A 57671-nucleotide genomic window follows, 5' to 3' on the forward strand; every position below is an offset into this window, starting at 1 on the left:
CGGACTGACCAGATATGGAAACGGCGCACCATGAGCCACTCTCATCACATTCGGTGATCTCGACACTTGTGCCGGCATCAAGTGTGCCCATGGATTGGAAGTTCGTTCCCGGCCCCTCTCGAAAATTCACCTTGGTGGTGATGGTGCCGGTGTAAGCTTGGGCCTGTGCCATTTCCAGGCTGAAGGCAAGGAGTGCGACGACAAGAAGTCTCATGAGGTAGCCTCATTCCGTTGCGGAAGGTGGGGCAGCCTACCAGAAATCTCGAAGAGCGGTGTGGGAAAGTTTACTAGTGTTAATCTAGCGGAAATGGAGCGGGTGAAGGGAATCGAACCCTCGTCGTTAGCTTGGGAAGCTACTGCTCTACCATTGAGCTACACCCGCGCGCTTGTTGCTCTTATCAGCAAGGAACCTGCAGGTGTCAAGGCGCTTGAAATAGGGAGAGGTTGATAACCAGTTGTCCTTGGCGCAGCTGGCAAGGCTTTTCGGCCCGTTTGCACGCGCTGATGGCAAGATGCACAAAATTACTCAGGGATTGCGAACAAACCGGTCGAAACAGGCCTTGATCTACTCGTAGTAATTCATAGGTTACCCTCAGTTTGAATCAAATCAGGTTGAACATGATGCGGGCGAGGCTTCGTGCTCTCATTGAGGGCAAACGCTGGGAATACACCATTGTCACGCTTATTCTGATCAATGCAGTCACATTGGGTCTGGAAACCAGTCAGACAGCGATGGACGCGTTTGGTCCCGTGCTGATCGCCATGGACAGGACCATCCTTGCCATTTTCGTGGTGGAACTGACCCTGCGCATATTCGCCTATGGGCCACGTTTCTTCACCGGCGCGTGGAACCTGTTTGATACCTTCATCATCGGCATTGCCTTGGTGCCAGCAACGGGTCCTGCAAGTGTGCTGCGTGCTCTGCGTATTTTGCGTGTGCTCCGCCTCATTTCGGTGGTGCCTTCGCTGCGCAAGGTAATTGGCGGCCTGATGGCCGCGCTTCCGGGCATGGGCTCTGTGGTCCTCCTGATGACGCTGGTGTTCTATGTGTTCTCAGTGATGGCCACCAAGCTTTACGGTGCCTCATTCCCGGACTGGTTTGGCTCGATCGCCGCCTCCGCCTATACGCTGTTTCAGGTGATGACGCTGGAAAGCTGGAGCATGGGCATTGTCCGTCCGGTTATGGAGGTTTACCCAAGCGCATGGCTCTTCTTCCTGCCGTTCATCCTGTGTACTGCGTTTACGGTGCTTAACCTGTTCATTGGTATCATGGTTTCGGCCATGCAGCAGGAGCACGACGCAAGCGCTGAAAAGGATCGTCAGCTGATCCATTCGGAAACAGAGCTGGTGCTTCAGGAAGTGCGGGCCTTGCGGCGCGAAGTGGCAGAGCTGAGAAACCAAAGCTCGGAAAAGACCTGAGCGGACGTCCTCAATCAGACTTGACTGGATAATGTGTCGGAGTGCTCTAGCCATTTGGCTTAAGGCCTACTATTCCCTGTAGTATATAAATACTCAGGGAGAGCCTGATGCTTGATGCCACTGCGCGCCGATACATTGACCCACCACTGAACCGCCTTGGCAAGATGATTGCCAATGCGGGCTTGAGTGCCAACACCGTTTCGGTCATCGGCCTGTTGTTCGCTGGCGTAGCGGCGCTCTGTATTGCTCTTGGACAGTTCGAGGCGGCGCTGGTTGCGATCATCATCAACCGATTGGCCGATGGCCTTGACGGAGCGGTGGCGCGCGCGACCGAAAAAACCGATCTTGGCGGCTTCCTCGATATCGTGTTCGACTTCATTTTCTATGGTGCCATTCCGTTTGCCTTCGTGGTTTATGATCCGGTGGGCAATGCTGTGGCCGGTGCCGTTCTGCTGCTGAGTTTCTATCTGAACGGCGCCACGTTCCTTGCCTTCGCGACACTGGCGGCAAAGCGCGGCATGAACACGCGGGCGCAAGGCATCAAGTCATTCTACTATCTGGGTGGCTTGGCCGAAGGGCTCGAAACCATTGCGGTCTTTATCGCATTTTGCCTTTTCCCGTCGTTGTTTGTTTACATCGCCTGGGGCTTTGCCTGCGTGTGCTTTATCTCAGCCATCGCACGCATTTTCCTGGTGAAGGCGCTGTTGGAGGGGTAGGGCACGGCACGGTGTCGTCGATCGCCGGACAAGGGCCGCTGCACGGCCAAATCCCAGAACTTTTAGGGGAGCTCTGGGTATTGTGTTGTGGCGAGAGGCTTTGAACGCCGAGGGCTTTGACCCATCTATGGAAACGAGGTGTCCACCATAGTTCAGTGAACATTTTCACTAGGCTAGCTTGGGCTTGTCCGCCACGCCGGTGCTGCATTAAAATGGAACAATAAAAGGCTACCTCTAGGCCGTATAACTAAAGGAAACTTGTGATGTATCGCTCCATCACCCGAGACATACAGGTTACTGTCGAGCCCTACTATCTTTCAGAGGAATCTCGACCGGAAGAAGATCAATATTTTTGGGCCTATAAGGTCGCAATAGAGAATTTCAGCGATCGCACCGTTTGCCTGCGTGCGCGCCATTGGAAAATCATCGACGAGACCGGCCACCTGCAAGAGGTGCGCGGCGCTGGTGTCGTTGGGGAAGAACCCGTTATAGAACCGGGTGGTAGCTTCCAGTACACCTCTGGTTGTCCGCTTGGGACACCCTCGGGCATCATGTCTGGGGATTACCAGATGGAAACGCTATCAGGTGAGCGGTTTGATGTTGAGATCCCCGCTTTCTCCTTGGATCTGCCTGATCAAGTGCGTACCCTGAATTAAGGGAGATGCTTGGCCTGCGGGTGGGTGCAGCGCCAGGTTCCACCAACAACAATTTAGCGTGCTGTGACTCGCCTCAAGGCGGGTCCCAAACGCCGGGGCATTCATGCGGGCAAGCAAAGCGGTTTACAACGCCGCCTACGAGCTGTTGCGGGACAAAACGTCCGTTCCAAGCTTCAAAGGGGCGATCAATCACATTTACAGGCTCGATCACTATGCGCGCAGCTACTGCATTCGCGTGCGTGCCAATGAGCAGCTGTTTGGTTACGAGACCGGGTTTCCAAAAGATCTACTGGTTGCAGCGCTCCTGACCTTGAGTGAAGAGCCAGAACATAACCTCGAAGAAGAGCTGGATCGGCATGTGGCACGGCTTTCTTCAATGCCCATCGGCATGGGGGAACGTCACCCCATCATGCCGGAGACCGTATTCTTCGACTTCGCCCGAACCATGGTACCGCATGCATTTGTTTTGCATGAATGGCTGAATGATCGGCGGGAGAGGGCTGACGACATTTACACCCGCGCGGGCAAGACGCTCGCCAGTATTCACCGGGTTGAGTTTTCCCGCTTCAAGCGGCGCTTGGACGAAGAATGGCGTGCCCCGGAAGACTGGGTGGGCGTGCAACTGGAGCAGCTGGAAAAGCTCACCGGTGTTGATCTGGAGGCCGCCCGAGTAAAGGATGCTGTTCTCCCGCTTCTCAAAACGCCTGAACGCTTTGTGCTCGCCCACAACGATTACCATCCCCTTAACTGGCTGGATACCGAAGAGGGCCTCAAGGTGATCGACTGGGACAATGCGATGATTGCCCCTCCCGAATTGGATCTGGTCAAGATGCGCCATTGGACCCGATTGAACGCGGAGGGCCATCTGGTGGCTGATACGAACGCCTACAATCAGTTCCTTGAAGGCTACAGTTCATCTGGTGGCCGGGTAAACGACGACATGCTGCATGTATGTGAGCTGTTGTGGCTGCCCAAGGTGCTCGCGTTTGAGCGCATGCGCGAACAGCAAGGCTTTGAAACCAAGCCTTTCCCAAGTTCAAACGCCGTCAGGAAAGCACTCATGCATTGCCTTGAGGTTCGGGAACCTGTGCCTTTTGATTCTATTGCCTGAGAAACAAACAAAAAAGGCGGCCCAAAGAGCCGCCTTACCATTCCAATAGCCCTATGAAACTTACTCGGTGCGGTAGCGCGCCTGTGCGCCGCGCTCGATGGCCGCAACCGTGAGCTTGTCCAGATTGAAGCGGTCACGGAACAGCTGCAGCATGCGTAGCTCTTCCTGCTGAAGGCGCAGGTCCGCTGCGGCAACTTCTACAGCAACCGCGTAGCCTGTGTCATAGAGCTTTGAGGGCAGGGACTGTGCGATCAGGTCCAGCGTGTCGCCCAGACCGTTTTCAGCGCTCATGCGCTCGCCACATTCACCACTGATGCGCACCAGCTCCGTCTCGTCGAACCCTCTGAAAACAGGCATGAATTGGACCACTTCACCAATCGTCCGCAGCTCGGAATCTGTCATGCTGCTATCAGCGGCGGCGGTCATGACCATAATATGGACCAGTGCTTCTTGAACACTCAGTAGCTTATTCATGTTTCTCTCGTCTCTAGAAAGGGTCGATGCTTAAACCCTAAGCATCATGCTCACTCATTCTGCAGGATTAGGGGTAAAACCACATAGATGCAAGGGAGCACTGCTATTGTCACCGAACGGTCATTGACGGAGCCCCTTGTTTTACTTAAGTTCCGGCAGCCTGTCGCAGTTAGTACTCGCGGACAGGCTTAGTTTTTTCCACTCAAGTATGAAAGTTAGATGGTTTAAAGCCATGACCAATCAACGTTTGCCGCAGCTCGACCTCAGTCCTGAATTTATCGAGGCCGCCAAGGTATCTAAAGCCTGGCCTTTCGAAGAAGCGCGCAAACTGGTCAAACGTCTCGAAAAAGAGGGCAAACCGAGGCCCGTCTTGTTTGAGACGGGCTATGGTCCTTCCGGTCTGCCGCACATGGGCACCTTCGGCGAAGTGGCGCGTACCTCCATGGTGCGTACCGCGTTCCGTTTGCTCACTGAAGACAAGATCGAGACCAAGCTCATCTGCTTCTCCGACGATATGGACGGTTTCCGCAAGGTGCCGACCAACGTTCCAAATCAGGAGCTGCTTGCCGAAAGCCTTGGCAAGCCGTTGACGCGGGTGCCAGATCCGTTTGGCGAGTATGAGGGCTTTGCCCAGTCCAACAACGCCAAACTGATGGCTTTCCTCGACTGTTTCGGCTTTGACTACGAGTTTGCCTCATCTACCGACTACTACACCTCGGGCAAGCTGGATGCGGCGCTGCTGCGCATGCTCGAAGTCTATGACGACGTGATGGCGATCATTCTGCCGACACTTGGTGAGGAGCGTCAGGCCACCTATTCTCCGTTCCTGCCGATTTGCCCGCGCACTGGTATTGTGCTGCAGGTGCCAATGGTCGACCGCAACGTGGAAAAGGGCACTGTTACCTACATTGACCCGGAGACCAGCGAACGCATTGAGGTGCCAGTCACAGGTGGTCACGTAAAGTGCCAGTGGAAGGCCGACTGGGCGCTGCGTTGGTACGCTCTCGGCGTGGACTACGAAATGGCAGGCAAGGACTTGATCGACAGTGTGAACTTGTCCTCCAAGATTTGTCGTGCGCTGGGCAAGCCCGCGCCGGAGGGCTTTAACTACGAGCTGTTCCTCGACGAAAAAGGCCAGAAGATCTCCAAGTCCAAGGGTAACGGCCTGACCATGGAAGAATGGCTGACATATGCGTCAAACGAGAGCCTGTCGCTGTTCAACTATCAAAAGCCAAAGACTGCCAAGAAGCTCTACTTCGACGTGATCCCAAAGGCGGTCGACGAGTACTGCACGTTCTTGAACAAATACCCCACCATGAAGCCTGAGCAAAAGCTCATGAACCCGGTCTGGTATGTTCACAACGGTCAGCCGCCACAAGAGGAAGTGCCGATTTCCTTCGCCATGCTGCTGAACTTGGTCTCAGCATCAAACGCGGAAAACTCGGATGTGTTGTGGGCGTTCATTTCTCGCTACGCACCGGGCACCAGTGCTGAAACCCACCCGATCCTCAATCAGCTGGTGGGTTATGCGATCCGCTACTACGACGACTTTGTAAAGCCGAACAAACAATTTAAGCCGGCTGATGAAGTTGAAACGGAAATGCTCCAGCAGCTGGACGCGGTTTTGGCCGGTCTGGACAAGGACACGGACGGCGCCGATATTCAGAATGCAATTTACGACATTGGTCGCAATATCGAGCGTTACCAGAACGTCGAAAAGCCAGGTCCAGATGGTCGCCCAGGGGTTGCACAGAACTTCTTTTCTGCGATTTATCAAGTACTTCTGGGGCAGGAGAAGGGGCCGCGTTTTGGGTCTTTTGTGGCCCTCTACGGCATTGATGAGACACGAGCTCTGATTGCAAAAGCACTTGCAGGAGAGCTCGGAGCGTGATGAATTGCCCCCTCTGACCAAGAGGGGGCTTTTTTATGAGTCTAAGTAGTTTGCTTTCATGGGCCTTGTTCCCGCTATACGCAGTTGAAGGCATCCGCACACGGCTAAAAACCCCGCGTCTGCGTCCTGGCACCGGTCCCTATGAAGGCCGTTTTGAGGGCGCAGGAGCACCACTACGCCTTCTGGTACTGGGGGATTCATCTGTTGCCGGTGTTGGCATTGGCACGCTTGAAAACGGTCTGTCCTATCAGCTTGCCCAGTCGCTGGCGCGTCAAACCGGGCGGGCCGTGGAATGGCGCGCGGCGGGTTTTAACAGCGCCACAGCCAATCAGCTCTGCGATGTGGTCGTGCCGCACCTTCCAGCCACCGATTACACCCACATCTATGTTAGCGTCGGCTTCAATGACCTGAAGAACTTCCACTCCGGCACCAAGTGGAAAAAAGGGTTTGGGGAGCTGATCTATGCGCTCAAAGCCAAGTACCCCGGCGCAAAGATCTTCTGGTCCTGCCTCATGTCTCCACACGGTGTTCCGGCGCTTACGCCCGGCCTTGCCTATGTGCTTGGCCTCAGACGTCCGATGATCAACAAGATCGGACGCACCCTCTGTGAAGAACGGGGTGGGCAGTGGGTCTCCAGTATGCCGGGCATTGGCCGGGTGCACTTTTGCGAGGATGGCGTTCATGCCTCTGAGCGGGGCAACAAGGACTGGGCTGACCACGTGGTGGAAGAAGCCTTGGCTCCATCCGTTTTAAGGCTGGAAGATCAGAACGAAGTACACCACGAACAGCACAAGATGAACCGCGCCCTGTAGCATGTTGGTGCGGGTGCCGCTGAAGGTGTTGAGGCTGAGCGCAAGCGTCAGGATCAACAGCACCATGTCGGTGGACTTGAGGCCAAGCACCACGTGGATGTCCAGGAAGCCAGCCACCAACAGCACCGCTGGCACGGTCAGGCCAATGGTTGCCAGTGCCGAGCCAAGGCAAATGTTGATGGAGCGCTGGACCTTGTTGTTCAGCGCCGCTTTGAAGCTGCTCAAGCCTTCAGGCGTCAGCACCAGAAGCGCGACCAGCACACCGCCCAAGGCGACAGGCAAGGCCATCTCGTCAATGCCGAAATCAACGAGGACGGCCAGCTTCTTGGAAAGCAGCACAATCGGAAGCATGGTCAGCAGCAACAAAGCCGCATGATAGGGAGTGGAATGGATCTCCAAGTTGCCATGCTCGTCGTCGTGATGATCGCTCATGGTATCCGGCTCAAGCCCTTCTTTTTTCCCTTCCAAAAGGAAGGAGAGCGCAATGCCGGGGTGTGAAGAGGGCTGCTGGAAGAACGACTTGTGTCGCTTGCTTTGAATGGCGAGAAACACGGCGTACAGCATGACAATAATCAGCGCGAAGGTGATCTGCTGCACCGGAGACAGCGAAGGGTCACTGGTCGAAGTGGTGTAGCGCGGCAGGATCATGGAAAACGTCGCAAGAGGAATGAGCACGGCAAGGTAACTGCGGGCCCCTTGTGTGTTGAAGGGTTGCTCTCCGTGGCGCAGCCCGCCGAGCAGCAGCGACAAGCCAACCATGCCATTCAGCACAATGTTGAGCACGGCCAGCATGGTGTCCCTTGCCAGTGTCGCATTGGCCGAGCCCGTGAGCATGATCGATATGATCAGCGAGACTTCGATGCCAATAACAGAGAGGGTCAGGATCAGCGTCCCATAGGGCTCGCCGAGCCGCACCGCCAGACAATCCGCATGGCGCACAACGCCGAACGCACCCCACAGCATGGCACCGAAAATCCAAAGAAAGCTCAGCGCCAACACTGGCACCGGGGCACCTGCGCCCAGCAGGGCCTCAGGGTAGGTGTAGAAGATGCCAGCGGTGAAGGCGCCAACCAGAAAACTCGTTTCCTTGGTCACAGCTCTCAATGGGGATGTACTCAAACGCTGTCCTATTCTGAAAGTGGCATATCGGCAGGCTCAGTCTCCGACGGGACCCACAAGATGGGCGGAGACGTTTCAATCAGGATGGTGCCCTCTCGTGGCGAATTGATGTCGTCGCCAAGCTCAGGTTGCAATTCTGCCTCAACCAGATCCAGCGTCTTGCGCTCCGTTTGCCATATGCCTTTTCGTTCTTGCTCTGCGGCTTTGGCTTTCATTTTCAGGTCCAGTGGCGCGTCGTCAGTAACATGCGCCCAACCGTTCTGAACGATCCAATGGGCCACATCGATTGGACCACGATTGCAGGTGGCCGCGATAGGCCCACTTTCAGCCTGTTCGAAGTCGCGGCACGTCATGGCCACCTGAAGCAGAAAAGCTCGTAAAGCGGTGCGGGCACGCATTCCGCAAGGCCAGGTGCCGCCGAGCCAGCTTTCGCAGGTCTCATCCACCGCCAATGGCTTCACGTAGCGCAGCCTGTACCGGTTGTTCTTGAAAAGAAACGTGGCCCCATCCTCGATCACGGGCCGAAAGATGGTCATCTCCTCGGGGATCTCCACTTCCTCTACCGGCTTCTCGGCTGCTGCAATGCGCTTCAGGGGCCCTGTAACCGGGGGAGGGGGCGTGATGCCGTTTCCGGTGATTGCGCGCAGGTTGTTGGGGTTTTGTACCGCCTGTGCTTGCGCCAGCTCTTCTGGCGTGGGGTCTGGCTCTGGAAGCGAAGAAGGCTTGTAGACGATGGCGGCCTGTTCCTTCGGTTCCTCCACTTCATCTACGGCGAGGAGGGCAATACAGGCGAGCAAGCCAATTCCAAACACACTCAATGCGAATGGAAAAGCGCCCTTCATCTCAACTTCCTCCGGTTACAGTCGCCATAAGGTTGTGGCTTCCGGGATGCTGCAGCTATTGGCTGACCCAGACAATGCGCAAAACCCAGTTCAGGTCGTCTTCCGGGACGATAAGCGGCCCATCGCCCGCCACAAGTCCCTGAAATTCATAGGAGGTGAGGGTTTTTCGCAGGAGACGCCGCGCGCCTATGAACCCGCTTTTTCGGGCAAACAGAACACGGTCTCCTCTGCGGAGCGGCGCATCTGGAGATACAACCAGCATCTCACCATCTTGGTAATATGGCTCAAGACTATTACCAGAAACTTCAAGCACAAAGACATTGTTTGCGTGAGGCACAGGAAAGGCGATGTATTCCCAATCTTCCGCAGTGTCAAAACTCTCCAGATTTTGGGGCATCTTCTCCCGCAGTGCTTGGAGTGTTGTGAAGCGGGCCGCTGTCACCGGTGAGGTTTTCGGGTTTCGCGAGCGCTTCCCTGTTGCGAGTCGGCAAAAATCTTCCAAGCCGGTGTTTGTGACCTCAAGAATTTTCGCAAGGGATTCTGTTGAGGGCCAGCGCAGACGGCCTTCAGCGGTAACGCGCTTTGACTTGTTGAGCGCCGTCGAGTCGAGCCCGGCAAGGCGCGCCAGCCCGGAAGGCGTCAGCCCATTGCGCGCTGCGATTTCATCCAGAGCGAACCAAAGGTCGCTGTGTGTGAACATGAGCTCGTCTCCCTGCCAAGAATTGCAATGGCTTTTGTTATCTTAGGTTGCATGCCGCAAGGCAAGGACGCACATTTTGCCACTCTGCCCCTTGCAATCCGGCAAAACCAGCCGTATGACACTGCTTTCAGTTGAGGTTGTCACTCCGCTGAAAAGGTAATCCCCTGAATGTCTCTGATTTACAAGATCGCTGAGAAGGATCTTTGGCACGCAGCCGAAGATGCCGGCGTGTTCGTTGGCGCGCCTATCGACCTGGAAGACGGGTTTATTCACTACTCGACCGCTGACACCGTTAAGGAAACGGCGGCGAAACACTTCAAAAACAAAGACGATCTTCTGCTTATCGCAATTGAGAGTGACAGGTTGCCTGAAGAACACCTGAAGTGGGAACCCTCACGAGGTGGCGCTTTGTTTCCCCACCTTTATGCCCCAATGCAAATGGATGCTGTGGTCTGGGTGAAGCCGCTGCCGCTTGTCGAAGGCACTCATCAGTTTCCGGAGGACGTGTAATGGGCTTTATCAGGATCGCCAACAAGATTGGCCTTAAATCGCTTCACATGTTGGAGCCAGAGGCTGCTCACGAGGCCACAATCCGGCTCTTGAAGACCGGGTTGTCGATGCCGTGTTCCCCTGTTTCTGATGGTCGCCTTTCTTTCCAGTTAGGCGACCTTTTTTTTGCCAATCCGCTGGGCATGGCCGCAGGTTTTGACAAGAACGGCGAGGTGCCGGATGCGCTCTTGAAAATGGGCTTTGGTTTTGCCGAGGCAGGAACGGTGACGCCCGTGCCGCAAGAGGGAAACCCGAAGCCGCGCAACTTCCGCCTGACCGCTGATGAGGCTGTGATCAATCGCTACGGCTTCAACAACGACGGCCATGAAGTGGTCTACAACCGCCTGAAGAGGCGTGCCCGCAACGGCGGTGTGGTCGGCATCAACATCGGTGCCAACAAAACCACCGAGGACAAGGCGGCAGACTATGCGGCGGGCGTCCACCGCTTCGCGGATATCGCGTCCTACTTTACCGTGAACATTTCTTCGCCCAACACACCGGGCCTGCGAGCCCTTCAAGAACGTGATGCTCTGTCCGACCTGTTGAAGCGATCGTTGACAGCACGCGATGAGGAGGCCGAAAAATTGGGCCGTCGGGTCCCTGTGTTCTTGAAGATCGCACCCGATATGGGGGACGCGCAACTCAAGGACATTGCGGAGGAGGTGCTGGCCCTGAAGATTGACGGGTTGATCGTGTCCAACACCACTGTTGATCGGCCGCGACTGAAAGACGCCAAGCAGGCGGGCGAAGCCGGCGGGCTGTCGGGCAAGCCGCTGTTCCGCAAGTCCACCATTGCGCTGGCCAAGATGCGCCGTCTTGTAGGGCCTGACCTGCCGATCATTGGTGTTGGTGGTATCGATGGCGGGCCGGCAGCGTGGACCAAGATCACCGCAGGGGCCAACCTTCTGCAGCTTTACACCTCAATGGTGTTTAAGGGACCAGACGTGATCAAGGACATCAACCGCTTCCTTCTGCAGCAGATCGAGAAGGAAGGGCTGACCAACCTTCAGCAAGCGGTAGGCTCAAACGTGGATGCCTGGGCCGATCTCAGCTTGAGTGAATAGTGCAAGCCGTTGGTGCCTGTTCTCAGGGGTGAGCAGGTACCACGGCAAACTGCTTTTCTTCACGGATACCGCACATGATCAGCAGACTGATGCCCCGTGCCCCGAGAAAGATCAGCATGGCAAGCCACAGCCCGTGGTTCCCCAGAACCGGGAACAGGGCGTAGTAGCTGGCAAGGAATACGGCGAGCGAAATCAGCATCATGTTCCGCATGTCCTTGGACCAGGTCGCACCAATGAAGATGCCATCCATCTGATAGGCAAGGGTGCCGACCAATGGGCCAAGGCAAGCCCAGAACAGGTAATCCCTTGAAACACTGCGCACGGCTTCGTTGACGGTCATGAAGTCTACGATGTACGGGCCGACGCCAAAGAAGATCAGCGTTGCGGCCCCGCCAAGACCGAAGCCCCACAGGAGAGAAAGCTTGACAGCGCGTTTGAAGGCGGGGCGATGGCGCGCGCCCACGGCCCGACCCGCGATCTGTTCTGCTGCGGTTGCATTGCCATCCAGAAAGTAGCCTGCAATGAGAAGGAACTTCTCCAGAACCGCGTTGGCCGCGAGAATGGTGTCGCCTTGATCTGCACTGCGAGCCATGAAGAAAGCAAAGGCGAACAAGAGCGTGAAGGAGCGGATCATGATGTCCCGGTTCAGCGCCATCATGGCAACCAGCTTGTGGCGCTCCAGCACGTCGCTCCAACTGGGCTGCCGCGTACCTTTCATGTTTGCATAGGCCAAGGCACCGCCGACGAAAAACGTGATGAGTTCACTGATCGCCGTGGCTGCCGCGACCCCGGTGATGCCCCAGTCCAGCCCGAGTACAAACCAAACGCTGAGAATGATGTTGAGGCCATTCAGTAGGGTTTGAATGAAGAGGCCAGTCTTTGCCTTGCCGAGGCCAAGGAACCAGCCCAGAACCGCGTAGTTGGCGAGGGTTAGCGGAGCGGCGAGGATGCGGATCGAGAAGTAAGCGCTTGCGGCTGCCTGCACCTCATCAGAACCGCCCATCAGGCTGAGGCCCACACTAACAATCGGGGGGTGAACGGCAAACAGGATGAGCCCGCAAGCAAGACCGAGCAGGACGGCCCGGAACAGAACAGCCTTGATCTCCAGCGCGTTGCCAGCACCCAACGCTTGTGCTGCAAGGCCAGTTGTGCCTGAGCGCAGGAAGTTGAAGGTCACGAACACGATGTCAAAGATCACCGACCCTACCGCGAGGCCGCCAAGCAGCGCCGCATCGTCGATTTGGCCAATCACCGCAGTATCCACCAAGCCCAGAAGCGGCGTTGAGATGTACGCCAGCGTCATGGGTATGGAAATGGACAGGAACAGGCGGTTGGTGACCGCAAAAGACTGTGACATGGAAAGCTCATCCTGAGGATGCGAAGAAACACCCGCAGGTCTTACTAGGCTATCCTGCCAAAGACAACAGATGCTTTCATGGGGTCGGTACTGGCAATCGCGGCAAAATACACTAGCTTTGGCCTATGAAGTTGCCTGTCGTTCATCATCCCGCCTTTACCGCCGATATTCCGAGCAACCATCGGTTTCCTATGCTCAAGTTCAAGGGCGTTGCCGATACGCTTCTGGCAGATGGCATTGTGCTGCCCGGCGGATTTGTCGAGCCTGCTCCTGCAACGCGAGAGCAGCTCATTAGGGCTCATGACGAGACCTATGTGGATCAAGTGCTTTCCGCCACCGTGCCGGACAAGGTTGCGCGGGAGATTGGCTTTCCCATGACCCATTCTGTGGGGTTTCGTGGTCAGTGCGCGACTGGCGGTTCCATCGAGACGGGACGGTTGGCCCTGCGGCACGGCATTGCATGCAACACGGCTGGCGGCTCCCACCACGCGCGGCGGCTGCATGGCGCAGGCTTTTGCGTTTTCAATGACGTGGCCGTTGCTGTGCGGGCGCTGCAAGCCGAAGGCCTGATCAGGCGGGCGCTTGTGGTCGATCTGGACGTTCATCAGGGCGACGGGACGGCGGAGATTTTCCGTGAGGACCCATCCGTTTTCACGTTTTCCATGCACAGCGAGAAGAACTATCCAGTTCGCAAGGTGCCCTCCGATCTGGATATTCCGCTGCCGGACAATATGGAAGACGGTCCCTATCTGGAAGCGCTGGATGAGGTGTTGGAGGCCATGCTGCGCTCTTTTGATCCAGACATCGTGTTCTACAACGCAGGCGTTGACCCGCACATGGATGACCGACTTGGACGCTTGGCGCTGACCGATGCAGGCCTTTATGAGAGAGATGCGCGGGTGATGGCTTCAGTGCGTGGTCGCGGGCTGCCACTCGCTTGCGTGCTGGGCGGCGGGTACTCCAAAGACATTCCTGTCCTTGCACGGCGCCACACCATCGTCCACCGCGTTGCTTCCGGATTTGCTTGAAAAAACCTAGCTCTTGCCGGATTGCAGCAGGCGGGAGATGAACCAGATCGGTATCACGACAACGGCACCAATGAGCAAGTACGAACCGAGCTGACCGAGCACATCAAAACCCATGTTCCAGATGCGCAGGAAGAAGTCCTGGATGCCGTAGTAAATATCCAGCGGAGATATGTTCAACGCGGACAGGACAATGCCAACCACGAAGGACAAAAACACAAGACGCAGCGCCACACGGCCCGGTGATCCACCAAGAAAACGTGTCAGCTTCTCATTCTGCATGCGTCACTCTCCAACTTAGGGGCGTTCCCAGTGATATAGGCAGTCCTAACGCAATTGCATCCATCACGGAACTGCAAAGTGAGTGTAGGCTCCAGATTGCACAAAGAAAAAGGGGCGGAAAACCGCCCCTCAAACTCATGTTTGCAATGGAAAGCCTTACTCTGCTGCTTCTGCAATCTGCTCAGCCTCTTGAGGCGCGAACTTCTCGTAAAACAGCTCATTTTCCTTGGCCATTTCACGCAGCAAGCGGTTTGGCTTGAAACGATCACCCCACTTGCGGGTGAACTTCTTGCAGACCTCAAGGAACTCAGCTGTACCCATGCCATCAACGTAGGACAGGGTGCCACCAGTGTAAGGGGCAAAGCCAAAGCCCAGAATGGAGCCCACATCGGCTTCACGCACGTCTGTAAGACACTTTTCTTCGAAAACACGAACGGTTTCCAAAGCCTGCATGGCCAGAAGGCGCTGCTTCAGTTCTTCAATGTCGAACTCTTCCGCTGGTTTGGATGGGCCTGTTACTTCCTCAATGCCCTTCCACAGCGACTTGTTGCGGCCATCGTAGTCATAGAAGCCCTTGGCGTTCTTGCGGCCAAAGCGCTCGCGCTTAACAACCATCTCTTCCAGGATGTCATCCAGCTTGGAGACAACGTACTTGTCGCCCATGTCCTTGCGGGTTGCGCTGGTGATGCGGTGGGCAAGGTCAAGCGCCACTTCATCGGCCAGAGCCAAAGGACCAACCGGCATACCGGCCATGCGGCCAGCGTTTTCAATCATCGCTGCTGGCACACCGTCGCCAAGCATCAGGATGCCTTCGCGGACGTAGGTCATCACAACACGGGAGGTGTAGAAGCCACGGCTATCGTTGACGACAATCGGGGTCTTCTTGATGGCGCGGATGTAATCCAGAGCCATGGCCAGTGCCTTGTCGCCGGTCTTCTTGCCCATGATCACTTCCACCAGCATCATCTTGTCCACTGGGGAGAAGAAGTGAATGCCGATGAAGTTCTTCGGACGAGAAGAAGCTTGAGCAAGGGACGTAATAGGCAGGGTGGAGGTGTTGGAGGCGTAGATCGCACGGGTCTTCATGACCGCTTCTGCTTTCTCGGTCACCTCGCGCTTGATCTCACGGTCCTCAAACACAGCCTCGATCACCAGATCACAGTCGGCCAGACCGTCATAGTCAGTGGTCGCCTCAATGAGGTCCAGAAGCTTTTCCTTGTCTGCATCCGTGGACTTGCCGCGCTTGATGGCTTTGTCCATCAGACCTTCAGAGTAGGCCTTGCCCTTGTCAGCCGCAGCCTGATCACGGTCGATCAGAACAACCTTGATGCCTGCCTTGGCAGTCACATAAGCGATACCAGCGCCCATGAAGCCCGCACCGAGAACACCGACCTTCTTGATCTTGTTCTCTTTCTGGTCAGCTGGACGGCGTGCACCCTTGTTCAGCTCCTGCATGGAGACAAACAGGGAGCGGATCATTGCACCAGCTTCCTTGGACTGAAGCACGTTCGCAAAGTAACGGCTCTCAATCTTCAGGCCCAGATCCATTGGCACCATGAGGCCCTCAACAACGGAGTGCATCAAGCCGCGTGGGCCTGGGTAGTTGTCGAAGGTTTCCTTGCGATAGATCGCGTTGGCTGCTGGCCAGAACTGCATGCCGCCTGGAGAGTAGATGCGGCCGCTTGGCAGCTTGAAGCCCTTCTTGTCCCATGGCTGAACCGGGTCTACGCCGTCAGCGAGGGCCTTTTTGGCAGCCTCAACCAGCTTCTTTGCAGGAGCAACTTCGTCGATGAGCTTCAGGCTCTTGGCCTTCTTTGCGTCGAGCGTTCGCCCCTGAAGCAGGAACTGCATGCCCCCCTGCAGGTCGGTAACCATGCGCATGACACGCTGGGTGCCACCTGCGCCCGGGAACAGGCCAACCTTTACTTCTGGCAGGGCCATCTTGAAGGCATCGGACTCTACTGCGATGCGCTTGTGACAGGCCAGCGCAAGTTCTGTGGCGCCGCCCATGCAAACGCCGTTGATCGCAGCAACCCAAGGCTTGCCGCAGGTCTCAAGCTTGCGGAACACCAAAGAAAGATGGCGGGACTTGTCAAAGAGCAGCTGAGCGGCCTTTTCTTCGTCCTCTTCCTTCAGCTTCTTGTACTCGCCCAGCATGCCTTCCAGCATGGTCAGGTCAGCACCGGCGGAGAAGCCAGCCTTGCCGGAGGTCACAACAACGCCCTTGATGGCGTCATCTGCTGCAACCGCATCAACGACCTTGTCCAACTCTTCGATCACGGATTGATCGAACACATTCATGGTCTTGCCGGGAGAGTCCCATGTCAGAAGGGCAAAACCGTTCTCGTCGGTCTCAAGGGTAAAGTTTTTGTAGGTCATCGGTTCCCCCCTTTAAACGCGTTCAATGATTGTTGCTGTGCCCATACCTGCGCCGATGCAAAGGGTGACCAGCGCGGTGTTCAGGTCGCGACGTTCCAACTCGTCCAGAACGGTGCCAAGGATCATTGCGCCGGTTGCGCCCAGTGGGTGACCCATGGCAATTGCGCCGCCGTTCACATTCACCGTTTCAGGATCCAGATCGAACGCCTGCATGTAGCGCAGAACAACGGAAGAGAACGCTTCGTTGATTTCGATGAGGTCAATGTCAGACCATTCCATCTTCGCATTCTTCAAAAGCTTGTTGGTCACATCCACTGGACCGGTCAGCATCAGAGCTGGCTCAGAACCGATGTTCGCAAACGCCTTGATGCGTGCGCGCGGGGTCATTCCAGCGGACCGGCCTGCGCGGCGTGACCCGATCAGAACAGCAGCTGCACCATCCACGATGCCGGAGGAGTTACCAGCGTGGTGGATATGAGTAACGTTTTCCAACTCCGGATGCGCCTGAATGCCAACTGCATCAAAGCCGCCCATGGTGCCCATCATTTCGAAGGATGGGTTCAGGCTTGCCAAAGACTGCATGTCGGTCTCTGGGCGCATGTGCTCATCACGTGCCAGAATGGTCAGGCCGTTGATGTCCTTCACAGGAATGACGGACTTTTCGAAGCGACCTTCATCCCAAGCGGTCTGAGCGCGCTTCTGGGACTGGATTGCATAAGCATCAGCATCGTCGCGTGTGAAGCCGTACTTCGTGGCGATCAGATCCGCTGATACACCCTGTGGCATGAAGTAGGAAGGAACCGCCACCTGCGGGTCTACTGGCCATGCGCCACCAGATGCACCAAGGCCAATGCGGCTCATGCTTTCAACGCCGCCTGCAATCACCATCTGGTGCTGACCAGACATGACCTGAGCAGATGCCATGTTGACCGCGTCCAGACCGGAAGCGCAGAAACGGTTGATCTGCATGCCTGGTACAGAGCGGTCGTAATCGGCAGTGAAAGTTGCTGCGCGGGCGATGTCGCCGCCAGCCTCACCAACTGGATCAACGCACCCCAGAACGACATCGTCCACCAGCTTGGTGTCGAGGCCATTGCGGTCGCGAATAGCTTCCAACGTGGAAGCTGCAAGGCGAACAGGCGCTACTTCATGCAGCGATCCATCCTTCTTGCCGCGCCCTCGTGGGGTTCTCACATGATCGTAAATAAAGGCGTCAGCCATGATCTCCTCCGCAGCTGAAAATTATAAGGCCATACCCGGCGAGCATTTCTCGTGCACCAGCGCACAGCGCGTGTGCCCTCCGTCCGAGCTTTGCAAGGTATGCGGCCAATGATTGATAGTGGGAAACAAATGGTTGAGGCGAGAGATGAACGACCACTCGCCGATGATGATTGAAGCTTGATCCACTGATCGGTGTCGCAAATGACCTGGAATGCCAAGTTTGCCGAGCTTCGCCAGTGCCTTGCACAACACAAAGGTTGCTCGGGCATAAAACCGGCGTACTACGGAACCTGCAGTCATTCACGGTCTCCAGTCAGGGCCTAGTTCGAACACCAAATAGGCGAGGGAGGGCAGCCCTCTCTCGCCGGTTCTTTAAATCACCCTTAGAATGCCTCTTCTGCCAGGCTCATCATGGTTGCCGCACCTGTGGAGAGGCGAGCAAGCTGTGCTCCTGTCTCAGGCATCAGGCGCTCCATGTAGAAGGTGCCAAGCGTCAGCTTGTTCTTCAGCATTTCTTCCTGATCGCCCGCGCCATCTGCCAGTTTTTGCTGTGCGACAACGGCGATCTTGCCCCACATGTAGCCCATGGCGACCAGACCGAACATGTGCATGTAGTCAGTGGAAGCCGCGCCCGCATTGTCAGGGTTTGCCATGCCATTCTGCATGAGCCACATGGTTGCGCCTTGCAGATCGTCCAGACCCTTCTTCAGCGGCTTGGTGAAGCCTTTCAGCTCCTCGTTGTCGCTGTTTTCCTTCAGGAAGCCACCAACTTCCTTGAAGAAGGCCTGAATTGCACGACCACCGTTCGCTGGCAGCTTGCGGCCTACAAGGTCAAGTGCCTGAATGCCGTTCGCACCCTCATAGATCATGGCGATACGTGCATCACGCACGAACTGTTCCATGCCCCATTCAGTGATGTAGCCGTGGCCACCGAACATCTGCTGCGCCATGACTGCGTAGTCAAAGCCCTTGTCAGTGAATACGCCCTTCAGGACCGGGGTCAGCAGACCCATGAAGTCATCAGCGGCCTGACGCTCAGCCTCGTCACTGGAGACGTGGGAAACATCGCCCTTGATCGCGGTGTAGATGTAAAGAGCACGCGCGGCCTCGTTGAAAGCGCGAATGGTCATCAATACGCGGCGGACGTCCGGGTGAACGATGATCGGGTCTGCGGCTTTGTCCGGAGCTTTAGGGCCTGTGAGGGAGCGGCCCTGGATGCGGTCCTTCGCATAGGCAACAGCGTTTTGATAGGCCACTTCAGACTGGGAGACGCCCTGAATGGCCACGCCGAGACGTGCTTCGTTCATCATGACGAACATCGCACGCAGACCCTTGTTCTCTTCACCAACGAGCCAGCCCGTGGCGTCATCATAGTTCATGACGCATGTGGCGTTGCCGTGAATGCCCATTTTTTCTTCAATGGAGCCGCAGCTTACGCCGTTGTCTTCGGCTGGATTGTCGTTTTCATCAAGGCGCTTCTTGGGAACGAGGAACAGGGAGATGCCCTTCGTTCCGGCAGGCGCGCCTTCAATGCGAGCGAGAACCAGGTGAATGATGTTTTCAGAAAGATCGTGCTCACCTGCAGAGATGAAGATCTTGGTTCCGGTGATCTTGTAGCTGCCGTCTGGCTGTGGCACTGCCTTGGTGCGCAGCATGCCAAGGTCCGTACCGCAATGCGGCTCGGTCAAGTTCATGGTGCCGCTCCACTCGCCGGTGGTCATCTTCGGCACGTAGCGGTCCTTCAGCTCATCGGAAGCGTGCTCCAACAGGGCAGCGATAGCACCCTGTGTCAAACCTGGATACATGGCGAACGCCATGTTGGAAGAGCACATGTATTCGTTCAGGATCACTGCAAGGCTGGCAGGAAGGTTCTGACCGCCGTACTGCTCTGGAATGGCAAGGGAACCCCAGCCTGCTTCTCCGAAAGCGTCATACAGTTCCTTGAAGCCTTTTGGCGTCGTCACGGTACCATCTTCGTGACGCGTACAGCCCTCATGGTCGCCTGACTGGTTCAGGGGCTGCATCCGTTCTTCGCAGAACTTGGCACCTTCCTTGAGGATTGCTTCGACAACATCTGGAGTAGCTTCTGAGAAGCGTGGAAGATGGCTGTAGTTCTGATAACCCAGCACATCATTCAACAAAAATAGGGTGTCTTCTACAGGAGCGCTATAGCTTGGCATACCTTGTTCCTTCCCACACAGACCCTTATGGTACTTAGTTGACGTTATCGTCAACGTGATCTGACAACAGATATACGTCTCAACCCTGTAAGCGACAACCCGAACTTCTGGCTCAGTTTTGGCGGAAACCCGCCGAAAATTTAAAAATGCGCCGAAAGTCTCAATTTGTATGGCAGCTGGGGAATGGCCCGTGGAGAGAAGGCTCGAACACCTTGAATGCGCACTCAAATATGTTGAGGCCACAGGTGTTTTGATGGCCCTTCAAGGTAAGGTGCTGAAATATATGAGAGAGTATGCGGAATGCATGTCGATGCCTCATGCTCAGCACTGAAACTGGCAGCTGCAGCCGATCGCAATTTTAGCAAAAAAGAGAAGAATTTGGTTTGGAAGGAAGGCTTCCATCTGAAGAAAGAGGCCTGTGTAAAATTTCAGTCGTTCAAACAAGCTGCCGGGCGAGCATCACCCCCATGATGCTCGCCCGGTGCTCGCAATCGCAATCCGCGTCACAGTGGCTCCCCCGCAGAAACCCCCGCGTATGACTTGGCGCTGCCCCGATTATTAGCGCCGGCGCGATCACATTTGCCCTAGGTGGTTAGGCTGGCTCTGCTTCCTTCTGCTTAAGCAGGCCAGACACGATGTCCACCGTCCTCTGCAGCTCATCCGTAGCTTGGTCGATGTTGCGTCGCTGTTCTTCAAGTACAGCGATTTGAGCGTTGAAACGCTCCAGTGCCACGCGCAACTGGGTCACTTGACCGTCGCGCAGGTCGTAGAGATCCAGAAGATCCCGGATTTCCGTCAGGGAGAAGCCAACGCGCTTGCCCATAAGCACCAGCTTCAGTCTTGCCCGATCCCGACGGTTGTAAATTCGGTTCATTCCCTCACGACGTGGGTTGATTAGACCCTTGTCCTCATAGAACCGTAGCGTCCGCAGCGTGATATCAAATTCCTTGGCGAGTTCGCCAATCGTAAACTGTGACTTGGTAAGGTCATCGGTGTCGCCAGTCACGGCCTGAACAAACGTATCGTTGATCTGTAGCGCTTCGCTCATTGCATTCACCCGTCCTTTAATCGCCGAGCCCTCTTAGACCCTGTTGCCATGACGCTTGGTCCGGACCCGGTAATGACAGCGCCTTTAAGAGCGCCTTCCGTGGTGACTGTGCGTCAACTGACTTCTGGGATAGTCTGTCCCTTACGTAATCTGCCAGTCTTTTTCGGTGTGGTAACCGTTAAGTCAGGGGTAAAAATGTACTGCACGGAACTTAGGGGCGCTGTAAAGGTGCAACCTATGCGTTATTAAAAAAAATTCAGTGAAAATGGCAGTATTATGGCCTTTATCCAGCCAGAACCGCATCTATTAACTGCCTATTTACCCTAACAAGTAAAAGTTTGGCTCAGAAGTCATGGAAGCCCGGTTTCATGAGAGTGCTGATTCGTGTGGTGTTTGCGATTTAGGGGAACCGCCGCGACGCTCTCGAGATTCTGGGGCGATTTACGAGGCAAGAGCGCATGTCCTGGAAGACGAGTGGACATTTCACTCCAGATTCGGAGATGGATACCGCTGGTACCCGCAATACGGGTATTTCGGCGCAGAAAATCTATGCCTCTTTGCTTGCCGAAAAAACGCAAAAAAATCGCAGCAAATTAGCTTCAAAATTGCACCCAGATAACCGTTATCTTGACAAAATTAACGCTGAAGCAAACGTTTTCGAAGCACCTGAAGACCATTTTGGCACAGGAGAAATTGATGCTCCTGACCCCTTGGAGCGGATCGAAGCGCAGATAGGCGATGTAGCCGATGCGCTCAATGAATTGCTGCCGGCAGGTTTTGAAAGTGCGGGCAGGGACCCCGTCGGTGCGGCTGCGCGCAAAGCACCTGCGCACCACCCAAAAGAATCCGCATCTACAGGCAGCGATGCTTCTCGTGCTAAGCGCGTTTCTTCCGTTTTGGACGCACTAGACCGTCTGGATGCGCGTTTGAACTCCCTTACAGGCGATGCGCAATCGGCTGCCAACCGGCCTGCGCAGGCCCGTCCAATGCATCAGACGCAATTCGAGCCTCGTTCTCAAGACTGGGATGTGGATCGTGGAGAAAAACGAAATGCTGAACGTCATTCAGCTTCTTTTCAAAATCCACGCCGCGATGATCTGCAAAACCTGATCAAAGGGCACTACGACCAACTGATGCGGCAGATTTCCGATTTGCCGCCGCCTGCCGATCCGAGGGTAGATGAGTTGCGCGCCCATGTGGGCCGCGAAATGAGCCAGTTGCGCGATGATGTCGCCATCCGTAGTGGCGCTCAACGTCAACAGCTCTCCGAAATTGTTGATCGCCTCCGCCATAATGAAGACCACGGCGAAATGCTGTCCGAGCTGCGCCGTGAGATTGCCTCCATGAAGGCGGCCCTGTCTCGCGGTGAGACGGAGGCCTCTCTGAAGGCGCTGGAAACAGGCTACAGGGAAACAGTCGAGCGGCTTGACGAGCTGTCACGGCAGAATGTGGACCCAACCATTCTGGACAGCCTTGTTGGCCGCCTGCATGATCTTGAGGGGTACTTGCAGCAACTGCCCCGCGTTGATCAACTCGAAGCGCTTGACGACCGTCTGACGGCGATGGGTGATCGTCTGGAATACGTACTGCGCCAGTCAGGAAGTGAAGGCGTAGACGCTTTAAGGGCCGATATTCGCAATTTGCGGGCCGTTGTCGACACGCTGGACTCTGGGCGTACCATCATGGAAGTGGATCAGCGCATCCGGTTCCTGATCGCGCGTATGGATGAGCTTGAGCATTTCAGCGAGATACAGCGGGACATACAAGCCCGCTTGACTCATGTTGAAACCCGTCTACCAGAGGCGGGGGCATATGATCAGCTTCAAACGCGTCTCGAAACCATTACATCGCTGCTCTCGGAAGACCAGCGCGGGCCAGATACGACTGCCCAGCTCGACCGCGTGGAGCAACGCCTGCAATCCATCACGGACAAGCTGGAAGGTATTGAAGCAGAGCAACGTGCGCCCAATGGATTTGAACAGGCCTTTGAGCGGATTGAAAGCCGTATCGATGACCTGGCGAGCCATGTGAACACGCTGGAAGATCGCGTGGCGAACCTTCCCGCGAATGAGGGAGCTTCGGATCTCGACAATGCCCTGTTGACCCGGCTTGAGCAGCAAGTCGTGGATTTGACGCGCTTGGTGGAAACGCGTTCAGCCAGCGGTGAAGCAGACCATTCTGTGTTTGAACTACGCGAAGAGGTGCACGCGCTTCGCCAGCAAATCGCAACCCTTGCCACGCCGGAAGATATTGAAGCGCAAGTTCAGGCACTGGCTGCAAGCATTTCTCAGCCGTCGGCCCTCATGGACGATGCGCAGCTCAGTCAGATCGAAGACCAGATTTCCGTTCTGGCGATGAAGCTGGATCAGACATCGGACCGCATGCTTGCGGCTGAAGACATTGAAAGCGCCATTGCCCGTATGGACGCTCAGATCTCTGGCAACAAGGAAGAGATGCTGCGCACCGTGCAAATGGCAGCGCATGAGGCAGTAGAGGCGGCGACCCGCAAAATGGGCGTTGGCCAAGCCCCTTCTACCAAGCCAATTGAAGATGCGATTTCCGAGCTTCGCAATGATTTGCAGAGCTTGCTCTCCCGTGGAGAGCGGGATGCAGATCATTCACTGGATGAAGTGAAGCACACGCTGTCTACCATTGCGGATCGCATTTCAGCGCTTGATGAAGCGCGCACGAAAGTGGGTGCGACACCAATCGGCAAGGAACATCAGAAGCTTGTCGGCGACAATCATGCACGCGGTGTGCTTTCCGCATTTACAAAGCGTCACCGTCACAGCAACGCAGAGCAACCCGAGCAGGGTGTCGAGCTAAGCCGAACTCGTGACAAGACAGCCGACTTTATTGCAGCAGCACGCCGTGCAGCGCAGGCGGCGGCGGATGAGGTGAGGGCTGAGGAAGCAGCAGGCGGTGTGCAGCCGAAGCGCAAGTCCGCAATGCCGGATCGCGCGCGTCGCCTCAGAGACTATCTGCAAAGCCACAACGAACAGCCAAGCGTTGAAGTGCCGGACCATCTGAAGTCCCAGAGCGCACACGCGCCGCATGCTTCAACCAATCCTGCCTCAGATGCGGCCTTTGATGAGGCGGTGGAACTGACAGAGGAACTGATTGTCGATCAGCCTCAGGCGGAAGAAGACAAGCGCAAAGGCTTGTTCAAGCTGTACAGTCGCAATCCAGATAAGAAGCCAGCTGCAGAACAGGACAACGAACAGGGCAACAACAGTCGCCGCCGCGCTGTTGTTTTGGCCGTTGCGGCTGTCGTGCTGACCCTTGGTGCTTTCCAGGTGTTCAACTCGGGCCTCTTGTCCGGCAGCGATGACGCTACACTCACAGCGCAGACTGAAAGAGTTCAGGAAGAAGTTGAAGCGCGCAACGAGTTTGCCGAGCCGACTTCAGAGCAGGGCGAAGTAGTGGTGGCGGAAGTGGAGAATCCGCCCTCGCAGCCGACGGAATTGCCCAAGGATGTGATCTTTGGAGATATGGGTGATGTGGGCACAATCACTGCACCCAAGCCAGATTCAAAGCAGTTGAACAATGAGCCGTTCGCTCAGCCAACTTCCGCAATGGCTGAGAAGTTGAGCGTTGACAATGCGCCGCGACCGCAGGTCTCCACGACCGCCCCAGGCGCTCAGGAAACAGCACCAAAGCAAGCAGAACCTGCAGGCGCCATGCCTCCGGAAGCGGTTGGCTCTTTGGCACTGCGCCAAGCTGCTGCCAATGGCGACGCTGCAGCACAGTTTGAAGTGGCTGTGCGCTTCACGGAAGGCGAAGTCGTTACCGCGGATTTGGATCAAGCTGCATCATGGTACCGCAGAGCCGCCGCTCAAGGGCTCGCCCCCGCACAGTATCGTCTCGGCATGCTCTATGAACGCGGTCGTGGTGTGGAGCGTGATCTTGAAAAGGCACGGGATTGGTATTCCCTTGCTGCTGCGCAAGGCAACATCAAAGCGATGCATAACCTTGCCGTGCTTTATGCGGAAGGCGTCACGGGTGAGCCGGACTTCATTGAGGCGATCCGTTGGTTCCGCATGGCGGCTGACTACGGTGTAGCAGATAGCGTCTTCAACTTGGGCATCTTGACTGCACGAGGTCTTGGCACCCCACAGGATCTGAAAGAAAGCTACAAGTGGTTTGCAATCGCCGCGCAGCAAGGTGATCAGGGCGCTGCCCAAAAGCGCGATGAAATCGCCAACATGCTGTCAGATGAAGATCTGGCTGCGGCCCGCGACTCCGTTGATCGCTATGCGCGCAAGAAGGCTGACCCACTGGCCAATGAGGTGGAGAAGAAGCCATCCTGGACCATGAGTCCGGCCACCCCAATTTCCTTCAATATCCCCGGCCAGATTCGACAGGTTCAGGAGCGGTTGCAGGGACTTGGGTACGATCTTGGGTCCGTAGATGGACGCATGGGACCGCGCACCTTGCTGGCAATCAAAGACTTTCAGCGCCGCTCGGGACTTAAGCCAACGGGCGTTGTTGACGGCGAACTATTGAATGCGTTGAAGGCACAGTCGATTTAAACGGTCTATAAGCGCTTATCTGCTAAGACTCGCGTTGACACGAGAAACGCTCTCAAGCATTAAACCCACAACTTTCGACGCGCATCCGATGTAATCGGTTCAACCGGCCTGGTGACGCCTTGCAGATCTACCTACCCATTGCCGAAATTCCGATCAATATGTTCATGATCTTTGGCATGGGCGGGGCCGTGGGCTTTCTCTCAGGCCTGTTCGGCATCGGTGGCGGCTTTCTGCTCACCCCCTTGCTCATCTTTTCGGGCATCCCGCCAGCAGTGGCCGTTGCAACGGTTACGACCCAAACTGTGGCCTCATCCTCTTCTGGTGTGCTTGCCTATATCCGGCGCAACGCGATCGACTTCAAGCTGGCTTTCGTGCTGCTTTGCGCTGGTATTGTGGGCTCCTTCATAGGTGTCTGGCTCTTTGGTGTGTTGCAGGAACTCGGGCAGCTCGATCTGGTGATCTCGCTCGCTTATGTGACGTTTCTTGGAGCCATCGGCATCTTGATGCTTGTGGAGTCCATGAAAGCCATCTCCCGAAAGCGTACCGGTGGGCAGGCTGAACTCCGCCGGCCAGGGCAGCACAATTGGGTTCACGGATTGCCCTTCAAAATGCGGTTCCGCCGCTCGAAGATTTACGTGAGCGTTATTCCGATTTTCGTCATCGGCAGCACCATTGGCTTTTTAGGTTCGATCTTGGGCCTTGGTGGCGGCTTCATGATGGTGCCAGCGCTTATCTATCTACTGCGCGTGCCAACCAACGTGGTGATCGGCACCTCGCTGTTGCAGATCCTTGTGACCATGGCCGTGGCGACAATACTGCACTCCATCAACACGCAGACCGTTGATGTTGTGCTGGCGCTTACTCTCATGGTGGGAAGTGTTATAGGTGCTCAGTTCGGGGCGCAAATCGGCCAGGGTATTCGCGGCGAGCATCTGCGCTTGATGCTGGCCCTGCTGGTGCTGTCCGTCGGCCTGCGCTTTGCCTTCAACCTGATTGTGGAGCCAAGTGATCTGTACTCGGTCACCATCGATATGAGGCTGCCACAATGATGAAGCAGCTCCTCATCTCCTGTGTGGTTGGTCTTGGTCTGGCGTTTGCCGCGCCAATGCAGTCTCAGGCTGAAACGCTTGTGTCCGCTCTGTCGTCTGAGGAGGTGAACATCACCTCCAACTTTACCGGCACCGACATCACTGTCTTTGGTGAAATCACGCGCGATGCTGCCACCGTTCCTCGATCAGGACCCTATGACATTGTTGTTGTCGTTGAGGGGCCGCCTGAGCGGGTAACGACCTGGCGCAAGGAGCGCATCTTTGGTCTCTGGATCAACGCCCATTCCAAGACCTACACCAATGTACCGTCATTCTACGCGGTACATTCAACGCGCCCGCTTCAGGAAATAACCGAGGATGATACGCTTGAAGACCAGCGGACAGGCTTGGTGAACTTGCCGCTTGCACCTTTTGGGGTGCGCCTGAGTTCGGCGGAGGATCGTCGGGCGTTCAGAAAAGCTTTCTTGCAGGAGCGCGTTGATCTTGGCCTTTATGCCGAGCGTCCAGACACCATCAAGCTTTTAAGCCCCACTTTGTTTGCAACGAGCATCCCGATCCCAGCCAATGTACCTGTTGGCGAGTTCAAGGTAACCACGTTTCTTTACAATGGGGGCGTGGTGCTGTCCGAAGGGCATCAGGAACTGACTGTGGCCAAGAAGGGGTTTGAGCAGTTTACCTTTGATCTGGCAAATGAGAACCCGGCCCTTTACGGCGTCATTGCCGTCATCCTCGCCTTGTTCACGGGATGGCTTGCAGGCGTCATCTTCCGGAAGGATTGACAGTTTTCTAAAGGCGTAGTGCTTGAAGAGCGCCACGCTACGGGCATGCCCGAACCAGCCTAATCCGCAATCAACTTGCTGGCTGTGAATGGGAACAGGCGACCAGAGCCCAGCATGAACACGGAAAATCTCTTGCCCTCAAAAACGGGCTTCCAAGCTTCGTCCATCACGTTCAAGCCACCAGTGAGCGCACCGAAAGAAGGCATGATGAGGCGATTGCCGTTGGTCGCAAAGCAGGGCCTGCGAATGCTGCGACCCAGGCGTCTAACCTTTGCCACCGGATGCAGGTGACCACACACTTCCCCTGTGATTGGGCCTTCTGTCGGCTCGTGGCGGAAAGTGAGGGTGCCCATTGTAAGCTCGTCACAGCGATCCCCGCCAACACTCTGCGGAATGACTGGATCGTGGTTGCCGGAAATCCAGACCCACTCACGCCCAAGCTGGATCATGGAAAGCATCGCGCGATAGGAGCGCGGCAGGCGGTCGGCACCATCTGCATCGTGGAAGCTGTCACCCAGAGCAATGATGCGGCGGGGCCGGAACACTTCCACCAAAGCTGCAAGGCGTTCCAGAGTTTCGCCCGTATCGTAAGGAGGTAGCATCACGCCCCGTCGGGCGAAGGACGAGCCTTTTTCCATGTGCAAGTCGGAGATGATGAGTGCACTTTGATCGGGCCACCACAGCGCTCCGCTGTCATGCATGCCAACAATTTCGTTACCGATCGCCAAATCATGGCACACGGGAACGGTCATGCGTTTTGTGTTCAGCGCGCGGGCAGTAATCACTCCATTGCCTCCAGAGCAAGGTCATCTGCAGCAGAAGCCAGCAAGGCTTCGTTGGTTTCGCCATAAATTGGTTCGCGACCGATCTCAAGCAGAACCGGCACCGCTAGTGGAGAAACCCGTTGAAGAAGGATAGGATCGATTCTTCCCTGAATTCGAGTGAGAAAAGCTGACAGGCGCGAGATATCCAAAAGACCTGTGGCAGCATCTGCCCAAGTTGCCTTCAGCAGCAGGTGATCAGGTTCATGGCTACGCAGGACATCGTAAATCAAATCTGAGCTTATGGTGACCTGCCGTCCCGTTTTCTCTTGCCCGGGGAAGCGGCGTTCTATCAATCCGGCGATAACCGCACAGGTCCGGAACGTGCGCTTCATCAGGCTTGATTCCGACAGCCAAGCGTCAAGGTCATCGCCCAGCATGTCTGCGTCAAACAACTGGTTCAGGTCCAGACGCCCGGTCTCGATGGCCGATCCCATGTCCTTTAGCGACCACAAGGCCAGAGCATAGTCCGAAGCCACAAAGCCAAGCGGGTGGAGGCCGGCCCGGTCCAGGCGCCGGGTCAGCAGCATGCCGAGGGTCTGATGGGCAAGGCGGCCTTCAAATGGATAACAGACCATGTAGGATTTGTTGTTGCGCGGAAAAGTCTCTACCAGCAGGCGATCCTTATTGGGCAACTTTGACTTCAGTTTTTGCAGTTCGAGCCATTCCGCGACCTGGTCGGGCAGTTTGTGCCAATCATCCGGATGCGAAAGCATCGTGCGTACCCGCTCTGCCAGATAGGTGGAGAGCGGGAACTTCCCCCCTTGGTAGGAGGGGATCATGGGGTCACTCGAGGTCGCCCTCGAAACGTAGGCTTCATTTTCGTTCAAGCCCTCAAAACGCAGCACTTCGCCGCCGAATATGAAGGTGTCTCCATGGGTGAGCTGGTCAATGAACCATTCCTCAACCTCACCCAGCATGCGGCCGCCGCGTCCAAGCGGCTTGTTGCGGCGCGCACTCTGCGGCTTAACAAGACGGACCTTGAGCATGGCATCAGCGACGATGGTGCCCACATTAAGCCGGTACCCCTGCGCTATTTGGGGGTGTGAAACGCGGTACTTGCCTTCTTTGGTTTGTCGCAGCCGGGCAAAGCGGTCGTAGACCTTGAGCGCATAGCCTCCCGTGGCCACGAAGTTCAAGGCTTGATCAAACAGCTCTCGGGTCAAGGTTCTGTAGGTGTGGCAAGTCTTGACTTCCGCATAAAGCTCGTCTGCGTCAAACGGTTCTGCGCAGGCCATACCCATGATGTGCTGGGCAAGGACATCAAGCCCGCCATGGCGCAGGGGCGGTGTGTCTTGCTCGCCTGCCGTGGACGCCGCTAGCGCTGCTTGACACTCCAACACCTCGAAACGGTTGGCGGGCACCAATATGGCCTTGGATGGCTCATCCATGCGGTGATTGGCGCGGCCAATGCGCTGGGCCAGCCGACTGGCGCCCTTCGGGGCGCCTACGTTGATTACAAGATCGATGTCACCCCAGTCGATGCCCAGATCGAGAGAGGAGGTGCAGACCACCGCTTTCAGCTCCCCGCGCGCCATGGCCTCTTCCACGCGTCGGCGCTGTCCCACATCCAATGAGCCATGGTGCAGGGCAATGGGCAGGGTGTCCTCATTGATCCGCCACAGCTCCTGAAACAGCACCTCTGCCTGCGAACGGGTGTTCACAAACACCAATGTCGTCTGATGGTCCCGTATTTCCTGATAGATTTCACCTAGAGCGTAGTGAGCGGAATGACCCGCCCACGGCAGCCGCTGCTGAGTTTCCAGTATTGAGATGTTAGGTGTGACCCCCGTTTTGGCCAGCACCAGATCGGCAAGGTTGGGCGTTTCGGCATCAAGGCCTTGGGGCATCAAGAAAGCCCGAAGATCATCCGGCTCTGCCACCGTTGCGGATAAGCCGATACAGCGCAAGTCCGGCGCGATGGTTCGCAATCTCGCCAGCCCGAGCGCCAACAGATCGCCGCGTTTGGAGGTGACCAGCTCGTGCAGTTCATCGAGCACGATCGTCTTAAGATCCCGAAACAAGCTGGCGCTGGTTTTGTCCGCCAGAAGAAGGGCAATCTGTTCTGGGGTGGTCAGGAGAATATCGGGCGGCTGTCGTTTCTGACGTTGCCTTTTGTGCGCAGGAGTATCCCCAGTCCGGGTTTCCATCCTGATTGGAAGCTTCATTTCGGAGATCGGGACTTCCAGATTTCGCTTGATGTCCGTGGCCAACGCCTTCAATGGCGAAATGTAGAGTGTATGAACACCCCTTGGCGGCGCTGTCTCGCGGTCGCAGTCGGAACTCAGTTCAATCAGGGAGGGCAGAAAACCTGCCAGCGTCTTGCCTGCGCCGGTTGGCGCAATGAGCAGAGCTGATTTTCCGAGATTGGCCTTCTCAAGCAGATCAAGCTGATGGGGGCGCACATGCCATCGGCGGGACTGGAACCAACTCTCAAACTTTTCCGGTAGCACGCGGCCGCTCTCCTGCCTGATGACTCGCCACGACTTATAGTAGGGCGCAAAGTTTCATGCTACGACCCTTTCTTGAAGCAATCTGAGGAGAGTGGACGTGTCGGTTGCATCCTTCTGGGATCCAATCAGGAGTATTTTGGAGAACCGCAAGGCGGGTCTCTACTGCATTCCGGGTGACTTTTATGTGGACCCGCACGCCCGTGTTGAGCGTGCGATCATCACTCATGGTCATGCTGACCATGCCCGTTCAGGGCATGAGCATGTGTTGGCCACCTATGAAACCATCGAGATCATGAAGGTTCGATCCGGAAAGAACTGCGCCAAACACTTCCAAAGCTTGGCGCTGGGTGAGACCTTGCGTATTGGCGATGCGCTGGTGTCATTGCATCCTGCCGGTCACGTGCTCGGTTCGGCGCAGGTCTCGATCACCTACAATGGTTACCGTGTCGTGGTTTCAGGGGATTATAAGCGCGCACCTGACCCGACTTGCCTTGCTTTTGAGCCAGTGCCCTGCAACTGCTTCATTACCGAGGCGACTTTCGCGCTGCCGCTATTCAACTTGCCTCCAGCGGAAGAGGAAATCGGCAAACTGATGCGGTCTCTGCGCCTCTTTCCCAACACGGCACACGTAATCATGGCCTACTCCCTTGGTAAAGCGCAGCAGATGATCGCGCTTTTGCGCGAGCAAGGGCATCATCAGGAGGTCATGGTGCATCCCAGCGTCTGGGGCGTTTGCCAGCTTTACGAACGGCTAGGTGTGCCAATGGGGGCGCTCCGACGCCTGCCAGAAGTTGCGACAAAGGAGTTCAATGGCGTTGCTGTGGTGCCGCCGGGAAGCCTTTCCATGGGCTTTGAAGAACAATTTGGTGACCATCGCTCTGTCTTTGCATCCGGTTGGATGCACACCAAAAAGGGTCGAGGCAGAGGAAAAGCGCATCTGCCGCTGGTGATCTCTGATCACGCCGATTGGGGTGATTTGTTGCGAACCATTCGCGATACCAAGGCTGAAACGGTCCTCGTGACCCATGGGTCAAAGCAGGCACTGAAGGCGGCTTTCAGCGCATCCACTGTGAATTGTGAGGGATTGGACATGCTTTAGCACCTGCCGATGAATATTTGGCAGGGAATAACAAAGAGACCTGATGACATTCGACCTCAAATGCTGTTTTTATTTTTTCAGGGCAGCGCAACAAGGTTGCAGAGCCCGCTAAACATGTAAATCACAGGGCGTGATTAATGAGTGATGAGAGCGATGTAGAACTGCAGCTGTCCGAGCTGTTTGACAGATACGCAGACGGTTATGACGACTATGATGCTGCAGCCATTGTAGATTGCTTCGCTTTTCCATGTGTTGTCTGGCAAATGGATCAAGGGCATGTCTTCGCAGATATTGAAGAGCTGACGGAGAACATCGATGCGCTGTTGGAAGTGCATCGGGAAAATGGGGTTACCCAGTCCACGTACGAAGTCATTTCCACCCACATCTCTGGTACCACAGCACATGTAACGCTGGACTGGCAGCAGGAAGATGATGACGGTGAGGCTGTTTTTGACTTCACTTGCCATTACACGGTTATCCAGATCGATGATGCATGGCGCATCATGAACATCGTGAATGAGCCGGCCTAACCAAAGGTGCTAGGCCAATGAGGGGGAGGCCTTGAGGGCATTTGCAGAGCTTTGTGAAGCGCTCAGTTTGGAGACAAGCGAAGCGCGGCAGAGTGCCTATCTCAAGGACTTTCTCTCCCATTCCTCCTCCCTCGACGCCGCCCATGCGTTGGCGCTGATGGCTGGCACGTGGAAACTAAAACCAAGTTTGCCGCCACGTGCCGTAAAGTTGCTTGCATTACAGACGTTCGAACCGGAATTCTTTGAGCTTTCCTACAAATTCTCCGGAGATCTGGCTGAAACGCTGGCGCTCATGTGGCCGGGCGACGGCGTCTCTGGGGATAATGCGCCCGGGCTATCTGCCGTAATCCAGAGTTGGCAGAAAACTGACAAAAGCGAACAGATAAATCTGCTTGCATCCCTACTAGATGAAGTGCCGCGCGCCGGGCGGCCCATGTTGCTGCGCTTGCTGCGGGGGACAAAGCTTCCAGTCCTGCCACCTGTGTTTATCTGGCAGGCGCTTTCCGAGTATTCAAACATTAGCGCTGAGGCCATTTCGCATGTATGGCGTCAACACCCGCACCCTCCCGTCTCCTTGATGCGCTGGTTAAACGGTGAGGCCGAGCAGCCAATAACGACTGGCAGCGTGCCTAAGGTTCACGGGGTTGCCTGGCAGCCGCTGGAAGCTCAGGACATCGGTAGGCTGGATCTTGCTCGCTATGCTTTTAAAGGCCAACCTAGGGGACTGAGATGCATCGCGGTTCGCGCAGAGAACACAGAGCTTCATGACCTTGAAGGCAACCTGATCGCACCTCTCGGGAACGTCGAGTTTCCAAACTCATTGGCCTTTGGTGCCCATGAAGGGATTTTGTGCTGTCGGAACAAGAACCGGCTTCTGTCTGCAAAAGAGATTGAAAGGGCACTGGGCACAAACAAGCAACAGTGCAGGTGGTCGTTCGTGCCTCTGGGGCTTTCGGGCTCTTCCCCCGACGCGCTGGGCTACATGGCAGCGGTTGGGTTGGGGCCGGAAGCAATTGAGGCGTTTTGGACATCTGCGGACACTGAAGCCATTGCACTGGTGCCATTGGGCAAGGATGCAGGGCTGCCTTGCTACCTGTTGAAACGCCCGAGCCAACAAGTGCGTGCGCAAGTCATGCATGCGGAGTTCGCCAAGGGGCTGACCAGACCCGGCCCGGTATTGTTGTCGTTTGGCGTTCCCAGCGACGCGGCTGGAGGGTCGCTGCTTCCAATTGGCAAGGCGCTGCTTTCAGAGAAACCCGAGGCATGGCGTATTGTTGCCAAGGCCTTCAAGGAGCATACTTTGGCGCGGTTTGGCCCATTGCGTGAGCTGGAGCAGTTGCCTGAAACGAAGATGGTCTTTCGGCTCAGCTTTCGCGATGGTCACGCTGCCCCGCGCCGCAAAGCAGGAGTTGAGCTTTCTGAGTTGCGGCTTGAAGAGTTTCTACCAGAAGCTGATCCCGATAATTTGATAGTGTTGAAACGCCGATTGGGCCTTTAGCAGCCTAAAACAGTTGCTAAGCGGATTCCCTTGGGGCACCAATGTGGCGGCAGCGCTTGAAACCGGAGGAACCATGTCTGAGCAAATCGATTACTTCTACACCCATATGTCGCCTTGGGCCTATCTTGGGCATCAGGACTTTCTTCGTTTGACGAAGCAATACCACGTTAAGGTTCATTTTCGTCCTTTAGCGCTTGGTCAGGTCTTTGAGCAAACCGGGGGTTTGCCACTTGGTCAGCGCCACCCGGCACGTCAGGCCTACCGCTGGATCGAGCTACAGCGCTGGAAGGAGAAGCGTCAGGTTGCGCTCAATTTCAAACCAGCTTTCTTTCCTACCAATCCTTTGCCATCTGATCTGGCGGCGGTTGTTTTGCAGGAAACCGATGGGCCAGTGGGGCAATTTTCCCTAAGGGTGTTTCAGGCAATATGGGCGGAAGACAAGGATATTGGGGACGAGCGAGTTGTATCCGACATTCTCTTGCAGATGGGCCTCAAGGCGGAGGAGGTCATGAAGAAGACGCGTGATCCCCACATCTTGGAGGCTTTCGAAGAGAATAAAAAACACGCAATATCAATGGGAGTAGTAGGGTCACCGGCTTATGTTCTGAAAGGCGAGCCTTTCTGGGGGCAAGATCGGTTGGATCTACTTGAGGATGCACTGCGGTCTTCGCGTGCACCCTATAGTCCTTTGTAGAATCTTCAATGGACCTTAAACTGACCTAAGGTAGTTGGATGCAAACATGCATTTCTGACAGATGCGGTTGAACACACTGAAGAGAGACTATGGCAAAGCCACTCACATCCCTGATCGCGATAGCGCTGCTTGCTGCCAGTGCGGGAGCTTCCTTTGGCGTTGGCGCAGAAGAGGTAACAGCTCAGGCTCGCGACGCGCGCTTTGTGCTAACCGAGACGGCCACGGGTGTCATGCGCCTCGACCAATCGGACGGTACGATATCGTTCTGCGAGGAACGGCAGGGCAAGCTGGTGTGCACACCTTCAGCAGATGCCGTGTTGGCCTATGAGGCGGAAATCGCGGTTCTGGAAGCGGAGAACAGGCAGTTGCGCGAAGACCTTGCCGACATCAGCACCAAACTGCGCGAGCTTGCGACCATTGCAGATGCCAAGGGTATAAAGCCGGTCTTGAAAGAGAAGGAAACCACCACCTCATCGAACGGCTGGTTTGGTCCTGATGAAGAGGAAAAGCTGGATCAGGCGCTTGATTTTACAGAGAAAGCGATGCGCCGTTTCTTCAACATGGTGGAAGGCCTGCGCCAGGATTTTGATAATCCTGCGCCTCAGGAGCCTTCAAGCGAGTAGTTTGGGTGTTCCAGCCTTGGCAAAGTAAAGGCCGCGGAACTTCTCTGCGGCCTCTTTACATTCGGTAGATATCTTTGGATCAACTTGCTTGAAGAGACAGGATCTTCTCTCGCACATCGTTCTCGATCGGCACAATACTGCGCTTCTCAAGATCCATGGTCAGCGCGACCATGTCGCAAACCGCAGCAAGTCGGTTGGTGCGTGACTCATAAATGTGATGGCGTAGGCTGAACACGTTGTTCTGCACACCGGTGAAGCTGGAAAGCACCACAACAGCGTCACCAGTTTTCAATGGGCTGATCCAGGTCAACTTCTGCTCCATGGCAATACGGCCATAGTAGTTCTCATCAAGCCAAGACGTTTTCATGGGCGTGCGTTCCCAAGCATGGCTCACTGCATCACTGATCAGGCCAATGGCAAAGCCATCATCCGCTTTGCCCTCTGGAGTTACATCGCGTGGCAGAACGGTGCCGCGGCATGTCACGGTGGAGCCGTTGGATGTTAGGTCATCAATTGTGGGCTTGCCGACGAACGGTGAAGGCGAAACACCTCTTGGATTCGCCTTGGCGTTCATGGTGTCCTCAACATCCTTGAACCGGGTGCGGAGCTGTTTGGCGGCGCTTTGGTTCGGCGTGTAACCATCAATGGCCGTTGCTGAGATTTCGTTGGTGGATGTCTCGATCATCTCGTGGACAACACTGAGCATATGCGGGCCGTCGAAAGCAATGTACGACCGGATCTTGATTGGAACCGCTGAGCGCAATTCAGCGTGGTAGCGCACATGGCGTACCCGACGCGGACCGGCAACAGCATCACTGAAACCTGTCAACAAGCGGAACTGACGATCTGCCTCTTCAAACTTTGCAAAGTAAAACTGAACATTAAGATGGTCGTTCTCATCGCACTCCCATGTGTTCACGAAAGACAATAGTGTTTCAAGGGCAGGCATTGCTTATCCTTTTGAATAGATTTGGCCAGAAATCCGGCAAATAGACAATTTTCTTTATATGTAGGCGGTCAGCGCCGTGGACCAAGCCGGTCCTTTATAAATGTATCTATACTTTCCCCGCTAAGTTTGGCAAGTCCGAGATCAAAACTTTGAAACACGTGACATCCGTTTGGATAGATTTCCACGTGAACTTCGCAGTTTGTGGCCTGTAATCGCGCCGCCAGGAAAAGACTATCGTCAAGTAAAGGATCTTCTGTGCCTACAGTTACAATCGTAGGTGGCAAGTCATGGAGTTTTGCATACAAAGGTGAAACTTCCGGATGGGTTTTATCCGGTCCTCTCAGAACGTAGTGTTTGGCAAATAGCTCAAGGTCTCTAGTATTCAGAAGTAATGGACGAGTGCCCCAGTTTCGAGCACTCGGCGTCAAGTTGAGATCATAGAAACCAGCTGACAGGATTGCCCCCTCAAACGGCGCCTTTTTGTGGCTGTCGCGAAGTCGGATCATGGTGGCGAGCGCGAGATTTGCCCCGGCACTTTCTCCGCCGATGAGTATTTTTTGCCATTGGTGCTGTTTCGCACCTTCCCCTGTAATCCATAGGGCCGCAGCCTCGCAGTCCTCCAGGCCCGCAGGGAAAGGGTACTCCGGTGCCAGCCGGTACTCGACTGACACGATGTCAATGTCGGCGCTGGCGGCGAGGGCTTCAAGGTACGGGTCTTGGTGAGCGCACGATCCAAATACGAAGCCGCCGCCGTGGATATGCAGCAAGACACCCTGAGGGTTTCCTGATGGGGCCTTGAACAGGCGCAGCGGTATCGGTGCCTTGGGGCCGTTGATGCTCAGCATGATGGCTGTCGGGCTCATTTGTGGCGCGGGAAAAGCTCCCAGTCCTTGAAGGCGGCGCTCCCGCGACACACTCGGTGGAAAGCTCCACTGATCGGGGAGGGCTGTCATTTGCGCTTCCAAAGCTGCATTGAATTGACGGGCCTCTTCCTCAAGTTCTGTGGAGATCGAAATGTGAGGAAATGAGAATGTCATGACTGGTCCCTTAACTAGGCAAAAGCACTTGTGGGCTGTAGTGTGCCGACGCTGCCATTTTGTTGCTTCAAACGTGAAGACTACGTGAGAAAGGTTAGTAAACCCATGCGAAGTTGGAAGGGTAACGTTGCCTCAACTGAGGTCTGGACACTGGATAGTGCCGAAGCACCGCTTCGCCAAAGCATGGGTCGTTTGCTGGTACAAACTGATGGCATCGGCTTCTATGATATAAGTCAGGAAGTCTCTGATTGGTTGGGGCAGGTTGGTGTTCGTGATGGATTGCTGACCATTTTCATGCGTCACACATCTGCTGGGCTTACCATTCAGGAAAACGCTGATCCTGATGTGCTGTTCGACCTTAAAACCGCTATGGATCGTCTTGCGCCGGAAAATGGTCCGTGGAGGCACACCATCGAAGGGCCTGATGACATGCCCGCCCACATCAAGAGTGTGATGACTGGCGTGCAGCTGCAAATCCCTGTTCTTGTAGGCCAGTTGGATTTGGGCACTTGGCAAGGCATCTACGTGGCAGAATATCGCAGACCGCCGCACCGACGTTCGCTAACCTTTGTTTATCAAGGGACCCATATCGCCGATGCGCCCCTATAAATACCGCTAAGAAGCAGAGTGAGCGCGCTGTGCTGGGACGTAAGCGGATTTGTATTTTTCCGTCGCCGCGATCAGAGCTTCGGTCAGACCGGGCTCGCTCATTGTGTGACCCGCGTCATCCACGATGGTAAAGTCGGCTTCTGGCCAGGCTTGGTGCAGATCCCATGCGGCTTCCACCGGCGTCACCACGTCGTAGCGCCCCTGAATGATACTTCCGGGGATATGGCGGATGCGATCGATATCTCTCAGGAGCTGGCCATCTACCTCAAAAAAGCCTCGATGCTGGAAGAAATGGCATTCAATCCGGGCAAAGGCGATTGCCATCCTCTCTTCGCCGAACTGGTCAATGCGGCTAGGGTTTGGCATTAGGGAGAGCGTGCTGCCTTCCCACTGAGCCCAACGGCGCGCTGCTTCCCGGCGCTCATCTCTGTCATCCCCGGTCAGGCGCTTGTAATAGGCCGCAACGAGGTCGGCCCGCTCCTCCTCTGGGATATAATCACGGTAGGCTGCAAAGTAGTCCGGGAACAACGCGCTGGCTCCCTTTTGATAAAACCACTCCACTTCTTGACGACGCAGCAAGAAGATGCCGCGTAGTATGAGTTCCGCAACCCGACCGGGGTGGGTTTGGGCATAGGCAAGCGCGAGCGTTGAGCCCCAAGACCCTCCAAAAACCTGCCAATTTTCAACACCAAGATGAAGCCGCAAACGTTCGATGTCAGCGACGAGGTCCCACGTGGTGTTTTCACGCAGCTCCGCATAGGGCGTGGAACGGCCGCAGCCGCGCTGATCAAAGATCACGATGCGATAGTGCCGGGGATCGTGGAAACGGCGCATCGCCGGGCTTGAACCGCCTCCCGGTCCACCATGAAGAATAACAACCGGTTTTCCCTCGGGGTTGCCTGACTCCTCGAAATAGATCCGATGAAGAGGGCTCACATTCAAATAGCCACTGTTAAAGGGCTGGATGGCTGGAAACATGAATGAGCCCATGCGCAACGCTCCGCAAAAACTAAATGAAATAGTCGTACCTTCCCACCTGACGGGATTAGTTCATCCCCGCCAGGCAGATAGAAACCAGCCACAACAGAAGGGCTGAAATGAGAGTGACTTGGCAACCTTTAAGATAGGCGGCGGTCAGCGCCTCGGTTTCGGGATTTTGGTTATCCTCTACGTCGCGGCTGGTCAATTGGCTGGAAGATGGAACCGTTGCATCTGAATGCTGTGTCTGCGTTGTGGTTTCAGTTCCTTTGATCAACAAAAAGCCAGCAAGGAGGAAGGTCAAGAGCGCGCCATACTTGAAAGACACTGCTGGATCGAAACTCAGTCCGGCCATGATGAGGAGGGTGCCGGTCGAATACAATATGCAAGTGCGTGCAACAGTCATTGCTGCTGTATGTCCGTCGTTGTTCATTGTGTGCTCCACAGTGACGTTACGGTAACATCCAATCATAACCCTAGTAGGGGTGAAAAACGCAATTGGATTTTTTGATTGATGTAAAAATCCACTTCACATGGTTGCGAGCACTTGAAATCAAAGTAGTTCTTATCCCGTGGGTTGCTGTGAATAGAGTCGTTGAGACAACTCAGCTCGGACTATGCTTAAAATACACAACTAAAAGTTGATATTCGTGTGAGTGGGGTAGTAGTCGCTTCAAGATTGTTAAGATGTTGAGTTTTTGCGAATATTCACATCTGACGCAAAGTCGCGTATCCAGACAATAAAAGCGCTACCCCAGATGTGTCACTCGGCTTTGATGAGCTAAGTCTTCGGCTGAGGAGGGGCGATTTTCAAAGATCTAAATCTCAACGATTTGGGGTGTTTACCAAAAAGAACAGATTATCTTCTATTGGAAATTTTCGGATTATATGAGTTTCATTTGAAAGTGCATAAATTGAAATCAATTGTTTCCATGTGCATTAGTGGTTGCCTTATGCAATTCTAAGTGAAAATTATTGACTTATTGCTTGCTACTTTCGTTGGTAATGCCCTATTACTTATAGGGAAGGGTGTTGCGGCGCAGCAACCGCAGCACGAGGAGGAACGTCAGTTGCACTTACTCAAAATGTTGAGGAGGGCAACGTCCGTGTTTGCTGGACCTGAGACTAGGGAGACCTGACGTCTGAAAGAGGTCGTGCAAGCTAAGCTATGAAGGAGCACGGCGTGCAAACCGAAAAGCAGAACTTCGTCATCGCAGATGATCACCCGCTTTTCCGCGGGGCAATGCGACAGACAATCGAAAAGCTCTTCACTGGCGCATCAATTATCGAAGTTGGCAGCCTTGAAGAGGTTACCCAAACGCTGGACCGCGAGGAGGACGTGGATCTGGTGTTTCTGGACTTGACGATGCCCGGCATGAGAGGGTTCTCAGGCCTTATGTATCTCCGAGCTCAATATGTAGGCGTCCCGGTGTTGGTGGTATCTGCCACAGAAGACCCTGCAACCATCCGCAGCTGTATTGAGTTTGGCGCATCGGGCTTCATTCCGAAGTCCCTTGGGGTAGACGTTATTCAGGAAGCTGTTTCCACGGTCATGGCTGGGGGTGTTTGGACGCCGCCGGATATTGACTTGAGCGTGGAAGACGAAGCCTCGAAAATGGCACGGCGCTTGGCGAGCCTCACGCCGCAGCAGGTGCGTGTGTTGATGATGCTCAGTCAAGGGCTGCTGAACAAGCAGATCGCCTATGAGCTGTCCGTGTCGGAAGCGACCGTCAAGGCCCACGTATCTGCGATTTTGCAGAAGCTCGGTGTTGAGAGCCGGACGCAGGCTGTCATTGCCGCCGCCAAGATTGAAGCTGGCCAGTGGCAGCAGATGGCGAACGCTCTGGCCTGATCAGCTGTCGTGGCGCACAGGACTTGAAACAATAGGCTCCGGACCTGCTGGTTCGGAGCCTTTTTCGTCTTGGCGTGTATGTTTCAGACGGTTTCCTGAGCCGCTTCATCCAGCTCGGACTTGCGCCTTGCAAGATGAGCCCGAAGTGCTGCGGGCTTCAGTGGCTTGTTGAGGATCAGGATGTTTTTCTCCTCCGCCTCACCGCGTACGTCTTTGCTGCGGTCAGCCGTGATCAAAATGGCCGGAAGGTCATTGCCAAACTTCCACCGCAACTGGCCAATGGCTTCAATGCCGGTTCCCTCATCAAGATGATAGTCCGCAAGGATGATGTCTGGCAGTTTGCCGGTCTTGTGAACGTTCTTGGCAGCGGCTATCCCGCTTTCAGCGCCGATGACAGTACAGTTCCACGTGTTGAGGAGGGTGGTCATGCCCTCAAGGATTTTCGGCTCATTGTCGATGGCCAGTACCACCAGTCCATCCAGCTGACCTGCAGTTTTGCTGGCTGCAGGTGAAGCCGCCACCTTCGGCAGGTTGCCAGCAGCCTTGAACTGGACCGAAAAACGGGTCCCCTTACCAACCTTAGAAGTAAGCGAGACCTTGTGATCGAGAACGCGGCTAATGCGCTCCACGATAGAGAGTCCAAGGCCTAGTCCAGAGGCGATACGTGCACCAGAGTCGAGCCGTTGGAACTCCTTGAACACCGCTTTCTGTTGTTCCTCGGGGATGCCTAGCCCCGTGTCAAACACCTCCACAATTCCAAGTGAAGGCTTTCGTTTTCGGGTGGCGACCAATACCCCACCGGTTTCAGTGTACTTGATGGCGTTGGAGATGAGGTTTTGCAGTAGGCGTCGCATCAGGCGCCTGTCGGAGTGCAAGGTAAGGTCCGTTGGCATGACCTTAAGGCGCAACCCTTTCTCCTCTGCAATCGGCCGGAATTGGGTTTCCAGCGGTTTCAGAATGTCGTCCAAACGGAACACCGAGAACTCAGGTTGGAACGTTGCCGTATCGAGCCGAGAGATCTCAAGGACGGTGCCGATGATTTCCTCAACCGATTCAAGAGAGGCTTCAACATTGCGCACCAGATCACTGTTGGGATTGTTCTGGGTGGCGAACTTGTCGCTCAGCGCCGAGGAATAGAGCTTTGCTGCGTTAAGTGGTTGCAAGATGTCGTGCCCCGCCGCAGCCAGAAACCGTGTTTTGTCCTGGTTTGCCAGCTCAGCCTTTTGTCGGGCCTCCATGAGTTCGTCATTAACGCTTGTGAGTTCTGCTGTTCGCTGGCGCACGCGCCGCTCTAGCGTCTCGTTTGCGTGAGCAAGCGCATCTTCCGCCATCACGCGCTCTGTGATGTCGCTGTAGGTGATCACCAATCCGCCATTAGGCATCGGACTGGTGCGCACTTCCAGCACGTTGCCGGACATCATCATGCGTTCCTGATAGGTGTCCTGAGCGCCGATGAAGTTGCTCAGCCGATCGCTGACAAGGTCGGCCACCACACCGTCGCCAAACTCTCCTCGTTCCGCGCTGTATGTCAGAATACGCTCCAGCGGCACACCCACCTGACCGAACTCGATAGGCAGGGACAGGATCTCTCGAAAGTTGCGATTCCAAAAAATGAGATGCAGGTCGCGGTCAAACACCGCAAGGCCCTGTCGCACTTGGTCAAGCGCCACCTGTAGCAGGTCGCGGTTGTATTGGATGGCTTCGGTGGCATCGTCCAGAAGCTTTATGGTGCCTTTGGTGTTCGGATCTCGGCGCTTGAACAGCAGGGAAAGCACGAGGCGGGCGGAAGCCGAGCCGATGGCGCTTGCAAGCAGTTGTTCGGAGAAGCGGATGAGGCGGGCGTCTGCCTCCTGATACTCGTTCAGCTCAATGCCGTTGTCGCGCGCGTAGGTATCAAACGAGCGCTGGGTGCGTTCCTCACCAATGTACCGCGCGATGGTGGCCTGAAGATCGCCGGTCGTAATCGCGGTACGCCAGAGCCTGAGAGCAGGAGGGGTGTGGATCTCCGCTGGAACGAAAACATTTGCCTGCAACCGCTCGATGGACGTTGGTTGGCGGCTCAGTGAAAACGCTACGTAGCAGAAGATGTTGAAACCCAAGCTCCACAACACGCCGTGGATGAAGGGATCAGAGATGTCCGTGAAAAACAGCGCTTCAGGGCGCAGGGCCGCAATGCCGAAAAGGCCTGTTTCCAGCAGTTCGGGATTCAAAATGCCTTCCTTGGCGAACACCGGCAGCAGCAGCGTATAGAACCACAGGAAGAAACCGCCCATCATGGCTGCTTTGGCACCCCGCGCCGTTGCTCGGCGCCAGATCAGTCCGCCAAAGAACGAGGGCGCGAATTGGGCAATCGCCGCAAACGACAGCAGGCCGATTGAGGCAAGGGCTGCGCTATCGCCTGCAACCCTGTAGTAGATGTAGCCCCCCAGTATGATGATGAAGATCGACATTCGCCGAATGTTCAAGATCAGCTGGCTCATGTCCTCACCGGAAGAGGCGATGATCTCATCTTCTGTCCGGCGCCGCAGAATTAGCGGCATCACAAGGTCATTTGAGACCATGATGGAGAGCGCCACCGTTGTAACGATCACCATGGCAGTTGCGGCAGAAAGCCCGCCCACGAAAACCACGAGGGTAAGCAGAGGCGCATCAAAAGTGCGGGGCAGTGCAAGGACGAACATGTCCGGATTAACGCCAGACGAAAAGAGAGCCATGCCGGCCAGCGCAATAGGGATCACAAACAGGTTGATTGCAATCAGATAGCTTGGAAACAGCCAGGAAGCGCGGCGCAGCTCGTCGGGACTGTTGTTTTCAGTCACCGTCACATGGAACTGGCGCGGCAACAAGACGATGGCGAACAGGCTCAACATGGTCAGGATCAGCAAGTTGCTGAGGTTTGCGCTTTCAAAGATCAGGGCGCTTTTCACCCCTTCTTCGCTGGCCTTTGCCAGCAGTTCGCCCGGCCCGTCAAACAGCACGAATGTGGCCCAGATGCCGACCGCAAGGAAGGCAATCAGCTTTACCATCGCCTCCATGGCAATGGCCAGCATGAGGCCTTCCTGATGCTCGGTGGCATCGGTGTGGCGGGTGCCGAAAAGCCAGGTGAACACCGCCATGAAGATGGCAATCAGGAGGGTCTCGTCACCGAACACGTATTCCGGTGCCACTGAGGTGGCCATGATCGGGTTCTGCACAATGGTGCTGACCGAAAGGGACAGTGCCTTCAGTTGCAGGGCGATGTAAGGCGTCATGCCGATGACGGCGATCAACGTCACCATGGCGGCGACCATCTGGCTCTTGCCGTATCGGGCCGCAATGAAGTCCGCTACCGAGGTAATGCGCTCACTTTTGGCAAGATGGATAATGCGCCGTAAAAGCGGGTAGCCCAAAAAGAACATCAGGATCGGGCCAATATAGATGCCCAGAAACTCGATGCCGCTCCGTGTCGCCAGCCCGACGGAGCCGAAAAAGGTCCAGGAAGTGCAGTAGACTGACAGGGATAATGCATAGATCAGCGGTCGGCCTGCACCCGAAAAACCCTTGAGCCTTGCTGCTCTGTCTCCATAGCTGGCGACGAGAAAGAGGAGCAGTATGTAGGCCAGTGCCACAAGCACGACCACCCAGCCCTGAAGCATAGTTACCCCGCGTCTTTAATGGGTTATTTTTAGGCTTTTCGAAAATCACAGTTGACCGAACTTCATGGAAAGGCAAGAGTCTTGCCATATAAAGAGAACTCGAGCGCATAACCACGCACATGATAAGTTTGTGGAGGCCGGACTTGAGCAATAACAAAGAAGAAATCAAAAAGCTCGCTCACCGGGATTTTCGTGATTCCAGTCCAATTAAAATAGAAAAACCGAAGCTTTGGCAACGTATCCTTTTGTTTTTACGTTCAAATCGGGACATTAGTGACCCGAGGGCTGTGTCGGTCTATCTCGATCACAGGGCGGCATTTCTAGTGCAGAAGTCTGTGCTGGAATACACCCGATACCGAGCGGGGCGGCACTGGCCGGTTTTGTCGGAGGACAGAGCATTCCTTGATGCCTTGGAAAAGGCACGGTGGTCCAACTACGCCATTGCATTGGACTATGTTAGCGAAATGGCGCTGAACTCTTTGCGCCGAAAGAGCAAGCATCCGCCGCAGGAAATTGCAGGCTTTTTGGGAAAATGCGCGAACACCATAATGCAGAGTTATGGCGACATGACTGCCATGCCCTGTGAGGAGTGGCGCAAGATGACGTTGAACACGCGCTATCGTCTTCGTACGGCTGCAATGGTCAATGCGCGCCCTGTTCAGGATATTCCGGCAGGTCGGTTCTCAGAGTTCTTCGAAAATCTACCCATCCACTGCAAGCTCGGCGGTCATGATGAACTCACTTTGCTCAACAGCATGCGCGTTCACTTGAGTCAGATGCACGATGAGTTCCGCTGGCGCAGCGATGCCTACGCCTTGGAGGCATTTATTGTCTCTCCAACATCGTCTTGCGCACAGCCCAAGCGAGAGCCGCCCAAACCCCGGCATTGAGCGTGTGTGGGCTTTGCAATTCGACGCTGTACAAATACTGGAGCATTTGCGTTCTGATCGTTGAGAATAACGCAATAAACTAAGTCTTGCCCCCAATGAGGGCTCTTCCGTTCCTTGACGAATGGGTTAGTCTGTGAGCCGGAAAAAACACGGCCGCTTAATACGGGGGGATGCATCGCATGCAAGGAATTGAAGGGGTGCTGGGAACGTTGCGTTCACAGGCGCTCAGCGCGCCAGAAAGTGGCATTGTCGAACTCGTCAATGCGGGGAGGGAACAGGAAAATCTCATTCCTCTTTGGGTGGGTGAAGGAGAGCTTCCAACACCGGATTTCATTTGCGAGGCAGCCTACAAATCCCTTCGGGATGGCGAGACCTTTTATACCTATCAGCGTGGCCTTCCAGAGTTACGAGAGGCTCTGGCGAACTACCATGAAAGCGTGTACGGGCGGCCTTTCTCGTCTGATCGCTTTTTCGTCACCGGGTCAGGTATGCATGCAATCCTCATTGCGCTCCAAGCAACTGTATCCGCAGGGGAAGAGATTCTCGTTCCAAGCCCTGTTTGGCCAAATTTGTCTGCCTGTGCCGGGATCGCAGGAGCGCATCCTGTCTTTGTTCCAATGCAGTTTTCTGAGGGGCGGTGGGAGCTCGATATGGAGCTTCTCCAGGCGTCGGTTACCGCAAAAACCAAGGCCCTGTTCATCAACTCTCCTTGCAACCCAACTGGCTGGGTTGCGACCCGCGAAACTCTCGCCGAACTCCGTGAATTCGCTCTGAAGAACAACCTTTGGATCATAGCCGATGAGGTCTATGGTCGGTTCGTATTCGGCGAGGAAAAACGTGCCCCATCTTTCTACGATGTGGCTCAGGATGATGACCCAATTCTCTATGTGAACACGTTTTCGAAAAACTGGGCCATGACAGGATGGCGAATCGGGTGGCTTTCCTGCCCTAAGGGGATGGGCCAAATAGTGGAAAACCTTGTCCAATATTCCACTTCTGGAACTGCGGCATTTATGCAGCGCGCGGCAGTTGCCGCATTACAGAACGGGGATGAGTTTCTGCAATTTCAGGTGGAGAAGGCGCAAAGGGGTCGCGCGCTCCTGACCGAGCGTTTTGTGAAACACTCGCGGCTAAACCTCTCTATGCCTGACGGGGCGTTTTATTTGTTTTTCTCGATAGATGGCTTGGCTGACTCTCGTGAAACTGCTTTCGCAATCCTCCGTGAAACAGGGGTTGGGTTGGCTCCCGGCACAGCCTTCGGGCCGGGCGGGAAACCGTTCTTTCGGTTATGTTTTGCCCGCGATATAGGGCAGTTAAACGATGCATCAAGACTATTATGTCGCTGGATAGGTGATTGACCGGAGAGTCTGCATACGGTAGCACCTAGTCAAAATACCCATCCACCTTTGGCGTAAGTCAAAGGACGCAGTATGTACCAAGGAACCACATCATGGATTCAAGTGCGCGTCTAGATAGCGTACTCGACACGGCCGCAGACGGCATTGTTGTGACCGATAAGGCCGGTAAGATCCTGCTCTTCAATAAGGCTTGCGAGAAAATGTTCGGCTACTCAAGCGATGAGGCCGTCGGGCAAAACGTGAGCATTCTGATGGGGGCCAAGGACGCACACGCGCACCACAGCTACATGCAGCGATATCTGGATACCGGCGAGCGCCGTATCATTGGTATAGGGCGTGAGGTAATGGGCCAGCACAAGGATGGGACGCCAATCCCGCTTGATCTGTCCATCGGCGAGGCAAAAACGGCTGACGATCACCAATTTATCGGGATTGTTCGTGACCTGCGCTCCCGTAAGGAGATTGAAGCCCGCCTGACAGAGTTGCAGGCAAATCTCGTCAAGATGACCCGCGTGAACGCGCTCGATGAAATGGGCGCTGCTATCGCGCACGAGGTCAATCAGCCGCTTACGGCAATCATGCTCTACTTGCAGACCGCTGCCCGGCGTGCCCGCACTGCGGAAAATCCGGACGCTCAGCTCGTCAAGCTGATGGAAAAAACGGTCGTTGAAGCGGAGCGTGCCAGCAAGATCATCCAGCGCATGCGCAACTTCGTCGAGAAGCAAGACTTGCGCCGCAAAGATGAAACGCTTGCAACAGTGGTTGATGAGTGCATCGAACTGGTGAGCGTCGGCATCGATGTTGAAGATGTTGAAATTACGTCAACCTTTGATGATTACTCCTATAAGGCGAACATTGACGGCGTACAGGTCCAGCAGATCCTGGTGAACTTGATCAGAAACGCGGCTCAGGCCGTTGCCAAGTCACCGGTAAAGCGTGTCCTCATCGACGTCGAGCTTTCTGAAGACAACGTCTTCATTCGTGTAACCGATACGGGTCCAGGTCTCAGTCCGGAAGCAATTGATGGGCTATTCAAAGCATTTTCTGGGACAAAGCGGCGCGGTTTGGGTGTAGGACTTGCGATTTCTCGCAGTATAGCGCAGAACCACGGTGGGGATTTGTTTGTAGAGCCGAAGGAAGAGGGCAAGGGTGCCACTTTCGTTCTTCGGCTTCCGTCAAAGTAACCAGTGCCACTCTTCTTGATTTGGTGGCACAAACAAAGACAAGAGAACTGAAGGACCAAAGTGATGACGTCTGCACCGTCTGTGATCCATATCGTTGACGACGATCCCGCGGTTCGTGACGCGCTTTCGTTGCTCTTCGAAACCGAAGGCTTCGAGGTCGGGGCTTATGCAAACGCAGAAGAATTTCTGAGTGCCGTTGAAGCGACTGTACCAAACTGCGTACTGCTCGATGTGCATATGCCTGGACGTTCAGGTATCGATATCCTGAAAACGCTGAACGCTGAAAAATTTGAAGCACCAATCTTCATCATCTCCGGTCAGGGCGATATCCCAATGGCCGTGGAGGCGATCAAGTATGGCGCATATGACTTCATCGAAAAGCCATTCGATGTTGATGCAATCATCTCTCGCGTGCGTGAGGCGATCTCTTCTGTGACCCGCGCTGGCGCACATGGCCAGTTCAATTTCCCGGGCGCTGAAAATCTCACGCCTCGTGAACGTCAGGTGTTGACGGAGATCACTGCAGGTTCTTCCAACAAGGAAGCTGGCCGCAATCTCAAGATTTCTCCGCGTACGGTGGAAGTTCACCGCGCTCGCATCATGGAAAAGCTTGGTGCGCGTAATGCGGCAGATCTCGTTCGTATTGTACTGACCGGCGAGCCGCCTGCGCAGTAATACTGACGTACATTTACTTAGAATCTATCAAATAAAAGTGCGTGATCACCCTTGAGTGGGTAATTACGCACTACACCATTGTCTGTGTTGTATATAAAGGCGTAGAGCCTAAACTACGACTAAGCGCTGTATTCTGTATAAACCGGTGGCGCTTCCGTAAAGAAAGACTTGGTGTAATCAGTGATCTACGTCATCGAAGATGATGCTTCAGTCCGGGATGCGATCAGCTGCCTCTTTGAGGAACTGGGACTGAACACCAAAACATACATTGATGGCGAATCTTTTTTTGAGGGCTCGCGCCCCAAGCAATCCGATATTGTCTTTGTCGATCTTGCCCTGCCAGGAATGGCGGGTCGCGACATCATTCGCAAGTTATCCGCAGAAGGTGGGCCGCCGCAAATTGTCGCAATGACTGGCTTGCCGCGGAGAGATCTAGATCAAATTTTTGTTGATGGCTTTGTGCCAAAAATTGTACGTAAGCCATTGGAAGAAAAGAGCTTATTGCAATTTGTTCCGGTTTGATTTTAGCGGGCAAAGCTTTGCGCCACATCAAAAAAACTTCCCAAAAATCTCCAAGTTAAGTGGTCTTGCGGATTTTGACGTTGCCAAGAGCCGCGTACTTCTGCAATTCATGCTCGTAACAACAGAGCGTCGATATTGACGGGTGTCGATGCTCTGTATTTCGAAGGCTTTTCGAGATAAGGTATATCTTGGATGTTGCTTTCGGAGTGCATTATGCACCTGAGAGTTCAGGTGCGAGGAGGGAAAATGGAACGGGTTTTGTACGCTGGGTCTTGTGCGGCGGATGGTGCTACTTCCTTGACTGACATCGATAATGACATGCACCGTGAGAGTGGCTCCAAGAGCGGCTCAGGTCGCAAACATCGCTTGGGTTCACACGAAGTCCTGTTTTACGAGGGCGACCGCGCAGACCGCATTTACGAAGTGCTGGAAGGCGTGATGATGCTCTACAAGCTGCTGCCTGATGGCCGCCGACAGGTGGTTTATGTCCTGCGCGCTGGCGACATGCTGGGCTTCACCAATCACGACACATTCGACTGCACCGCAGAGGCGCTTACCGCCGTTGAGCTTCAGGTTTACGAAACCCGTGAGGTGGCAACGTCACCGCTGCTTCAGCACTACGTCAATCGATGCCTGCTTTCCCAGATGGAGCACCTGCACGATCACACCGTGTTGTTGGGCCGCAAGTCTGCCATGGAGCGGGTTGCGACGTTTCTGATGAGCCTTGTGCCGGATCGCGGTGGCGCAAACTGCTCAGGTCCCGCAAACCCCGATGTGCCTGATGCGCGGTCCGTTGTTCTTTCCATGACACGCCAGGAAATCGCTGACTATCTCGGCCTGACAATTGAAACGGTGAGCCGCGTCATCTCGCAGCTGAAGCGTAAGGGTCTGATCAAGGTAGAAAAGCAGGACAGCATCCAGATCCAGAACGTCTGCGGCATTTGCCAGCTTACCGGAATGCACTAAGGACCTAGCTGAAAAGGCTTCCCGCAAAGCAAGGTGGCCGGATCACACGGCCACAGAATGCCGCGCGGCGTTGGCGTGCAGATAAGCGTCAAATGCCGCCGCCACTACCCGAACGTAGCGCTCGCCCACTTGGGTCACCTTCACCAAACTTCCATCAATGGACACCAGTCCATCGGCTTGCAACGGTTGAAGCTGCGCAAAGCTTTCAGCAAAGCCGTTGAGGTTCAGCCCGAACCGTTCTGCAGCCTCTGCGATGTCCACCTCGTAGGCGGTCATCAGCCGTTCAATGATGTGAGCCCGGCATAGATCGTCCGCGTCGACGGCAATCCCTTTCTTGATTGGCAGTGCGCCATCTTCAACCTGACGGGTCCATTCGCGGGTCTCATGTATGTTCTGTACATAGCCCTTTGGCAGGAAGCCAATGGAGCTGGGTCCAAAGCCGAGCAGGGTTTCGGCCTTGTCGGTCGTGTAGCCCTGGAAGTTCCGCTTTAGCGTTCCGTCATTCAAGGCGACGGCCATGCTGTCTTCTGGCAGCGCGAAATGGTCCAGTCCAATCGCGGTGTATCCTGCAGCGACAAGCGCATCTCTTGCGATATCTGAAAGCTCGATCCGCTCCTGTGTTTTTGGAAGAGCATCTTCGCTGATCAGCTTTTGGTGTTTCTTGAACCATGGCACATGAGCATAGCCAAACAGGGCAATGCGGCCCGGTGCCAGCTGTTTGGTCAGATCCACGGTTCTGAGAATGGTCTCGGATGTTTGATGCGGAAGCCCGTACATGAGATCAAAGTTGATCTCGCTGATGCCGGCACCCCGCAGGGCCTTGCAGGCTTCTTCGACGCACTCGAATGACTGAACCCGGCCGATACTCTCCTGAACGGTCAGGTCAAAATCCTGCACGCCAAGGGAGGCGCGGTTCACGCCGGCCATCGTCAGTGTCTCAGCAAGGTAGGGAGTGACGGTGCGCGGGTCCAGTTCAATGGCATGTTCAAGATCTGGCAGAAATTCGAAGCCGGACTTCAGCAGCTCGAATGTCGCCAAGAACGCTTCTCGCGGCAAAAGGCTCGGCGTGCCACCACCCCAGTGAATGTGTTGAACAGGGCGTTTGCTTCCCAGCTTCTGCAGCACAAGCGAGATTTCTTTTCGAAGTGTCTTCGCAAAGGCGACCACCGGCTCATCTTGCTTGGTTGCTTTCGTGTTACAGCCACAATAGTGGCACATTTCACGGCAAAACGGCACATGCAGATACAGCGAGAGGGGGGCATCCTCTGGTATGGCTGCAAGCCAGCCCTCGTAATCTGCGCCGGAAACGGCCTCAGAAAAGTGAGGAGCGGTTGGATATGAGGTGTAACGAGGAACGCTTTGCGTTGCGTAACGTAATTCGAGCGAAGTCATATCGGTAAAATACGCAGAACCGTTTCAATAACTTTGATCCTTATCAAGCTCCCCGAAATTTCGTAGATTAGAACCTCTCTCATCCCGTGTGACTCGCGATTTTTGCTGGCGGGGAACACTCTCTGGCGCCGCAGCGCAAAATCCTTTCAATATTCACAAAAATCGGAGGTTTTATGAAGCTGTTTGATGGCGTTCATTTTGGCACTGCAACAAAGACGTTCAACGCCCTTGTTATCGCCGGTTTGGGCGGCGCTTTTTTCGACCTTCTCGGTCTGCCTGCCCCTTATCTTTCAGGGGGAATGATCGCCGTCGCGGCTGCCGCCTTTCTCAGTGTTCCGCTGGAGTTTCCGGAGCTACTGAAAAAGGTCGCCATGGTCGTTCTTGGCATATCCATGGGAGCGGGTGTGACCCCGGAGGCATTTGAGCGTGTTGGTTCATGGCCGATCACAATTTTGCTCATTGGGCCGACCATGGCGCTGATGGTCTTTGCTGCCTACCAGTTTCTGAGCAAGTTGTGCCACTGGCGCAAGGACGCCGCCTACTTTTCGTCGATTCCCGGCACTCTGGGGCTGGTCGCGGTGTTGGCAGAAGAGCGGAACTCCGATTTGCCGCGCATCATGACCGTGCAGGTGTTCCGGTTGTTTGTTTTGCTCGCATTTCTGCCAAGTCTGTTGGTTTCCACCTCAGAGCCAGTTACGGGAGCGGTTGTGGCATCGGTGCCATACTCAACGCCCTTTCAAATGCTCATCCTTGTTGCTGCATGCGTCCCAATGGCTCTAATTGCCGACCGAATTGGTATACCCGCAGGTCTGCTCACCGGCGCCTTTATTGTCAGCTCAGCGCTCAACGTCACGGCGACAGTTCCGGTTCATTTGCCCTCATGGGTTGAGGTGCCGGTCTTCATGTTCTTCGGGGCCATGATCGGGGCTCGTTTTGGGTCCACCTCTCCGGCTCAGGTTCTGAGCTGGCTACGGGTTTCCATTGGCTCGTTTATGATCGTTTTTGCAGTCTGTGTCGCCGTATCTGCTGTCGCGTCTTACTTTCTGGATTTGTCCTTTGGGCAGCTTGTGCTGGCCTATTCGCCGGGGGGGCTGGAGGTGATGACGCTGCTTGCGTTCGTGCTTAATCTAGACCCGGCCTTCGTCGCAACGCACCAGATTCTTCGCTACATCGGGATGCTGTTCGTTTTGCCATTTGCGACGCGACTGGTATTAGGGCCTAAGACTAAAGTTTAGGGTTTTCCCCTTATAGTCACTAGACCTCAAAAATATTTCGATTTAGAGCAATTTTATCTTAGGGCGCCCCGGGGTTTTTGACTTCGATCAAGGGCGTCGTATGGCGCGGTAACTAAATATACCGAGAGATTCCAAATCTAAGTTTTGTCACAGTGGATGGGGCTAGCAATATGTCAGAACGAAGAGCCAGATACCTGTCGCTAGAGGAGGGGGGATTTGCTCTTCTTCTCGCTGCAACAGCCTTCCTGTGTTTGATCATCGCAGGAAAGACCTTTGACCAAGTGTTGGCGTTCCACGCCAGCTTAATTTCGCTTGCGGCAGCAGTCGGCACCTTCTTCATCTTCCGTCGCTATTTCGATGGCGACACCATGCCGATCCCGCAGGAGGTCGACGGTAAGCCAAACTACAACATGGCACCGGTCGAATTCGCTGCTTGGGCATCAGTTTTCTGGGGCATCGCAGGCTTCCTCGTAGGCCTGATCATCGCTCTCCAGCTGGCTTACCCGGCACTCAATCTTGATCTCCCATGGACCCACTTCGGTCGCATGCGTCCACTGCACACCTCTGCAGTGATTTTTGCGTTCGGTGGTAACGTACTCCTTGCTACCTCCATGTATGTGGTGCAGCGTACCTGCCGCGCAAGAATGCCTGGTCGCATTTTGCCTTGGTTTGTGGTTCTGGGTTACAACCTGTTCATTGTCGTGGCTGGTACCGGTTATCTCCTCGGTGTCACCCATGGCAAAGAGTATGCTGAGCCAGAGTGGTATGCAGATTACCTTCTCACCGTTGTGTGGGTGTTCTATCTGCTGCTGTTCCTCGGTACGCTTTGGAAGCGTAAAGAGCCGCACATCTACGTGGCCAACTGGTTCTACCTCGCATTCATCGTAACGATCGCGGTTCTCCATGTGTTCAACAACATGGCGTTGCCGATCTCAATGTACTCCTCCAAGTCCTACATCGTCTGGGCTGGTGTGCAGGATGCGATGGTGCAATGGTGGTACGGTCACAACGCGGTGGGCTTCTTCCTGACCGCAGGCTTCCTGGCCATCATGTACTACTTCATCCCGAAGCGCGCTGACCGTCCGGTATACTCTTACCGCCTGTCTATCGTGCACTTCTGGGCACTGATCTTCATCTACATCTGGGCAGGTCCACACCACCTGCACTACACCTCCCTGCCACAGTGGGCATCTACCCTTGGCATGACCTTCTCCATTATCCTCTGGATGCCTTCTTGGGGTGGCATGATCAACGGTCTGATGACGCTTTCCGGCGCATGGGACAAGCTACGTACCGACCCTGTACTGCGCATGATGGTTGTGTCCGTAGCGTTCTACGGCATGTCCACCTTCGAAGGTCCGGTCATGTCCATCCGTGCAGTGAACTCTTTGTCTCACTACACAGACTGGACCATCGGTCACGTACATGCTGGCGCACTGGGCTGGGTTGGTTACATTTCCTTCGGCGCGTTGTACTGCCTCATTCCGTGGCTCTACAACAAGAAGGACGTTTACTCCCTCAGGCTGGTGGACTGGCACTTCTGGGTGTCTACCCTCGGTATCGTTCTGTACATCTGTGCGATGTGGGTATCCGGCATCATGCAGGGCCTGATGTGGCGCGCATACGACAGCCTCGGCTTCCTTGAATACTCCTTCATCGAAACCGTGGACGCCATGCACCCATTCTATGTGATGCGTGCTCTGGGCGGCGGTCTGTTCCTCCTTGGTGCGCTTATCATGGTCTACAACCTCTACATGACTGCACGCCATGGTGAGAGCGCAGAAGCAGTTGCCGCACAGCCAGATGGCCGTCTGGCAGCAGCCGAGTAATCAGGGGAACAGCTAATGTCTGCTTGGAAAAAACACGAAATATTCGAAAAGAACTCGCTGATCCTCACCATTGGCATTGTGGTCATGGTGTCCATCGGCGGTCTGGTGGAAATCGTTCCACTTTACTATCTCAAGAGCACCATCGAGAAGACGGAGGGGATGCGTCCTTACACCCCTCTGGAGCTTGCTGGTCGCAACATCTATGTACGTGAAGGGTGCTATACCTGTCACTCACAGCAGATCCGCCCATTGCGCGATGAGCTGGAGCGTTACGGCATGTATTCTCTGGCAGCGGAGTCCATGTATGACCGTCCGTTCCAGTGGGGCTCCAAGCGTACCGGTCCGGATCTCGCTCGTGTCGGTGGCAAGTACTCCGACGAATGGCAGCGCGACCACCTGATGAACCCGCGGTCCGTGTCTCCAACTTCCATCATGCCTGGCTACCCATTCCTGGCTGAGAACAAGTTGAACACCCGTGACATTCAGGATCACCTTGAGCTGAATGCAATGTATGGCGTGCCGTACACTGAAGATCAGATCAAGTACGCACGAGCGGACCTGATTGCACAGGCGGATCCAGAGCGCGGTGACATCGATGGCTTCGAGGAGCGCTACCCAGGTGCATTGGCACGTTCATTTGACGGTGATCCTTCTCAGATCACCGAAATGGACGCGTTGATTGCCTATCTGCAGATGCTCGGCACTCTCGTAGACTTCGAACTCTACGACAACAACGCGAACCTGCGTTAAGGAGGCATCATGGAGTCAACCTATAACCTTCTGGCCAACTTCGCGCAGACAGGTGGCCTTCTGTATTTCATGGCGATTTTCGCCGGTGTTGTAATCTATGCCGTTTGGCCGGGGAATAAGGAGCGCTTCGACGATGCAGCTCAAATCCCGCTTCGGGAGGACGACTAATGGGTGAGCTGAAAAAAGAAGTCGATGAGCTTTCCGGCGTTGAAACCACTGGTCATGAGTGGGACGGCCTGAAAGAACTGAACAACCCTCTGCCAAAGTGGTGGCTCTACATCTTTTACGCCTCGATTGTATGGTCGATTGGCTACTGGATTGTCATGCCATCTTGGCCGCTGGTCTCCTCATACACCGCAGGTGTAATTGGCTACAGCCAGCGCGAAGTCGCCACCCGTGAGTTCGATACGGCAATGGCAGAGCGCGCAGAAACTGGATCCAAGCTTCTTGAAGCTTCGCTGGACGAAATTCGCAGCACACCAGAGCTTCTGGAGTTCGCCATGGCAAGCGGAAGCGCAGCATTTGCTGACAACTGTGCGCCATGTCACGGCACCGGTGCCACGGGTTTTGTGGGATATCCAAACCTGCAGGACGACGTCTGGATTTGGGGCGGCACCATGGACGATATCGCTCAGACGATTTCTTACGGTGTGCGTTCTGAACATGAAGACACACGCTTTGGCGAGATGATGGCGTTTGGTCGCGATGAAATCCTGAACAAGGAAGAAATCGCAGCAGTTGCCAACTACGTTGCGGCCAACCTTGCTGGTTCCACCCCGGAAGAGGGGGCTGATCTGGCTTTGGGTGAAACTGTTTACGTCGACAACTGCGCAGCATGTCATGGCGATGAAGGCTTGGGAAGTCCTGAGCTGGGCGCGCCAAACCTGACCTCACCGAACTACCTCTATGGCAACTCTGTAGAAGCCATCGAGGCACAGGTGTTCAGCCCACGTCACGGCGTCATGCCTCCGTGGATTGACCGCCTCGGCGAGACCACAGTTAAGTCTCTGGCGGTTTACGTTCACTCTCTGGGCGGCGGTCAGTAACAGCTTATCCGAAAACGAGGAACGGGGGCGTCCTGAACGGCGCCTCCGTTCTGCCACTTCAAATAATAAATTTGGTACGGGCACGACCATGAAAACGAACGCGGATCCCACTGCTCAGCTAGATGAAGACACTTGGTTTGTCTCGGCTGAGAAGGTTTATCCTCAAGCGGTGAAAGGGCGGTTTCGAACTATTAAGTGGGCGATCTTGTTCGTCACACTGGGCATTTATTACTTTCTTCCATTTGTCCGCTGGGACCGGGGTGCTGGGGCACCTGATCAGGCGGTATTGATCGATTTTGAAGCTCGCCGCGCCTACTTTTTCTTTATCGAAATTTGGCCTCAAGAGGTCTACTACCTCACTGGTCTTCTTGTTATTGCTGCTGTTGCTCTGTTTCTAATGAATGCGGTCGCTGGCCGTGTGTGGTGCGGCTACTTGTGTCCGCAGACCGTTTGGACAGACTTGTTCATGAAGGTCGAGCGCTTCTTTGAAGGCGATCGCCGTGACCGCATCAATCTGGATAAGGAGCCATGGACCGGCACCAAGATCGCACGCAAGACCGGCAAACACACCGTCTGGCTGCTGATTGCCTGGTGGACCGGCGGTGCCTGGGTGCTCTACTTTGCTGATGCACCAACTCTTGTCTATGAACTTGCGACCGGTCAGGCCTCCCTTATTGTGTATGGTTGGATTGCGATCCTGACCTTCACGACCTATTCGCTCGCCGGTCACATGCGTGAGCAAATCTGTACTTACATGTGCCCTTGGCCGCGCATTCAGGCAGCTCTTACCGATGAGTACGCACTCAACGTGACCTACCGCGCCGACCGCGGTGAGCCACGTGGTCACCTGAAGGAAAACAAGAAGCGTCTGGAAGAAGGCTTGCCAGCCGGTGATTGTATTGACTGTCACCAGTGTGTGGCTGTGTGTCCAACCGGCGTTGACATTCGTAAGGGCAGTCAGCTGGAGTGCATCCAGTGCGGTCTGTGTATTGATGCCTGCGATAACATCATGACCAAGGTCGGCAAGCCAACCGGCCTGATCGCCTATGATACCGACATCAATATGGACCGCCGTGAGCAGGGTCTGGACCCAATCTACAGGTTTGTTCGTCCTCGTACGATCATCTATGTGGGCATCATCGTGATTGCAGCAGGCATCATGCTCTACACGTTGATCAACCGCCAGATGATGGACCTGTCTGTTGTACATGACCGTAACCCGCTCTATGTAACGCAGAACGAGGGTGTGGTCCGTAATGGCTACACTTTGAGATTGCTCAACAAGGAAAGTTCTGCTCAGGACTTCACGCTCATGGTGCGCAGTCAGGACGGCAATTTCCGCGCTGAGGTCGTGGGTGAAGACACCAATTCAGATGGGTCTATCACTCTCGAGGTTGGTGCAGACCGTACCCGTCAGGTTCGTGCTCTTGTGTTCTCTGAACCAAATGCAACCCTGCCGGTTTCAAGTGCGCTTGACTTTGTTCTCACAAACAATGAGACGGGCGAGAGTGTCTTGATTACGGACTTCTTCCGTACGGCGGAACACACAACACAATAGGGCTCTTAAAAGAGCCCATCCCCATTTCTGCAAAAGGTGAGGCAATGACGCTGATCATGGATAACAAAGGAACCAAGAAGCCACGCCAGATCACTGGCCGGTTCGTACTCGTTTGCTTTATTGTCTTTTTCGGCGTCATCTTCGCCGCCAATGCAATCATGATGTACTTGGCTATCGGCACTTTCCCGGGGCTGGAAGTCGAGAGCACCTACGAAGTGAGCCAGGGCTATAATGATGAAATCGCCCTGGCCGAAACAATGAAGGCAAAAGCCTGGAAGGTTGA

The 57671-nt window shown here is 55.0% G+C and carries 53 protein-coding genes and 1 tRNA gene (2 of these 54 running past the window's edge); 33 read left to right on the forward strand and 21 right to left on the reverse strand.

All coding sequences use genetic code 11. From position 1 onward, the window contains the following. On the reverse strand, positions 1–214 hold the 5' end (the start) of the coding sequence (locus Q3Y58_RS06290) for an SH3 domain-containing protein (protein ID WP_319621527.1). The gene continues 2540 nt to the left of window position 1, outside the view; only the first 214 of its 2754 coding nucleotides appear in the window; the start codon lies at positions 212–214; its stop codon lies beyond the left edge, outside the window. 94 nt (positions 215–308) lie between these two features. Then, positions 309–382: transfer RNA gene (locus tag Q3Y58_RS06295), tRNA-Gly, on the reverse strand. A gap of 239 nt (positions 383–621) precedes the next feature. Here Q3Y58_RS06295 and Q3Y58_RS06300 point away from each other — a divergent pair. From Q3Y58_RS06300 to Q3Y58_RS06315, 4 genes are all read left to right on the forward strand, one after another. Then, the gene (locus tag Q3Y58_RS06300) at positions 622–1419 is read left to right on the forward strand and encodes an ion transporter (RefSeq protein ID WP_274219579.1); all 798 of its coding nucleotides are present in this window, start codon (positions 622–624) and stop codon (positions 1417–1419) included. Positions 1420–1526: 107 nt separating this feature from the next. Next, complete coding sequence (locus tag Q3Y58_RS06305; RefSeq protein WP_274219308.1) at positions 1527–2135, forward strand: CDP-alcohol phosphatidyltransferase family protein; 609 nt, start codon at positions 1527–1529, stop codon at positions 2133–2135. Positions 2136–2398: 263 nt separating this feature from the next. Beyond that, positions 2399–2791 carry a Co2+/Mg2+ efflux protein ApaG gene (gene apaG / locus Q3Y58_RS06310; protein ID WP_274219307.1) on the forward strand — a complete coding sequence of 131 codons (393 nt, stop codon included), beginning with the start codon at positions 2399–2401 and terminating at the stop codon, positions 2789–2791. Positions 2792–2894: 103 nt separating this feature from the next. Beyond that, positions 2895–3902: a phosphotransferase family protein gene (locus tag Q3Y58_RS06315; RefSeq protein ID WP_319621529.1), complete on the forward strand. Its 1008-nt coding sequence runs from the start codon at positions 2895–2897 to the stop codon at positions 3900–3902. Positions 3903–3962: 60 nt separating this feature from the next. Here Q3Y58_RS06315 and Q3Y58_RS06320 read toward each other — a convergent pair whose 3' ends face one another. Beyond that, positions 3963–4376, reverse strand: coding sequence for a tellurite resistance TerB family protein (locus Q3Y58_RS06320; protein ID WP_274219305.1), 414 nt, complete (start codon positions 4374–4376; stop codon positions 3963–3965). 232 nt (positions 4377–4608) lie between these two features. Between Q3Y58_RS06320 and Q3Y58_RS06325 the strand changes: the two genes are divergently transcribed. After that, positions 4609–6267 carry a lysine--tRNA ligase gene (locus tag Q3Y58_RS06325; protein WP_319621530.1) on the forward strand — a complete coding sequence of 553 codons (1659 nt, stop codon included), beginning with the start codon at positions 4609–4611 and terminating at the stop codon, positions 6265–6267. A gap of 35 nt (positions 6268–6302) precedes the next feature. After that, positions 6303–7079: an SGNH/GDSL hydrolase family protein gene (locus tag Q3Y58_RS06330; RefSeq protein ID WP_274219303.1), complete on the forward strand. Its 777-nt coding sequence runs from the start codon at positions 6303–6305 to the stop codon at positions 7077–7079. On the opposite strand, the gene Q3Y58_RS06335 is transcribed toward Q3Y58_RS06330, so the two are convergent. The 3 genes from Q3Y58_RS06335 to Q3Y58_RS06345 are packed head-to-tail and all read right to left on the reverse strand — an operon-like array spanning position 7017 to position 9740. Continuing rightward, on the reverse strand, positions 7017–8198 hold the full coding sequence (locus Q3Y58_RS06335) for a calcium:cation antiporter (RefSeq protein ID WP_319621531.1): 1182 nt from the start codon (positions 8196–8198) through the stop codon (positions 7017–7019). The genes Q3Y58_RS06330 and Q3Y58_RS06335 overlap by 63 nt on opposite strands. Before the next feature lie 8 nt (positions 8199–8206). Then, a complete protein-coding gene (locus Q3Y58_RS06340) occupies positions 8207–9040 on the reverse strand; it encodes a thermonuclease family protein (RefSeq protein ID WP_274219301.1) in 834 nt (277 codons plus the stop codon). A gap of 55 nt (positions 9041–9095) precedes the next feature. Continuing rightward, entirely contained in the window at positions 9096–9740 is a 645-nt protein-coding gene (locus tag Q3Y58_RS06345; protein ID WP_319621532.1) for a S24 family peptidase, read from the reverse strand. A 168-nt stretch (positions 9741–9908) separates the two neighbouring features. Between Q3Y58_RS06345 and Q3Y58_RS06350 the strand changes: the two genes are divergently transcribed. Then, positions 9909–10250 (forward strand): DUF952 domain-containing protein, encoded by a 342-nt coding sequence (locus tag Q3Y58_RS06350; RefSeq protein WP_274219299.1) that lies wholly within the window; start codon positions 9909–9911, stop codon positions 10248–10250. Continuing rightward, entirely contained in the window at positions 10250–11353 is a 1104-nt protein-coding gene (locus tag Q3Y58_RS06355) for a quinone-dependent dihydroorotate dehydrogenase (RefSeq protein ID WP_319621534.1), read from the forward strand. The genes Q3Y58_RS06350 and Q3Y58_RS06355 overlap by 1 nt, the downstream gene beginning before the upstream one ends. A gap of 22 nt (positions 11354–11375) precedes the next feature. On the opposite strand, the gene Q3Y58_RS06360 is transcribed toward Q3Y58_RS06355, so the two are convergent. Continuing rightward, entirely contained in the window at positions 11376–12710 is a 1335-nt protein-coding gene (locus Q3Y58_RS06360) for an MATE family efflux transporter (protein ID WP_319621535.1), read from the reverse strand. A 125-nt stretch (positions 12711–12835) separates the two neighbouring features. On the opposite strand from Q3Y58_RS06360, the gene Q3Y58_RS06365 reads away from it, so the two are divergent. Then, on the forward strand, positions 12836–13738 hold the full coding sequence (locus Q3Y58_RS06365) for a histone deacetylase family protein (RefSeq protein WP_319621536.1): 903 nt from the start codon (positions 12836–12838) through the stop codon (positions 13736–13738). A 6-nt stretch (positions 13739–13744) separates the two neighbouring features. Here the strand turns inward: Q3Y58_RS06365 and Q3Y58_RS06370 are convergent, their stop codons facing one another. From Q3Y58_RS06370 to Q3Y58_RS06390, 5 genes are all read right to left on the reverse strand, one after another. Continuing rightward, on the reverse strand, positions 13745–14017 hold the full coding sequence (locus Q3Y58_RS06370; protein WP_274219295.1) for a DUF6460 domain-containing protein: 273 nt from the start codon (positions 14015–14017) through the stop codon (positions 13745–13747). 156 nt (positions 14018–14173) lie between these two features. Next, positions 14174–16396, reverse strand: coding sequence for a 3-hydroxyacyl-CoA dehydrogenase NAD-binding domain-containing protein (locus tag Q3Y58_RS06375; RefSeq protein WP_274219294.1), 2223 nt, complete (start codon positions 16394–16396; stop codon positions 14174–14176). A 12-nt stretch (positions 16397–16408) separates the two neighbouring features. Continuing rightward, complete coding sequence (locus tag Q3Y58_RS06380; protein ID WP_274219293.1) at positions 16409–17617, reverse strand: acetyl-CoA C-acetyltransferase; 1209 nt, start codon at positions 17615–17617, stop codon at positions 16409–16411. Between the two features lie 21 nt (positions 17618–17638). Beyond that, on the reverse strand, positions 17639–17917 hold the full coding sequence (locus Q3Y58_RS06385; RefSeq protein ID WP_274219292.1) for a hypothetical protein: 279 nt from the start codon (positions 17915–17917) through the stop codon (positions 17639–17641). A gap of 83 nt (positions 17918–18000) precedes the next feature. After that, the gene (locus Q3Y58_RS06390; protein ID WP_319621538.1) at positions 18001–19797 is read right to left on the reverse strand and encodes an acyl-CoA dehydrogenase C-terminal domain-containing protein; all 1797 of its coding nucleotides are present in this window, start codon (positions 19795–19797) and stop codon (positions 18001–18003) included. 300 nt (positions 19798–20097) lie between these two features. Here Q3Y58_RS06390 and Q3Y58_RS06395 point away from each other — a divergent pair, with 300 nt between their 5' ends. After that, complete coding sequence (locus Q3Y58_RS06395) at positions 20098–20268, forward strand: hypothetical protein (protein ID WP_319621539.1); 171 nt, start codon at positions 20098–20100, stop codon at positions 20266–20268. A 121-nt stretch (positions 20269–20389) separates the two neighbouring features. Here Q3Y58_RS06395 and Q3Y58_RS06400 read toward each other — a convergent pair whose 3' ends face one another. Beyond that, a complete protein-coding gene (locus tag Q3Y58_RS06400) occupies positions 20390–20845 on the reverse strand; it encodes a MerR family transcriptional regulator (protein WP_274219290.1) in 456 nt (151 codons plus the stop codon). A 458-nt stretch (positions 20846–21303) separates the two neighbouring features. Here Q3Y58_RS06400 and Q3Y58_RS06405 point away from each other — a divergent pair, with 458 nt between their 5' ends. The 3 genes from Q3Y58_RS06405 to Q3Y58_RS06415 all read left to right on the forward strand — a co-directional run bounded on the left by Q3Y58_RS06405 (position 21304) and on the right by Q3Y58_RS06415 (position 27205). Beyond that, positions 21304–25377: a peptidoglycan-binding protein gene (locus tag Q3Y58_RS06405; protein WP_319621541.1), complete on the forward strand. Its 4074-nt coding sequence runs from the start codon at positions 21304–21306 to the stop codon at positions 25375–25377. Between the two features lie 119 nt (positions 25378–25496). Continuing rightward, positions 25497–26426 carry a sulfite exporter TauE/SafE family protein gene (locus tag Q3Y58_RS06410; RefSeq protein ID WP_274219287.1) on the forward strand — a complete coding sequence of 310 codons (930 nt, stop codon included), beginning with the start codon at positions 25497–25499 and terminating at the stop codon, positions 26424–26426. Continuing rightward, positions 26423–27205: a TIGR02186 family protein gene (locus Q3Y58_RS06415; RefSeq protein ID WP_319621542.1), complete on the forward strand. Its 783-nt coding sequence runs from the start codon at positions 26423–26425 to the stop codon at positions 27203–27205. The genes Q3Y58_RS06410 and Q3Y58_RS06415 overlap by 4 nt, the downstream gene beginning before the upstream one ends. A 59-nt stretch (positions 27206–27264) precedes the next feature. On the opposite strand, the gene pdeM is transcribed toward Q3Y58_RS06415, so the two are convergent. Next, positions 27265–27957: a ligase-associated DNA damage response endonuclease PdeM gene (gene pdeM, locus Q3Y58_RS06420; protein WP_413697793.1), complete on the reverse strand. Its 693-nt coding sequence runs from the start codon at positions 27955–27957 to the stop codon at positions 27265–27267. 29 nt (positions 27958–27986) lie between these two features. Beyond that, a complete protein-coding gene (locus Q3Y58_RS06425; RefSeq protein WP_413697794.1) occupies positions 27987–30500 on the reverse strand; it encodes a ligase-associated DNA damage response DEXH box helicase in 2514 nt (837 codons plus the stop codon). A 76-nt stretch (positions 30501–30576) separates the two neighbouring features. On the opposite strand from Q3Y58_RS06425, the gene Q3Y58_RS06430 reads away from it, so the two are divergent. From Q3Y58_RS06430 to Q3Y58_RS06450, 5 genes are all read left to right on the forward strand, one after another. After that, positions 30577–31578, forward strand: a complete 1002-nt coding sequence (locus tag Q3Y58_RS06430) for a ligase-associated DNA damage response exonuclease (protein ID WP_319621544.1) — start codon at positions 30577–30579, stop codon at positions 31576–31578. 137 nt (positions 31579–31715) lie between these two features. Then, a complete protein-coding gene (locus tag Q3Y58_RS06435) occupies positions 31716–32108 on the forward strand; it encodes a DUF4440 domain-containing protein (protein ID WP_274219282.1) in 393 nt (130 codons plus the stop codon). Between the two features lie 31 nt (positions 32109–32139). Continuing rightward, a complete protein-coding gene (locus Q3Y58_RS06440) occupies positions 32140–33606 on the forward strand; it encodes a hypothetical protein (protein ID WP_319621545.1) in 1467 nt (488 codons plus the stop codon). Between the two features lie 73 nt (positions 33607–33679). Next, positions 33680–34300, forward strand: a complete 621-nt coding sequence (locus tag Q3Y58_RS06445; RefSeq protein WP_319621546.1) for a 2-hydroxychromene-2-carboxylate isomerase — start codon at positions 33680–33682, stop codon at positions 34298–34300. A gap of 89 nt (positions 34301–34389) precedes the next feature. Then, complete coding sequence (locus tag Q3Y58_RS06450; RefSeq protein ID WP_319621548.1) at positions 34390–34923, forward strand: hypothetical protein; 534 nt, start codon at positions 34390–34392, stop codon at positions 34921–34923. A 79-nt stretch (positions 34924–35002) separates the two neighbouring features. On the opposite strand, the gene Q3Y58_RS06455 is transcribed toward Q3Y58_RS06450, so the two are convergent. Beyond that, positions 35003–35872, reverse strand: coding sequence for a thioesterase family protein (locus tag Q3Y58_RS06455; RefSeq protein ID WP_319621550.1), 870 nt, complete (start codon positions 35870–35872; stop codon positions 35003–35005). A 68-nt stretch (positions 35873–35940) separates the two neighbouring features. Next, positions 35941–36825, reverse strand: a complete 885-nt coding sequence (locus Q3Y58_RS06460; protein WP_319621551.1) for an alpha/beta hydrolase — start codon at positions 36823–36825, stop codon at positions 35941–35943. A gap of 189 nt (positions 36826–37014) precedes the next feature. Here Q3Y58_RS06460 and Q3Y58_RS06465 point away from each other — a divergent pair, with 189 nt between their 5' ends. Continuing rightward, positions 37015–37518: a secondary thiamine-phosphate synthase enzyme YjbQ gene (locus Q3Y58_RS06465; protein WP_413697789.1), complete on the forward strand. Its 504-nt coding sequence runs from the start codon at positions 37015–37017 to the stop codon at positions 37516–37518. Positions 37519–37524: 6 nt separating this feature from the next. Here Q3Y58_RS06465 and pip read toward each other — a convergent pair whose 3' ends face one another. Both pip and Q3Y58_RS06475 read right to left on the reverse strand, forming a co-directional pair. Further along, positions 37525–38508 (reverse strand): prolyl aminopeptidase, encoded by a 984-nt coding sequence (pip, locus tag Q3Y58_RS06470; RefSeq protein ID WP_319621552.1) that lies wholly within the window; start codon positions 38506–38508, stop codon positions 37525–37527. Between the two features lie 55 nt (positions 38509–38563). Beyond that, positions 38564–38929: a hypothetical protein gene (locus Q3Y58_RS06475; RefSeq protein ID WP_274219275.1), complete on the reverse strand. Its 366-nt coding sequence runs from the start codon at positions 38927–38929 to the stop codon at positions 38564–38566. Between the two features lie 735 nt (positions 38930–39664). Here Q3Y58_RS06475 and Q3Y58_RS06480 point away from each other — a divergent pair. Continuing rightward, positions 39665–40348: a response regulator gene (locus Q3Y58_RS06480; RefSeq protein WP_413697790.1), complete on the forward strand. Its 684-nt coding sequence runs from the start codon at positions 39665–39667 to the stop codon at positions 40346–40348. An 83-nt stretch (positions 40349–40431) separates the two neighbouring features. Here the strand turns inward: Q3Y58_RS06480 and Q3Y58_RS06485 are convergent, their stop codons facing one another. Then, positions 40432–43983, reverse strand: a complete 3552-nt coding sequence (locus Q3Y58_RS06485) for a PAS domain-containing hybrid sensor histidine kinase/response regulator (RefSeq protein WP_319621555.1) — start codon at positions 43981–43983, stop codon at positions 40432–40434. Positions 43984–44306: 323 nt separating this feature from the next. On the opposite strand from Q3Y58_RS06485, the gene Q3Y58_RS06490 reads away from it, so the two are divergent. The 6 genes from Q3Y58_RS06490 (at position 44307) to Q3Y58_RS06515 (ending at position 49578) form a co-directional block, all read left to right on the forward strand. Continuing rightward, positions 44307–44873, forward strand: a complete 567-nt coding sequence (locus Q3Y58_RS06490; protein WP_319621556.1) for a hypothetical protein — start codon at positions 44307–44309, stop codon at positions 44871–44873. A gap of 179 nt (positions 44874–45052) precedes the next feature. Beyond that, positions 45053–46231: a pyridoxal phosphate-dependent aminotransferase gene (locus Q3Y58_RS06495; RefSeq protein WP_319621558.1), complete on the forward strand. Its 1179-nt coding sequence runs from the start codon at positions 45053–45055 to the stop codon at positions 46229–46231. Positions 46232–46323: 92 nt separating this feature from the next. Continuing rightward, positions 46324–47415: a two-component system sensor histidine kinase NtrB gene (locus tag Q3Y58_RS06500; protein ID WP_274219270.1), complete on the forward strand. Its 1092-nt coding sequence runs from the start codon at positions 46324–46326 to the stop codon at positions 47413–47415. Positions 47416–47478: 63 nt separating this feature from the next. Further along, positions 47479–48090: a response regulator transcription factor gene (locus Q3Y58_RS06505; protein ID WP_319621560.1), complete on the forward strand. Its 612-nt coding sequence runs from the start codon at positions 47479–47481 to the stop codon at positions 48088–48090. A gap of 180 nt (positions 48091–48270) precedes the next feature. Further along, positions 48271–48612: a response regulator gene (locus tag Q3Y58_RS06510; protein WP_319621561.1), complete on the forward strand. Its 342-nt coding sequence runs from the start codon at positions 48271–48273 to the stop codon at positions 48610–48612. Between the two features lie 246 nt (positions 48613–48858). Then, complete coding sequence (locus Q3Y58_RS06515) at positions 48859–49578, forward strand: Crp/Fnr family transcriptional regulator (RefSeq protein WP_274219267.1); 720 nt, start codon at positions 48859–48861, stop codon at positions 49576–49578. 42 nt (positions 49579–49620) lie between these two features. On the opposite strand, the gene hemN is transcribed toward Q3Y58_RS06515, so the two are convergent. Then, a complete protein-coding gene (gene hemN / locus Q3Y58_RS06520) occupies positions 49621–50970 on the reverse strand; it encodes an oxygen-independent coproporphyrinogen III oxidase (protein ID WP_319621563.1) in 1350 nt (449 codons plus the stop codon). A gap of 173 nt (positions 50971–51143) precedes the next feature. Here hemN and Q3Y58_RS06525 point away from each other — a divergent pair, with 173 nt between their 5' ends. The 7 genes from Q3Y58_RS06525 to Q3Y58_RS06555 all read left to right on the forward strand — a co-directional run. Then, complete coding sequence (locus Q3Y58_RS06525; protein WP_319621564.1) at positions 51144–52205, forward strand: AbrB family transcriptional regulator; 1062 nt, start codon at positions 51144–51146, stop codon at positions 52203–52205. A gap of 170 nt (positions 52206–52375) precedes the next feature. Next, a complete protein-coding gene (gene ccoN / locus Q3Y58_RS06530) occupies positions 52376–54034 on the forward strand; it encodes a cytochrome-c oxidase, cbb3-type subunit I (RefSeq protein WP_274219264.1) in 1659 nt (552 codons plus the stop codon). 15 nt (positions 54035–54049) lie between these two features. Then, positions 54050–54784 (forward strand): cytochrome-c oxidase, cbb3-type subunit II, encoded by a 735-nt coding sequence (gene ccoO, locus Q3Y58_RS06535; RefSeq protein ID WP_319621565.1) that lies wholly within the window; start codon positions 54050–54052, stop codon positions 54782–54784. A gap of 9 nt (positions 54785–54793) precedes the next feature. After that, positions 54794–54952 carry a cbb3-type cytochrome oxidase subunit 3 gene (locus Q3Y58_RS06540; protein WP_274219262.1) on the forward strand — a complete coding sequence of 53 codons (159 nt, stop codon included), beginning with the start codon at positions 54794–54796 and terminating at the stop codon, positions 54950–54952. Beyond that, positions 54952–55830, forward strand: coding sequence for a cytochrome-c oxidase, cbb3-type subunit III (ccoP, locus tag Q3Y58_RS06545; protein ID WP_319621566.1), 879 nt, complete (start codon positions 54952–54954; stop codon positions 55828–55830). Before Q3Y58_RS06540 ends, ccoP begins: the two co-directional genes overlap by 1 nt. Before the next feature lie 88 nt (positions 55831–55918). Further along, the gene (ccoG, locus tag Q3Y58_RS06550) at positions 55919–57388 is read left to right on the forward strand and encodes a cytochrome c oxidase accessory protein CcoG (RefSeq protein ID WP_319621567.1); all 1470 of its coding nucleotides are present in this window, start codon (positions 55919–55921) and stop codon (positions 57386–57388) included. A 56-nt stretch (positions 57389–57444) separates the two neighbouring features. Beyond that, positions 57445–57671 carry the 5' end (the start) of a FixH family protein gene (locus Q3Y58_RS06555; RefSeq protein WP_319621568.1) on the forward strand. It continues 292 nt past the right edge of the window, so only the first 227 of its 519 coding nucleotides appear in the window; its start codon is at positions 57445–57447; its stop codon lies off the right edge, out of view.

The organism is Nesiotobacter zosterae, from assembly GCF_033843645.1.
Taxonomy (GTDB): domain Bacteria; phylum Pseudomonadota; class Alphaproteobacteria; order Rhizobiales; family Stappiaceae; genus Pseudovibrio; species Pseudovibrio zosterae.

Bases quoted from the DNA above. Each gene is read 5' to 3' on its own strand.
- Q3Y58_RS06405 (WP_319621541.1), top strand. From the start codon at position 21,304: ATGTCCTGGAAGACGAGTGGACATTTCACTCCAGATTCGGAGATGGAT.
- Q3Y58_RS06495 (WP_319621558.1), top strand. From the start codon at position 45,053: ATGCAAGGAATTGAAGGGGTGCTGGGAACGTTGCGTTCACAGGCGCTC.
- Q3Y58_RS06485 (WP_319621555.1), bottom strand. From the start codon at position 43,983: ATGCTTCAGGGCTGGGTGGTCGTGCTTGTGGCACTGGCCTACATACTG.
- Q3Y58_RS06360 (WP_319621535.1), bottom strand. From the start codon at position 12,710: ATGTCACAGTCTTTTGCGGTCACCAACCGCCTGTTCCTGTCCATTTCC.
- Q3Y58_RS06305 (WP_274219308.1), top strand. From the start codon at position 1,527: ATGCTTGATGCCACTGCGCGCCGATACATTGACCCACCACTGAACCGC.
- ccoP (WP_319621566.1), top strand. From the start codon at position 54,952: ATGGGTGAGCTGAAAAAAGAAGTCGATGAGCTTTCCGGCGTTGAAACC.
- Q3Y58_RS06380 (WP_274219293.1), bottom strand. From the start codon at position 17,617: ATGGCTGACGCCTTTATTTACGATCATGTGAGAACCCCACGAGGGCGC.
- Q3Y58_RS06445 (WP_319621546.1), top strand. From the start codon at position 33,680: ATGTCTGAGCAAATCGATTACTTCTACACCCATATGTCGCCTTGGGCC.
- ccoG (WP_319621567.1), top strand. From the start codon at position 55,919: ATGAAAACGAACGCGGATCCCACTGCTCAGCTAGATGAAGACACTTGG.
- Q3Y58_RS06475 (WP_274219275.1), bottom strand. From the start codon at position 38,929: ATGAACAACGACGGACATACAGCAGCAATGACTGTTGCACGCACTTGC.
- pip (WP_319621552.1), bottom strand. From the start codon at position 38,508: ATGGGCTCATTCATGTTTCCAGCCATCCAGCCCTTTAACAGTGGCTAT.
- Q3Y58_RS06315 (WP_319621529.1), top strand. From the start codon at position 2,895: ATGCGGGCAAGCAAAGCGGTTTACAACGCCGCCTACGAGCTGTTGCGG.
- Q3Y58_RS06390 (WP_319621538.1), bottom strand. From the start codon at position 19,797: ATGCCAAGCTATAGCGCTCCTGTAGAAGACACCCTATTTTTGTTGAAT.
- Q3Y58_RS06480 (WP_413697790.1), top strand. From the start codon at position 39,665: ATGAAGGAGCACGGCGTGCAAACCGAAAAGCAGAACTTCGTCATCGCA.
- Q3Y58_RS06450 (WP_319621548.1), top strand. From the start codon at position 34,390: ATGGCAAAGCCACTCACATCCCTGATCGCGATAGCGCTGCTTGCTGCC.
- pdeM (WP_413697793.1), bottom strand. From the start codon at position 27,957: ATGACCGTTCCCGTGTGCCATGATTTGGCGATCGGTAACGAAATTGTT.
- Q3Y58_RS06370 (WP_274219295.1), bottom strand. From the start codon at position 14,017: ATGCAGAATGAGAAGCTGACACGTTTTCTTGGTGGATCACCGGGCCGT.
- Q3Y58_RS06465 (WP_413697789.1), top strand. From the start codon at position 37,015: ATGCGAAGTTGGAAGGGTAACGTTGCCTCAACTGAGGTCTGGACACTG.
- Q3Y58_RS06455 (WP_319621550.1), bottom strand. From the start codon at position 35,872: ATGCCTGCCCTTGAAACACTATTGTCTTTCGTGAACACATGGGAGTGC.
- Q3Y58_RS06435 (WP_274219282.1), top strand. From the start codon at position 31,716: ATGAGTGATGAGAGCGATGTAGAACTGCAGCTGTCCGAGCTGTTTGAC.
- Q3Y58_RS06505 (WP_319621560.1), top strand. From the start codon at position 47,479: ATGACGTCTGCACCGTCTGTGATCCATATCGTTGACGACGATCCCGCG.
- Q3Y58_RS06400 (WP_274219290.1), bottom strand. From the start codon at position 20,845: ATGAGCGAAGCGCTACAGATCAACGATACGTTTGTTCAGGCCGTGACT.
- Q3Y58_RS06365 (WP_319621536.1), top strand. From the start codon at position 12,836: ATGAAGTTGCCTGTCGTTCATCATCCCGCCTTTACCGCCGATATTCCG.
- Q3Y58_RS06320 (WP_274219305.1), bottom strand. From the start codon at position 4,376: ATGAATAAGCTACTGAGTGTTCAAGAAGCACTGGTCCATATTATGGTC.
- hemN (WP_319621563.1), bottom strand. From the start codon at position 50,970: ATGACTTCGCTCGAATTACGTTACGCAACGCAAAGCGTTCCTCGTTAC.
- Q3Y58_RS06355 (WP_319621534.1), top strand. From the start codon at position 10,250: ATGGGCTTTATCAGGATCGCCAACAAGATTGGCCTTAAATCGCTTCAC.
- ccoN (WP_274219264.1), top strand. From the start codon at position 52,376: ATGTCAGAACGAAGAGCCAGATACCTGTCGCTAGAGGAGGGGGGATTT.
- Q3Y58_RS06325 (WP_319621530.1), top strand. From the start codon at position 4,609: ATGACCAATCAACGTTTGCCGCAGCTCGACCTCAGTCCTGAATTTATC.
- Q3Y58_RS06300 (WP_274219579.1), top strand. From the start codon at position 622: ATGCGGGCGAGGCTTCGTGCTCTCATTGAGGGCAAACGCTGGGAATAC.
- Q3Y58_RS06345 (WP_319621532.1), bottom strand. From the start codon at position 9,740: ATGTTCACACACAGCGACCTTTGGTTCGCTCTGGATGAAATCGCAGCG.
- Q3Y58_RS06540 (WP_274219262.1), top strand. From the start codon at position 54,794: ATGGAGTCAACCTATAACCTTCTGGCCAACTTCGCGCAGACAGGTGGC.
- Q3Y58_RS06340 (WP_274219301.1), bottom strand. From the start codon at position 9,040: ATGAAGGGCGCTTTTCCATTCGCATTGAGTGTGTTTGGAATTGGCTTG.
- Q3Y58_RS06415 (WP_319621542.1), top strand. From the start codon at position 26,423: ATGATGAAGCAGCTCCTCATCTCCTGTGTGGTTGGTCTTGGTCTGGCG.
- Q3Y58_RS06385 (WP_274219292.1), bottom strand. From the start codon at position 17,917: ATGACTGCAGGTTCCGTAGTACGCCGGTTTTATGCCCGAGCAACCTTT.
- Q3Y58_RS06500 (WP_274219270.1), top strand. From the start codon at position 46,324: ATGGATTCAAGTGCGCGTCTAGATAGCGTACTCGACACGGCCGCAGAC.
- ccoO (WP_319621565.1), top strand. From the start codon at position 54,050: ATGTCTGCTTGGAAAAAACACGAAATATTCGAAAAGAACTCGCTGATC.
- Q3Y58_RS06330 (WP_274219303.1), top strand. From the start codon at position 6,303: ATGAGTCTAAGTAGTTTGCTTTCATGGGCCTTGTTCCCGCTATACGCA.
- Q3Y58_RS06460 (WP_319621551.1), bottom strand. From the start codon at position 36,825: ATGACAGCCCTCCCCGATCAGTGGAGCTTTCCACCGAGTGTGTCGCGG.
- Q3Y58_RS06515 (WP_274219267.1), top strand. From the start codon at position 48,859: ATGGAACGGGTTTTGTACGCTGGGTCTTGTGCGGCGGATGGTGCTACT.
- Q3Y58_RS06375 (WP_274219294.1), bottom strand. From the start codon at position 16,396: ATGACCTACAAAAACTTTACCCTTGAGACCGACGAGAACGGTTTTGCC.
- Q3Y58_RS06395 (WP_319621539.1), top strand. From the start codon at position 20,098: ATGCATGTCGATGCCTCATGCTCAGCACTGAAACTGGCAGCTGCAGCC.
- Q3Y58_RS06525 (WP_319621564.1), top strand. From the start codon at position 51,144: ATGAAGCTGTTTGATGGCGTTCATTTTGGCACTGCAACAAAGACGTTC.
- apaG (WP_274219307.1), top strand. From the start codon at position 2,399: ATGTATCGCTCCATCACCCGAGACATACAGGTTACTGTCGAGCCCTAC.
- Q3Y58_RS06350 (WP_274219299.1), top strand. From the start codon at position 9,909: ATGTCTCTGATTTACAAGATCGCTGAGAAGGATCTTTGGCACGCAGCC.